The organism is Cupriavidus sp. DL-D2 (assembly GCF_039710735.1).
Lineage (GTDB): Bacteria > Pseudomonadota > Gammaproteobacteria > Burkholderiales > Burkholderiaceae > Cupriavidus.
The window spans coordinates 169,041-213,724 of the sequence record NZ_JBDKXK010000018.1; the positions used below are offsets into that span (position 1 = coordinate 169,041).

Genomic DNA, 44,684 nt, shown 5'->3' on the forward strand with positions numbered 1-44,684 from the left:
TCGCAGCCATGACGCACAAGGATGTGCACGCCATGGTGTACGACATCATGAGCGACGTGCAGCGCAAGATGTACGAGGAACGGCTGGAAATCGACTTCTCGTTCGAGATCTCTGGCCTGTCCCGCTTCCGGGTCAATGCCTACACCACGCAGCGCGGCGCCGCCGCCGTGTTCCGGACGATTCCGTCGAAGGTACTCACGCTCGACGATCTCCGGGCACCGGCGGTGTTCGCGGATCTCTGCATGAAGCCGCGCGGGCTGGTGCTGGTGACCGGACCTACGGGCTCGGGAAAGTCCACCACGCTGGCCGCAATGGTGGATCACCGCAACGATAGCGACATGGGCCACATCCTCACGGTCGAGGACCCGATCGAATTCGTGCACGAGTCCAAGAAGAGCCTGATCAACCAGCGCGAACTGGGTCCGCACACGCACTCGTTTGCCAACGCACTGCGCTCGGCACTGCGTGAAGACCCGGACGTGATCCTGGTGGGTGAATTGCGCGATCTGGAAACCATCCGGCTGGCACTGACCGCGGCCGAAACGGGCCACCTGGTCTTTGCCACGCTGCACACCAGCTCCGCTGCCAAGACGATCGACCGGGTGGTGGACGTGTTCCCACCCGAAGAAAAGGACATGGTCCGCACCATGCTGTCGGAATCGCTCGAAGCGGTGATTTCGCAGACATTGCTCAAGACGCGCGATGGCAACGGCCGGATTGCCGCGCACGAGATCATGATCGCCACGCCGGCCATCCGACACCTCATCCGCGAGAACAAGATCGCGCAGATGTATTCGATGATGCAGACCTCCAGCGGCATGGGCATGCAGACGCTGGACCAGGGCCTGAGTGACCTGATCAAGCGCGGGTCGATCAACTACAACGATGCGCGGGCGATTGCCAAAAACCCCGACGCCTTCATGGGCTGAGGAAACTGCTTCAGGAGGATTCTGGCGTCGTTGCGCGGCCTTGCCGTACTGTTTGTACTGTCTGCGGCCGCGCGCCTGGGTCAGAACCGCTACGCTCCCTCCTGAACCAGTTTCCAAGTGAAACGGAGTGACTATGCTCGACCGCGAATCCGCATCGAAGTACATCAACGACTTGCTTGAGCTGATGGTGAACAACCGCGGCTCGGACCTGTTCATCACCTCCGAATTCCCGCCGGCCATCAAGGTGGATGGCAAGATCACGCCGGTCTCGCAGCAGCCGCTGAATCCGACGCAGGCGCTGGGCCTGGTGCGCTCGATCATGAACGAGCGGCAGGTGAGGGAGTTCGAAGAGTCGCGCGAGTGCAATTTCGCGATCACGGCGCCCAACGCGGGCCGCTTCCGTGTGTCGGCGTTCATCCAGCAGGGCCGGGCCGGCATGGTGGTGCGGACGATCAACACGCAGATCCCGTCCGTGGACGATCTGGACCTGCCGAAGTCGCTGCAGGACATCGTGATGTCCAAGCGCGGCCTTGTGATCGTGACCGGTGCAACGGGTTCGGGCAAGTCCACTTCACTGGCGGCGATGCTCGACCACCGCAATGCGCACTCGTACGGGCACATCATCACAATCGAAGACCCGATCGAATACGTCCACGCGCATCAGAACTGCATCGTGACGCAGCGAGAGGTCGGTATCGATACGGAGTCGTGGCACATCGCGCTCAAGAATACGCTGCGTCAGGCGCCCGACGTGATCCTGATCGGCGAAATCCGCGACCGCGAGACGATGGAGTACGCAATGCAGTATGCCGAAACGGGCCACCTGTGCCTGGCCACGCTGCACGCGAACAATGCCAACCAGGCCATCGACCGCATCGTCAACTTCTTCCCCGAGGAGAAGCGCCACCAGTTGTTGATCGACCTGTCGCTGAACCTCAAGGCGATGATCTCGCAGCGCCTGCTGCCGCGCGCGGGCCGCAAGGGCCGGGTGCCGGCCGTGGAAATCATGATTGGCACGCCGCTGGTGGCGGACCTGATCTTCAAGGGCGAGATTGCCGAGCTCAAGGAGGTCATCAAGAAATCCCGCGAGCAGGGCATGATCTCGTTCGATCAGGCGCTCTTCGAGCTCTACGAGGCTGAGAAGATCACGTACGAGGATGCGCTCAAGAACGCCGATTCGCTCAATGACCTGCGGCTGATGATCAAGCTGCACAGTGCGCGCCATCGCGATACCGATCTCGGTGCAGGTACGGAGCATCTGAACGTTATCTGACCAGTACGGCAGCGTTCAAGCTTCACCCTTCACCCTGGACGGGTCAGGCGGAGTATTCTTCGGCCTGACCCGTTTCACATTCCGAGGAGCCCATGATGGCCAATGTCTACGAATTCGAAGCCAGTTCGCTGTCGGGCAAGCCGGTGCCGCTCGACGAGTTTCGCGGCAAGGTGTTGCTGATCGTCAATACCGCCAGCGAGTGCGGTTTTACGCCGCAGTATGCGGGCCTGCAGACGTTGCAGGATACGTATCAGACGAAGGGTTTCGATGTGCTGGGCTTTCCGTGCAACCAGTTCGGCAAGCAGGAGCCGGGCGATGCGGAGCAGATCGGCGCGTTCTGCGAGTCGCGTTTCCACGTCACGTTCCCGATGTTCGGAAAGATCGACGTGAATGGAAGCGACGCCCATCCGCTCTACAAGTGGCTGACCGCCGAGAAGCCCGGCCTGCTCGGCACGCAGGCCATCAAGTGGAACTTCACCAAGTTCCTGCTGCGCCGCGACGGCACGGTCTTCAAGCGCTACGCGCCAACGACGAAGCCCGACGAGATTCGCGGCGACATCGAATCGCTACTTGCCGACCCGGGCGCCTGATCGAACGATGAGATTCAGCGCGGCATGAACGTGGCCAGCACGGGAACGAGGATGGCCGTCAGCACGCCGTTGAGTCCCATGCCGAGGGCGGCAAACGCGCCGGCCTCCTGGCTGACCTGGAAGGCGCGGGCCGTGCCGATGCCATGCGCGGCCACGCCCGTGGCGAAGCCGCGTACTGTGTAGTCGCGCACGCGCAGCAGGTTCAGCAACCCCGTGGCACTGATCGCGCCGATGATGCCGGTGGCCATCACCAGCACAGCGGTCAGCGAAGGCAGTCCGCCGATCTTCTCCGACACACCCATCGCGATCGGAATCGTCACCGACTTCGGCGCCAGCGATCGCACGACCTCTGGCGACGCGCCCAGCGCATATGCCACACCCACCGCCGACACGACAGCCGCCAACGAACCCGCCACCAGCCCGATCAACAGCGGCAGCACGTTGCTGCGCAGCTTCGGCAACTGGGTATAGAGCGGCACCGCCAGCGCAACGGTAGCGGGTCCAAGCAGGAAGTGGACGAACTGCGCGCCATCGAAATACGTCTTGTACGGCGTGCCAGTTACGGTCAGCACGGTGACGAGCAGTGCCACCGAGATCATCACGGGGTTGGCCAGTGGCGAGAATCGCGCGCGCTCATAGATGCGGAACGCGAAGACGTAGGCGATCAGCGTGGCGGTCAGCCCGATCAGCGGGCTTGCTGCCAGATAGACCCAGATTTCGTTGAGGCGCGGAGACATCATGGCTGCGCTCCCTCGTTGGGCACAGTCGGGGTGGCAGGCGGCTTGCGCATCAGCGCGCGCGTGACCAGCGCGGTAACCGCGATCGCCACCCAGGTGGAGACAACGAGCGCGATGATGATCGGCATCCATTCGCTGCTGATACGGTTGGCGTGCACCATGATGCCGACACCGGCGGGCACGAACAGCAGGGACAGGTGCTTCAGCAGTTCATTGGCCGAACCCTGGATCACGGGCAACAGCCGGTTGTCGAACACCAGCCAGCCGAACAGCAGCAACATCCCGATCACGGGGCCAGGAACGGGCAGGCGCAGCGCGTAGCTGATCACCTCTCCCACGGTCTGAAAGACCAGCAGAATGGCAAACGTCTGAAGCATGGGGGCAACTTGGGATTTCCAAAATTGCCGACATGGTACTCCCGTACAAGATGCGTGCAAGGTTCCGATGAGGTGTCCCGTCTCCCACGGTTTTGCTCCCCTCTCCCGCGCGCGGGAGAGGGGAGCAAAACCAGAGGGAAAATCACACAGTCACCATCCGATCCACCAATTCCACCCAGTGCATCACCGGCGTTTCCGTCCCGCTCTGCAAGTGCGTGATGCAACCAATGTTCGCCGTGACGATCGATTCCGGCGCCGTGGCCTGCAGCTTGGCCAGCTTGTCATCGCGCAGCTTGTACGACAGTTCCGGTTGCAGCACCGAGTACGTACCGGCCGAGCCGCAGCACAGGTGGCTGTCGGCGCAAAGGCGCACGTCCACGCCGAGGCGTGTGAGCAGGGCTTCCACGTTGCCGCGGATCTGCTGGCCGTGCTGCAGCGTGCAGGGCGGATGCCAGGCCACGCGTCGGCCATCGCGCGGGACGGCGCCGGCGAGCTTGTGCAGGTCGTCGGTGAAGGCTGGCAGCAGTTCGGAAAGGTCACGCGTCAGCGCCGATACGCGTGCAGCGCGCTCGGCGTATTGGGGATCGTCGCGCAGCAGGTGGCCGTAATCCTTGACCATCGCACCGCAGCCCGATGCCGTCATGACGATGGCCTCGGCGCCGGCTTCGATCTGCGGCCACCATGCGTCGATGTTGGCGCGCATATTGTCGAGGCCGCCCGGATGGTCGCCCGTGTGGAAGCGGATTGCGCCACAGCAGCCGGCCTGGGGCGCGACGATCAATTCCACGCCGAGCTTGTCGAACACGCGTGCCGTGGCGGCATTGATGTTGGGCGACATCGCGGGTTGCACGCAACCGTCGAGCAACAACATCTTGCGTGCGTGGATGTTGCGCGGCCACGTGCCGGGTGCCGTGGGATGCGCCGGCACCTTGTTGCGCAGGGTCTGCGGCAGCATCGGACGAACCAGCTGCCCTAGCTTCAGCGCCGGGCCGAACAGCGCCGGACGCGTCAGCCCTTCACGCAACGCCCAGCGCATCACGCGCTGCCCCAGCGGACGCTGTACACCCTGGGCTTCCAGCCGCTCGTCGACGATCTGCCGGCCGATATCGACCAGCCGGCCATACGTCACGCCAGAAGGGCAGGTCGATTCGCAATTGCGGCAGGTCAGGCAGCGGTCCAGATGCAGCCGCGTGCTTTCGGTCACCGGATTGCCTTCGAGCACCTGCTTCATCAGGTAGATGCGGCCGCGCGGGCCGTCCAGCTCGTCGCCCAGCAACTGGTAGGTGGGGCAGGTGGCCGTGCAGAAACCGCAGTGCACGCATTTGCCGACGATCGATTTGGCTTCTTCGCCCTCGGGCGTGTTGCGCAGGAATTCGGCCAGGGTGGTTTGCATGGTGGGGGATCGTTATATGGGCCTGTGCGTCTGACGTGTTGCGCCGGATCAGAGGCCGTTGTACATGCGTTGCGGATTGAAGATGCCGGCCGGATCGAACGTGGCCTTGAGTCGCTTGTGGATCGCGGCGAGTGGCGTGGCCAGTGGCGTGAATACGCCCACTGACTTGTCGCCATTGCGGAACAGCGTGGCGTGTCCGCCCGCCGCCTGGGCCACTGCGCGGACATGGTCAGCGGAAGCGGCACTATCGTCGGGCGCCAGCCACCAGCGCTGGCCGCCGCCCCATTCCACGAGTTGCGCGCCCGGCAGGTCCAGCGACGGCGTGACAGTGGGCACGGCAATGCGCCACAGCGCGGCGTTGGCATCGTGCGCCGGGCCGAAGAACGGGTGCGTCTGCTCGCGCAAGGCAGACCACAGCAGTTGGGTGTGGCTGTTGTCGACCACCTCGCCGCCCAGGCTGTCGCGCGCCGCGCAGACCGCTGCCGTGGCACCGCTCAATCGCACATGCAGCACGCCGTCATGCCACGCAGAGGCGGCAATCGGCAGCGGCTTGCCGCCCCATTTGTTGAGCTGGTCGATGGCGTCGGCCTGCGACATCACAAAACGCAGCGTGGCATCGTCGAACGGCACGGGCAGCACCTTCAGCGAGACCTCGGTGATGAGGCCAAGCGTACCGAGCGATCCGGCCAGCAGCCGCGAGACATCGTAGCCGGCCACGTTTTTCATGACCTGTCCGCCGAAGTTCAGGATCTCGCCCTGGCCATCCATCAGTTGCGCGCCGAGCACGAAATCGCGCAGCGCCCCCACTGACTGCCTGCGCGGTCCCGACAACCCGGCGGCCACCGCGCCGCCCAGCGTGGCTTCGCTGGCTTGTCCGCGTGCGGCGAAGTGGGGCGGCTCGAAAGCCAGCATCTGGCGCCGCTCGGCCAGCACGTCCTCGATCTCCCGCAGCGGCGTGCCGCAGCGCGCCGTGATCACCAGTTCGGCTGGGTCGTATTCGACGATGCCGCGGTATGCACGGGTGTCGAGCACGTTGCCGGCCAGCGCCTGGCCATAGAAGTCCTTGCTGCCGCTGCCGCGCAGGCGCAGCGGCGTGCGGCTGTCGCCGGCCTGGCGGATCGCATCGCGGAAGACTCCGAGGGTGGCGTCGAGAGTGGCTTGCATGAGGGGCGTGGGTATCGTTATTGGAATGCTTGGGGATCAGCGCCGAGGCCGCTTCGGGGGCGGCGCGTTGTCGAGTGCGCCCTCGAGTTTCGAATCGGACTGATACTCGGGCAGCGCGGTGCCGCAATGCTTGCAATAGTTGGCGTCGGGCTCGTGCCCCTCGGTCAGGCAATGCTCGCAGCAGCGGGTGGTCAACGGCCGCTTGATGATGCTGGCGGCGAGCTCGGCGCCGACGATGCCAGTCGGGAACGCAATGATCCCGTAGCCCAGCAGGATGGTCAGCGACGTGATGAACTGGCCGATCGGTGTGCGCGGCACGATATCGCCGAAGCCCGTCGTGGTCAGCGTGACCACGGCCCAGTACATGCTGAGCGGGATGCTGGTGAAGCCATGCTCGGGCCCTTCCACCACGTACATCACGGTCCCGAGGATCACGGTGATGATGCACACCGTGCCGAGGAACACGAAGATCTTGCGGCGGCTGTTGGACAGCGCCCGGGCCAGGACCTCGGCTTCCTCAAAGTAGACGGTGAGCTTGAGGATCCGGAACACGCGCATCAGGCGCAGCAGGCGCACGTCGATCAGGAACGCCAGTTCGGGCACGAAGAACGAGGCCCACGTGGGCATGATCGAGATGAAATCGATGATGCCGTAGAAGCTGAACACATAGCGCAGCGGGCGTCGCACCACGGACAGCCGCATGATGTACTCGGCCGTGAACAGCAGCGTGAACATCCATTCGAGGACCGTGAACAGCGTGCCGAAGCGCGCGTTGATCCTCGGGATGCTGTCGAGCATCACCACGGCCACGCTGGCCATGATGGCCACGAGCAGAACCACATCGAACAGTCGACCCTGGCGCGTGTCGGCTTCGAAGATGATCGTGTACCAGCGCTGGCGCCAGCCCGATTCGGGTTGGCCCAGACGTTGGCGGTTGAGGGCGTTGAGGTTGCGTTGTGGCATATCGGACGGTTGGGTAACGGAAACACGCGGCACGCCGCTTTCCCGCAACCTTGCCCGGTGGTTCAGAACCGTGGCAGGTCCGGATGCGGCAGCAATCCGCGCCTGACGTGCATCTTGCCGTACTCGGCGCAGCGGGCCAGCGTGGGGATGGCCTTGTCCGGATTCAGCAGCCTGGCCGGGTCAAAGGCGGCCTTCACGCCGAAGAATGCCTCGCGCTCGGCCGTCGAGAACTGCACGCACATCGAGTTGAGTTTCTCCACGCCCACGCCGTGCTCGCCGGTGACCGTGCCACCCAGTTCCACGCAGGTCTCGAGAATGTCGGAACCGAACAGCTCGGCGCGATGCCACTGGTCAACGTCGCCGCCATCGAACAGGATCAGGGGGTGCATGTTGCCATCGCCCGCGTGGAACACGTTGATGCATCGCAAGCTGTACTTCCGTTCCATCTCCTCGATCCGCTTGAGCAGCGTACCGATGTGCTTGCGCGGGATGGTGCCGTCCATGCAGTAGTAGTCGGGCGAGATACGACCCGCCGCCGGGAAGGCGTTCTTGCGGCCGCTCCAGAAGCGCAGGCGCTCCGCCTCGGACTGCGACACCGTGATGCGGGTTGCGCCGGAAGCGCGCAATACCTCGCTCATGCGGCCGATTTCCTCGGCCACTTCCTCGGGCGTGCCGTCCGATTCGCACAGCAGGATTGCGGCGGCGTCGAGGTCGTAGCCCGCCTTGACGAACTCTTCCACGGCAGCCGTGGCGGGGCGATCCATCATTTCCAGACCGGCCGGGATGATGCCGGCGGCGATCACGTCGGCCACGGCGTTGCCGCCTTTTTCCACGTCGTCGAAGCTGGCCATGATGACCTGCGCGAGTTGCGGCTTGGGCACGAGCTTGACCGTGACTTCGGTGACCACGGCGAGCATGCCTTCGGAGCCGATGACGGCGGCCAGCAGGTCAAGTCCCGGCGCATCGGGCGCCTCGGAGCCGAAGACCACCACATCGCCTTCCATCGTCACGCCACGCACGCGCAGCACGTTATGCACCGTCAGGCCGTACTTGAGGCAGTGAACGCCGCCCGAGTTCTCGGCCACGTTGCCGCCGATGGAGCACGCAATCTGCGAGGAAGGATCGGGTGCGTAGTAGAGGCCATGCGCGGCCGCGGCTTCCGAGATGGCGAGATTGCGCACGCCGGGCTGGACCACGGCGGTACGCGAATAAGGATCCACCGACACGATGCGCTTGAACCGCGCCAGCGAGAGCACAAGGCCACCTGCGATTGGCATCGCGCCACCGGACAGGCTCGTGCCCGAACCGCGCGGCACCACCGGCACGCCGAGTTCGTGGCACAGGCGCAGCACGGCGCAGACCTGGGCTTCGGTGTCGGGGAGTACCACGGCGTCGGGCACCTGGCGATACGCGGCCAGGCCATCGCACTCGTAAGGCACGGTGTCCTCGGCTTTCCAGAGGATGGCGGCATCGGGCAGGATTCTGGCGAGCTGTGCCAGCAAGGAGGCGCGACGGGCCTCGGCGGATTCGCCCGCCACGGTTTGTGCGTCTTGCGGTGCGTTCATGGTGACTCCTGTGACGAACCGGGCGCGGCGCATGTACTGCGTGCCTGCGGCCGGGGAGGGGGACGGCCGACTATAGCGCAGCCCACGCGCCGAGCGCACGTCAACGCACATGAATTCGGCACGGCAGGCCGATCAAAATGGTTCATGCCGCGTGGAGAACGCAGCACGCCCGGAGACCTCTTCCAGCGTAGTGGCTGCGCCGCTACCAGTCCAGCCCGAGCAGCCAGTCGATGAACGCGCGCGCTTCGGGCATCAGCGGCGCCTGTTCGCGTTCGACGATGTAGTAGCCGTGCGGCGAGACCGATTCCACATCGAGCATCTTCACCATCTGGCCCGATGCCAGCCACTGCCGCGCCATGCGCTGCCGCACCAGTCCCACGCCCTGGTTGAACACGATAGCCTCCAGCATCAGGCCGATGTCGTTGAACTGCGCACCGGTCTGCGGCTCGGGCCACTCCAGGCCGGCTGTCTCGAACCATGGGCGCCACGGCTCCAGCGGACTGCGCAGCAGCGTCAGATTGTGCAGATCCTGGGGCTTGGTGATCGCGAAGCCGTTCACGCGCTCGTAGTATTCGCGGCCGCACGCCGGGAACACCGGCTCTACCAGCAGCTTCGTGGTCTTGAGGTCGTGGTAGCGCCCGGTGCCGTAGCGGATCTCGACATCGGTGTCCTCTGCCTTCACGTCCAGGAACGGCACGGACAGGTGCAGTTCGAGATCGATGTGCGGCTGCAGCGCCTGGAACTCCGGCAGCCGCGGCACCAGGTGCTGGCGGCCGAACGTGGGCGGGATGGCCACGCGCAGCCGCGTGCGCAGCTTGTTGTATTCGGGGCGCGCAAGTTCGTTGAGGGACTTCAGCGCGTCCTCGACATTGCGGTGGTAGCGCATGCCGGCGGCGGTGAGCCGCAGCGCGGCATTGGAGCGGACGAACAGGTCCTCGCCCCAGAGTTCCTCCAGGTTCTTGATGCGGTGCGAGACCGCGCTCGGCGTGACCGAGAGTTCCTCGGCCGCACGCGCGAAGCTGCCAAGCCGTGCGGCGGATTCGAACGCAATCAGCAGGTGCAGCGGCGGAACACGCTGGAAGACGGATGCCATGGCGCCGGCCTCAGCGCGCGGCGTTGAAGATCTTGCCGGGGTTCAGGATGTGATTCGGATCGAGCGCGTCCTTGATGGCGCGCATCAGATCCAGCGCATCCTCGCCGTGCTCCTGCACGAGGAAACCCATCTTGTGCAGGCCCACGCCGTGCTCGCCGGTGCAGGTGCCGCCCATCGCCAGCGCGCGCTGCACAATGCGCCGGTTGATGTCCTCGGCCTCGGCCATTTCCTCTGGCTTGTCCGGATCGACCAGGATCGCCACGTGGAAGTTGCCGTCGCCGACGTGGCCGACGATCGGGCAGGGCAGCGACGACGCATTGAGATCGCGCTCGGTCTCGGTCACGCAGTCCGCCAGGCGCGAGATCGGCACGCAGACATCGGTCGTCACGGACTTGCAGCCGGGCTTCAGTTGCAGCATGGCGAAGTACGCGGTGTGGCGCGCATTCCAGAGCCGCGAGCGGTCTTCGGGGCGCGTGGCCCATTCGAAGCCCTTGCCACCATGCTCGGCCGCGATTTCCTGCACGGTTTCGGCCTGCTCGCGCACCCCGGCTTCGGTGCCGTGGAATTCGAAGAACAGGTGCGGCGTTTCCGGCAACGTCAGATTGTCGTGGCGGTTGATCGCGCGGATGGCCAGCGCATCGACAAACTCCACACGCGCCACGGGCACGCCAAGCTGAATGGTCTGGATGGTGGCGCGTACGGCATCGCCCATCGCCGGGAACGCGCAGACCGCCGCCGAAATGGCTTCGGGCTGCGGATAGAGCTTCACGGTGACTTCGGTGATGATGCCCAGCGTGCCTTCGCTGCCGATGAACAGGCGCGTCAGGTCGTAGCCGGCCGACGATTTGCGCGCATGGGTGCCGGTGCGAATAACGCGGCCGTCGGCGGTAACCACGGTCAGCGCCAGCACGTTGTCGCGCATCGTGCCGTAACGCACGGCGTTGGTCCCCGAGGCCCGCGTGGCACACATGCCGCCCAGCGAGGCATCGGCGCCAGGATCGATGGGGAAGAACAGGCCGGTGTCCTTGATTTCCTGGTTCAGCTGCTTGCGCGTGACGCCCGGTTGCACGGTCACGGTCAGATCCTCGGGCTGCACGGCCAGCACGCGGTTCATCTGCGAAAGATCGAGGCTCACGCCGCCCGCCACGGCCAGCAGATGGCCTTCGAGCGAGGAGCCCGCGCCATAGGGAATCAGCGGCACGTTGTGCGCGTTGCAGAGCCGGGCGACCTCGGCCACTTCCTCGGTGGAGTGTGCAAACACCACGGCATCGGGCAGGGCGGGGGCAAAGGGCGATTCGTCGCGCCCGTGGTGCTCGCGTACCCCATTCGAGGTCGTGAACCGGTCGCCAAAGCGGGTGGTCAGGGCATCGGCCAGCTCGGACGGAAACGGTCGGCGCGCCAGCGCGGCGGCAGGGGTGGGGTGGTTCATGCGGGTCTCCGGCGGGGCCGTTCGGCTCTGTATGCAAGGGAATGCCCGCTATTCTACGACTCCCCCACGGCGTGCGCGTCACCTGCCAGCCCGGCAATTTGCAGCCGACGGCCGATCAGCGGTCAATCCGGGCGCGAAGCGCGCCATAATTGCGCCACTTTCTGATAACCATCACAACCGACACCAAGGAGACCGGCATGGGCAACCGCCTGTCGAAGATTGCCACGCGCACCGGTGACGCTGGCACCACGGGCCTGGGCGATGGCACCCGCGTGGGCAAGAACAGCCTGCGCATCGCCGCCATTGGCGACGTGGACGAGCTGAACAGCCATATCGGCGTGCTGCTGGCCGAGGACGGCCTGCCGCCGGACGTGAGCAGCGCGCTGCTCCACATCCAGCATGACCTGTTCGATTTGGGCGGCGAGCTGTCGATTCCCGGCTACACGCTGCTGCAGGCGCCTCAGGTGGCGCAGCTCGACGAATGGCTGGAGCATTACAACGCCGCGCTGCCCCGGCTGGCGGAGTTCATCCTGCCAGGCGGAAGCCGGACTGCCGCGCAGGCCCATGTCTGCCGCACCGTGTGCCGCCGCGCCGAGCGCGCGCTGGTGGACCTGGGCGCCACTGAACCGCTCAACGACGCGCCGCGCCAGTACCTGAACCGGCTGTCCGACCTGCTCTTCGTGCTGTCCCGGGTGTTGAACCGCGCTGCCGGCGGTACCGACGTGCTGTGGCAGCGGGAGAGAAAGTCCTGATTAGTGACGTTTGAATTACTTTCAAGCGAAATGGGGTGAGGGCGCCATAAGCCGAGAAAATTACTCGGAATTGCGGATTACGCCCTTGAAATGGCCTCGACCGGCCACATTTCGCACTCAGGTTGAATTGCAGTCCCTGACGAGAGACAGGGCTCAATAGGAGAGAACACTATGGGTAAGATCATCGGTATCGACCTCGGTACCACAAATAGCTGCGTCGCGATTCTGGAAGGCAACGCCCCGAAGGTCATCGAGAACGCCGAAGGCACTCGCACCACCCCCTCGATCATCGCCTACATGGAAGATGGCGAGATCCTGGTTGGCGCACCCGCCAAGCGCCAGGCCGTCACGAATCCGCGCAACACGCTGTACGCCGTGAAGCGCCTGATTGGCCGCAAGTTCGAAGAGAAGGAAGTCCAGAAGGACATCGGCCTGATGCCGTACGCCATCGTCAAGGCCGACAACGGCGACGCATGGGTAGGCGCGCGTGACCAGAAGCTGGCACCGCCGCAGGTATCCGCCGAAGTGCTGCGCAAGATGAAGAAGACCGCCGAGGACTACCTGGGCGAGCCGGTGACCGAAGCCGTGATCACGGTGCCGGCCTACTTCAACGACTCGCAGCGCCAGGCCACCAAGGATGCTGGCCGCATCGCCGGTCTGGAAGTCAAGCGGATCATCAACGAGCCGACGGCTGCCGCACTGGCATTCGGCCTGGACAAGAACGAGAAGGGCGACCGCAAGATCGCCGTGTATGACCTCGGCGGCGGTACGTTCGACATCTCGATCATCGAGATCGCGGACGTGGACGGCGAGAAGCAGTTTGAAGTGCTGTCGACCAACGGCGATACGTTCCTGGGCGGCGAAGACTTCGACCAGCGCATCATCGACTACATCATTGCCGAGTTCAAGAAGGAACAGGGCGTGGATCTGTCGAAGGACGTGCTGGCCCTGCAGCGCCTGAAGGAAGCCGCTGAAAAGGCCAAGATCGAACTGTCGAGCGCGCAGCAGACCGAGATCAACCTGCCGTACATCACGGCCGATGCCTCGGGTCCCAAGCACTTGAACCTGAAGATGACGCGCGCCAAGCTCGAATCGCTGGTGGAAGAACTGATCACGCGCACGATCGAACCGTGCCGCACCGCGATCAAGGATGCCGGCGTCAAGGTCAGCGACATCGACGACGTGATCCTGGTGGGCGGCATGACGCGTATGCCCAAGGTGCAGGAGCAGGTGCGCGACTTCTTCGGCAAGGAAGCCCGCAAGGACGTGAACCCGGACGAAGCCGTGGCCGTGGGCGCTGCTATCCAGGGTTCGGTGCTGTCGGGTGACCGTACCGACGTGCTGCTGCTGGACGTGACGCCGCTGTCGCTGGGTATCGAGACGCTTGGTGGCGTGATGACCAAGATGATCACCAAGAACACGACCATCCCGACCAAGCACGCCCAGGTCTTCTCCACCGCCGACGACAACCAGCCGGCCGTGACGATCAAGGTGTTCCAGGGCGAGCGCGAGATGGCCAGCGGCAACAAGCTGCTGGGCGAGTTCAACCTGGAAGGCATTCCGCCGTCGCCGCGCGGCACGCCCCAGATCGAGGTCGCGTTCGACATCGACGCCAACGGCATCTTGCACGTGGGCGCCAAGGACAAGGCCACCGGCAAGGAAAACCGCATCACGATCAAGGCGAACTCGGGTCTGTCGGAAGACGAGATCCAGCGCATGGTCAAGGACGCCGAAGCCAACGCCGAGGAAGACAAGAAGGCCCGCGAGCTGGCTGACGCTCGCAACCAGGCCGATGGTCTGATCCACTCGACCCGCAAGGCGCTGACCGAGCATGGCGACAAGCTCGAAGCCGGCGAGAAGGAAAAGATCGAAGCTGCGATCAAGGAACTGGAAGACGCCGCACGCGGCGGCGACAAGGCCGAGATCGATGCCAAGGTCGCTGCGCTGTCGGAAGTCAGCCAGAAGCTGGGCGAGAAGGTCTACGCCGACATGCAGGCGCAGGCGGGTGAAGCCGGTGCCGCAGGCGCTGCCGGTGCAGCCGGCGCCCAGCAACAGGCGCAGCCGCAGGACGATAACGTCGTGGACGCCGAGTTCAAGGAAGTGAACGACAAGAAGTAAGCGGGAGGGGGCGGCGGCGCGGGTGATGCCGGCGCCGCTGCCCGTCCCGACGCCGGGCGACGGTGGTCTGACTTGCGGTGAAAACCACGGTCGGACACCGCGCTCGGCTTTTTTGCTTATCGCGCGGCGGGGTTTCAAGGCCCGCCGGGCCCATCAGGTATGAGCCACCATGGCAAAACGTGACTACTACGAAGTGCTCGGGGTAGGCAAGGACGCGAGCGACGACGAGTTCAAGAAGGCTTATCGCAAGCTCGCGATGAAGTACCACCCGGACCGTAATCCGGACAACAAGGAAGCCGAAGAGAAATTCAAGGAGGTCAAAGAGGCCTACGAGATGCTCTCGGACCCCGAGAAGAAGGCGGCCTACGACCAGTACGGCCATGCCGGCGTGGACCCGAACATGGCCGGCGGCTTCGGCGCGGGCGGTTTCGGCAACGGCGGCTTTGCCGAGGCATTCGGCGATATCTTCGGCGACATCTTCGGTCAGCAGGCTGGCGGTGGACGTCGCGGCAACGGTCCGCAAGCCTATCGCGGCGCCGACCTGCGCTACAGCATGGAAATCTCGCTGGAGCAGGCCGCACACGGCCACGAGGCGCAGATCCGCGTGCCGCACTGGGACGACTGCGAACACTGCCACGGCAACGGCGCCGAGCCGGGTTCGTCGGTGGAGACCTGCCCGACGTGTAATGGCGTGGGTCAGGTACGCGTGTCGCAGGGCTTCTTCACGATGCAGCAGACCTGCCCGAAGTGCCACGGCAGCGGCAAGTTCATTCCCAAGCCGTGTACCAAGTGCCATGGCCAGGGCAAGCTGAAGTCGCAGAAGACCCTTGAGGTCAAGATCCCGGCTGGTATCGATGAAGGCATGCGTATTCGGTCATCGGGTAACGGCGAGCCGGGCATCAACGGCGGCCCCCCGGGCGACCTGTACGTCGAAGTCCACATCAAGCAGCACGAGGTCTTCGAGCGCGATGGCGACGACCTGCACTGCCAGATGCCGATCTCCTTCGCATCCGCGGCACTGGGCGGCGACATCGAGGTGCCCACGCTGAACGGACGGGTCAGCTTCCCGGTGCCGGAAGGCACCCAGGCCGGCAAGACGTTCCGCCTGCGCGGCAAGGGCATCAAGGGCGTACGCTCGGGCTATCCGGGCGACCTGTACGTGCATGTGAACGTGGAAACGCCGATCAAGCTGACCGACGCGCAGAAGGAACTGCTGCGCCAGTTCGATCGCTCGGTACACGATGGCGGCTCGCGCCACAGCCCGCAAGAGCAATCCTGGCTGGACAAGGTGAAGGGGTTCTTCAGCTGATCGCGCACTGCTGCGAACGATGAAACCGGCTACGTGATAAACGTGGCCGGTTTTTTTATGTATTGTGGGTGTTTGAAAGGCTGGCCCTCTCCCCCGCCCCTCTCCCGCTAGCGGGAGAGGGGAGAAAACCGATGGCATTCGAATCGCCGTGGGTTCGCTCCCCTCTCCCGCTGTGCGGGAGAGGGGCTGGGGGGAGGGCCAGCGTTCGAATCACCAACCACGCCTGAACCCGTTTGCAAACGACCCCCTTCGTCCTCCTCGACGACGCCCACGCCCCCGGCGTAGCCGCCTCGCGCCTCTACACCGACTTCGTTCGCGAGGATCGCGTCCAGCCCGGTGCCGACACCGCCACACTCGACATCCTGCTCGATGCAGGCTGGCGTGCGGGCCTCCACGTCACGCTGTTCGCCCCTTATGAATTTGGCGGCGCGCTGGTCGGTGCGCCGGTGCATGTCGGTGATGACCTGCCGTTCCACGATGGCGCGCTGCGCCTGCTGTGGTTCCGCAACCTGTCGATGCTCGACGCGAGCCAGGCGGCCCAGTGGGTCGACGAACGTGCGGCGTCCGGCCCCGCTGGCGCCATCGACATCGCCGGCAACTTGACCTCGCAGCAGTACGCCGATGCCATCGCCCGCATCCACGCCTACATCGAGGCCGGCGATACCTATCAGGTCAATTTCACGCAGCGTCTTCGATTCGGCACATTCGGTGATCCGGTGGCGTTCTATGCGGCGCTGCGTGCCGCGCAGCCGGTCCCGTTCGGTGTGCTGGCGCAGTTGCCCGGTGACGAATGGGTGCTGTCGCTATCGCCCGAGTTGTTCGTGGCACACGATGGCGAAGGACATCTCGTCGCGCGTCCGATGAAAGGCACCGCGCCACGTTCAGGCGACGCGCAGCAGGATGGGCAGGCCGCGAAGGCGCTGGCCGCCGACGCCAAGAATCGCGCCGAGAACGTGATGATCGTCGATCTGCTGCGCAACGACCTGGGCCGTGTCGCTGTCCCGGGGAGCGTGGCCGTGCCCGATCGGTTCGTCGTAGAGCCATTCGGCCGCGTGTTGCAGATGACCTCGACGGTGACGGCCACCGCGCGCCCGGCCACGACGTTCGGCGAACTGATGCAGGCACTGTTCCCCTGCGGCTCGATCACGGGTGCGCCGAAGCGTCGCACCATGCAGATCATCGCCGAGTTGGAAGACTCGCCGCGTGGCCTCTATACCGGTTCGATTGGCTGGCTTGATGCGCCATCGGACAGCATGCCGCTTGGTGCCTTCGGCATGTCCGTTGCCATCCGCACGCTGGTGCTGGGTGCAGCGAATCCCGAGGGTTTGCGTCGCGCCGAGATGGGCGTCGGCGGCGGCATCGTCCATGACAGCGTGGCCGATGACGAGTTTGCCGAGTGCGGCTGGAAAGCCCGCTTCCTGACGCTGCACGACCCTGGTTTCACGTTGTTCGAAACGATGCACGCATGCGATGGCGACGTGCGACATGCCGAGCGGCATCTGCAGCGAATCGCGACATCGGCTCGTGCATTCGGATTTGCGCTCGATATGCCGGCCGCGCGCGCCGCACTGCAAGCCGAAGCGGCACGCCTCGGCAATGGCGACTGGCGACTGCGGATGAGCCTCGACAAACGCGGCACGCTCACCTTCGCACATGGCGCGTTGGTAGCCTTGCCCGATGGCGTCGTAGCGGTGGAACTCGCAACGCAACGACTGCCGGTCTCAGATGTCCTGCGCCGACACAAGCTCAGCGCACGCGCCACCTACGACGCCGGCTGGCAAACCGCCGAACAACACGGCGCGTTCGACGCGCTGTTCTTCAACACGCGCGACGAACTGCTCGAAGGCGGCCGATCATCGGTATTCGTCAAGGTGGATGGTCAGTGGATGACGCCACCGTTGTCGGCGGACATCCTGCCCGGCGTCATGCGCGCGGTGGTGCTGGAAGAGGGCGATGCACTGATCGATGGACCTGTGGTTGAGGCAACGATCACGCGGGAGATGGTGCTGCGGGCAGAGGAGGTGGTGGTGGTGAATGCGCTGCGGGGGGTGATGGGGGCCACCTTGCGCATCCCGCGCTGATTGTTGTCTCCCCTCTCCGACAAGTGGGAGAGGGGAGCGAAATCCCGAATGGGGATTCAACAATCAAGCCGCAAACGTATGCTCCACCGCCGGAAAACTTCCGTCCTTCACCGCTGCCACATACGCGCGCACCGCCGCTTCGATTGACGTCTGCCCGTCCATGAAGTTGCGTACGAACTTGGCCTTGCGGCCAGGGTAGATGTTCAGCATGTCCTGCAGCACCAGCACCTGGCCCGTGCAGTCCACACCGGCACCGATGCCGATGGTCGGCACGGTCAGCAACTCGGTCACTTCGCCTGCCACCTTGGCTGGCACGGCTTCCATCAGCACCACCTGGGCACCGGCCTGTTGCAGCGCCAGTGCATCGCGCTTGAGTTGCGCGGCACCGGCCTCGGTCTTGCCCTGCACCTTGAAGCCGCCAAACGCGTGCACCGACTGCGGCGTCAGGCCGATGTGTGCGCACACCGGAATGCTGCGCTCGACGAGGAACTTCACGATGGGCGCAGCCCATTCCCCGCCTTCGATCTTCACCATCTGCGCGCCCGCGCGCATCAGTGCGGCGGCACTCTCGAACGCCTTCTCGGGCGTGGGGTACGTGCCGAAGGGCAGGTCCGATACCAGCAGCGCGGTCTGGTTGCCGCGCGCCACGCACTCGGTGTGATAGACCATGTGATCGAGCGTGACCGGCAGCGTGGTCTGCTGGCCCTGCATCACGTTGCCGAGCGAGTCGCCGACCAGGATCATTTCAACGCCACAGTAGTCGAGCAATGCGGCGAAGCTGGAGTCGTACGCGGTCAGCATGACGATCTTTTCGCCGGCGTCGCGCATGGCCTGCAGTTTCGGGGCGGTGATGGTCTTGCGGGAGGGTTCGAGGAGGTAACTCATGGCAGTGCCCGTAGGAGTGGCGGCCAGGTTGTACGCCGGAATGTGCGGAAGGTGCGCACCGGCGGCGGCCGTTGTCGTTATCGTATGGTGCTGCAGCGACTCAGGACGCAGCGAGATTCAGGAAGGCTCTGCGGCCCCGCATGTTCTCGATGCGCGACAGTAGTGTACGGAAATCACCGTCGTTGTCCACCGGATTGAAGTGCGCGGTATCGACGATCATGACGGGCGCGTCATCGTATGTGTGGAACATCTCGCCGTAGGCATCGGTGAGCCGTTGCAGATACTGTTCCTCGATGCCGGTTTCGCCTGGCAGGCCCCGGCGCGCAATGCGCTCGCGCAGCAGCGACGGCGTGGCCTGCAACATGATGACAAGGTCCACGCGCTGCGTCGGCACTTGCAGCCGTGCCGCCAGCGTGTCGTAGAGCGCCAACTCGTCGGCTTCGAGCGTCAGCGACGCATAAAGACGGTCTCGCGGATACAGGAAATTGCCGATCATCCGATGGCCGGCAAGCATTGCCGCATGCCACTGCTGAAGCTGGGTGGCGCGCTGATTCAGGCAGGACAGTTGCATGGCCAGCGCATAGCGCTGCGGCTCGCGATAGTAGCGTTCCAGGAATGGATTATGGCGCGCACCATCGGGCAGTTCGCCGGCGCGCAGCGTTTGCGCCAGGCGCTGGGCCAGCGCTGTCTTGCCCGATCCGATCGGGCCTTCCACGACGATGCGGCGCAGATGGTCGAGCATGGTTCAGATGCTCCGTGGCGTAGCGCGAGTGAGGCGTCTCACGACGCCGTGCCGCCTTCCTGCAGCCGCGTGCATTTGCATGAGGAAAGCTTCTCGATGCGCTGATTGCTGACGTTAGCGACAAAATCGGCGGCGCGGCCACGGCCTGGAATTTCGAGCGCGGCATCGAGTTCCAGCAGCGGCACGAGCACGAAGGCGCGCTCGGTGATGCGAGGGTGCGGCACAGTCAGTGTCTCGGTATCGATCGAGACATCGCCGAACAGCAACAGGTCGAGGTCCAGCGTGCGGGGCGCGTTATGAAACGGGCGCTCGCGGCCGAACTGGTCCTCGATGTGGTGACAGATGCGCAGCAGTTGCGCCGCCGTGAACGTCGTCTCGACCTTCACTACGGCATTGCAGTAGTCGTTGCCCGTGGCATCGACCGGCGCGGTCCGATAGAACGAGGACCGGGCGGCCACCGTGATGCCGACCTGCTGGGCCAGGCACACGATGGCGTCTTTCAGCGCCTGGCGCGTATCGCCCATATTGGCGCCAATGCCGATGAAGGCAAGCGTCATGTTATTCCTCCGGCTGGGCGCGGCGTGACCCCTCCGCGGCCTGGTCGCCGTCGGCAGAATCCGCCCCGCTGCGGGAAGACACTGTATCTGATTTCCGGGGACTCCGCCGACGGCGCCGTTTGCGTGCCGGCGCTTCGCCTTCCACCTCGTCCGCCATCTCCGGACCCCCTGCGTCCACGGCCTTGTTGCCCTTGCCACGTGCAGGCTTCACCGACTGGATCAGCGCCTCGCGCTCGTCCGGCGGCGAGTTCTGGAAATCGGTCCACCACTGGCCCAGTTCAGCCGGCTGTTCGCCAGCCTCGCAGCGCAGCTGCAGGAAGTCGTAGCCGGCACGGAAGCGCGGCGATTCGAGCAGGCGGAACGGCATGCGGCCCACGCGCTTCTCGAAGCGCGGCTGCATGCCCCAGATGTCGCGCATGTCGGTCACGAAGCGGCGCTGGATGGCCAACTGGCCGGTCTGCTTTTCCAGCACCATGTCCATGGCCGTATTCAGCGCGGCGATCGGATGCTCGCCGCCTTCGCGCAGCTTGGTCCAGCGCTGCAGCACGTGGTGCCACAGCAGCGACGCGAACAGGAAGCCCGGCGAAACCGGCTTGCCGGCCTGTACGCGACGGTCGGTGTTATCCAGGGCAAGCTGCACGAAGCGCTGGCCCATCGGTTGCTCGATCGCTACATCCAGCAGCGGCAGCAGGCCCTTGTGCAGGCCAGCCTTGCGCAGCTCCTGCAGCGATGCCCAGGCGTGGCCGGACATCAGCAGCTTCAGCATCTCGTCGAACAGGCGCGCGCTCGGCACGTTATGGATCAGCGGCGCCAGTTCGGCGATGGGCACGCGCGTATCTTCATCGATGCCGAAACCGGTCTTGGCCGCAAAGCGCACCACGCGCAGCATGCGCACGGGATCTTCGCGATAGCGCGTGACCGGATCACCGATCATGCGCAGCGTCTTCGCGCGGATGTCTTCCATGCCGTGATGGTAGTCATGCACGGTCTGCGCGGCCGGATCGTAGTACATCGCGTTGATCGTGAAATCGCGGCGTTCGGCGTCCTCGGCCTGCGAGCCCCAGACGTTGTCGCGCAGCACACGGCCGCTGGCGTCGATCGCATGCGTCTTGGTGTCGAGCTCGGCGCGCTTCAGGCGGCGGCCTTCGGGCAGCGTCTCGCTGGCCACGGCATCCACAAGGGCGCGGAACGTCGAGACTTCGATGATTTCCTGGTCGCGTCCGCCGTAGAACGTCACGTGCACGATCTGGAAGCGGCGGCCGATGATGCGCGAGCGGCGGAACAGCGCCTGTACCTGATCGGGCGTGGCGTTGGTCGCCACGTCGAAATCCTTGGGCTTGATGCCGAGCAGCAGATCGCGGACGGCGCCGCCCACGATGAAGGCCTGGTAGCCGGCCTGCTGGAGCGTGGACGTAACCTTGACCGCGTTGCGCGAGATCAGCGTGGGGTCGATACGATGTTCGTCCACACCGACCACGCGCGGCGTATGGGCGCGGCCGATGCGGCGCTGCTTGGGGCCCGGCTTGCCGAGCAGCCGGTTGATGAGCTTCTTGATCACGTCAGAACAGGTCCATGATGCGCCAGCCGGCCTCGGCTGCGCGGTTGCGCAGGCGATCGTCAGGGTTGGCGGCCACCGGCTCGCTGACGATTTCCAGCAGCGGGAGGTCGTTGGCCGAATCGCTGTAGAACGTAGTGGTGCCGAAGTCTTCCCACTTGGCGCCCAAACTCTTCAGCCAGCTGTTGACGCGCGTGATCTTGCCTTCGCGGAAGCTCGGTACGCCGAACACTTCGCCCGTGAAGGGGCTCTCCGGCTTGCCGTCGAGCGTGGCGGGTTCGGTGGCGATCAGGTGCTTGATACCGAACGCCTGGGCGATCGGGGCGGTGACGAAGCTGTTGGTGGCAGTCACCACGGCGCACAGGTCGCCCGCTTCCAGGTGCTTGTACACCAGGGCCTTGGCCTGCGGCGTGATGACGGGCTCGATGACCTCGTGCATGAAGCGCACACGCCACTGGTCCAGGCGATCGCGCGGATTGGCAGCCAGCGGGGCCAGCGCAAAACGCAGGAATTCCTGGATATTGAGCGTGCCAGCCTTGTATTGGCTATAGAACTCGTCGTTCTTGCGACGATAGGATTCCTCGTCGACGACGCCCATGCGGACCAGGAAGCGGCCCCATTCATGGTCGCTATCGGTCGGGATCAGGGTGTGGTCGAGGTCAAACAGTGCCAGATTCATGGGGCGCGATTTTACATTAAGGTGCAACAGGCGGGCGGGTTGTCCCGGCGCAGGTGGGGAGCGGGTTTCGTGCCAGCATGCCGGATAAGGGCGCTGGCGGACATCTACTCGCGAAATTCGGCAAACATCTCCCGAAGCAGCGGCAGTGTCACGGCGCGCTTGCGCTCCAGCGCGTACATGTCGAGGGCGTCCAGCAGGGCCATCAGGCTGGGCATGTCGCGATAGTGGCGCGTGACGAGCCAGTGCGGAATTTCCGGCGCGAGCTGGAGCCCGCGCTCGCGCGCCGCCTGGACAAGGGCGGCCATCTTGTCATCGTCAGACAGCGATTCGAGCTGATAGACCAGCCCCCAGCCCAGCCGGGTGCGCAGGTCCTCACGCACGGGCATGGCACGTGGCGCCAGGTTCCCCGCCACCACGATCGCACAGCGCACATGCGCCCGTACTTCGTTGTAGAGCGAGAACACGGCGATCTGGCGCGCTTCGTCCAGTAATTCCACATCGTCCACCGTATACAACTGGCATGACGGGTCGAAGATGAAATCGGACAGCGCGTGGTGCGGACTCAGGTAGCGGCAGTTCAGGCCGCCATGCAGCGCGGCGTCGCACACGGCATGCAGCAGGTGGGTGCGGCCCGAACCCGCCTCGCCCCACAGGTAGAAGAGGCGGTCATGGGCCTGCTCGCGCGCCACGAGGCCGGGCAGCTCGCGCAGCCGCTGCACGGGTTCCCGGTTGGCGGCCACGAAGAAGTTCTCGAACGTGGACGGCGGAGGGCTGCCCAGTTCGAGTGACAACTGCTTGTGGGAGGGTCGCAAAGACATGGCGCGCGTGACTGGGGCGAATTAAGTCAAAAACTTCAAATAGGGCGAAAAGGTGGCTTCAGCCGTGACTTTGGCGTACGCGGGGCAGGGCTGGCGGTGTGGCACTGGTCGCCGGGAGCCTGTATCCGTTAAAATCGCGATTTTACTGGAGTCGCGCCCTCGATCCGCGCCCGATTCGCCTCAATGGCATCGGAGTGTGATTAATTGGTGATGATTTCAGCACTTCACCCTCCTCAAAGACAAGCAGGTTCTCATGAGCGCATCCCCGACCGCCGGCCAGGCAGGCCTTTCCTACCGCGATGCCGGTGTTGACATCGAAGCCGGCGACGCCCTGGTCGACCGTATCAAGCCGTTTGCCAAGCGCACCATGCGCGAAGGCGTGATGGCCGGCATCGGCGGGTTCGGCGCGCTGTTCGAACTGTCGAAGAAGTTCCAGGAGCCGGTGCTGGTCTCGGGCACCGACGGCGTGGGCACCAAGCTCAAGCTGGCGTTCCAACTGAACCGCCACGACACCGTGGGCCAGGATCTCGTGGCGATGAGCGTCAACGACATCCTCGTGCAGGGCGCCGAGCCGCTGTTCTTCCTGGACTACTTTGCCTGTGGCAAGTTGGACGTGGACACCGCCGCCACCGTGATCCAGGGCATCGCCCATGGTTGCGAACTGGCCGGCTGCGCGCTGATCGGCGGCGAAACCGCTGAAATGCCGAGCATGTATCCGGACGGCGAATACGACCTGGCCGGTTTCGCGGTCGGCGCCGTGGAAAAGAAGAAGATCATCGACGGTTCGACGATCCAGCCGGGCGACGTGGTGCTGGGCCTGGCCTCGTCGGGTGCGCATTCGAACGGTTACTCGCTGGTGCGCAAGATCCTCGACGTGGCCAAGCCGGACCTGAACGCCGACTTCCACGGTCAGCGCCTGCAGGACGCCATCATGGCGCCGACGCGCATCTACGTGAAGCCGCTGCTGTCGCTGATCGAAACCCTGCCGGTCAAGGGCATGGCCCACATCACCGGCGGCGGCCTGACCGAAAACGTGCCGCGCGTGCTGGCCGACAACCTGACCGCTGTCATCAAGAAGGACGCCTGGACGCTGCCGCCGCTGTTCCAGTGGCTCCAGCAACAAGGCAACGTGGCCGACGCCGAAATGCACCGCGTGTTCAACTGCGGCATCGGCATGGTCGTGATCGTGGCCAAGGAAGACGCCGAACGCGCGATTCGCCATCTGCAAGCCGCTGGTGAAGCGGTATGGCAGATCGGTGCGATCGAGGCTCGCGCCGAAGGGCAGGCGCAGACCGTCGTAGTCTGATTGTGTTTTTCCCCTCTCCCTCTGGGAGAGGGGCAGGGGAGAGGGCAGGCGGTTACGCTACGAGAAAGCTCGTCAAGCACGACGCGCTGGCCCTCTTCCCCAACCCCTCTCCCGCCGTGCGGGAGAGGGGAGCACACCCAGGGGTCGATTTAACTCACCACCCCGCCGCCCGCCCCACCTCCGCAACATAGTCCCCCCGCAGACAATCCACGCTGACGCGCTCCGGCGTGCTCCGCAACCACGTCAGTTGACGCTTGCACAGTTGCCGCGTGGCCGCGATGCCGCGTTCGCGCATCGTCGCATAGTCGCAATCCCCATCGAGATATTCCCAGACCTGCCGGTAGCCGACGCAACGCATCGACGGTAGCCCGAGGTGCAGGTCGCCCCGTGCGCGCAGACGTTCCACTTCGGCGATCAAGCCACCGGAGAGCATTGCGTCGAAACGTTCGGCAATCCGCGCGTGTAGCACGGCGCGGTCCGAGGGTTCGAGGGCGATGACGCGGAAGCGTGAATCGGCGGCGCCCGTGAAGGTGCGGGCATCTGCCTGGCGCGCCAGCAGTGCCGACATCGGTTGCCCGCTCAGGCGATGGATCTCCAGCGCGCGCTGGATGCGCTGCGCATCGTTGGGTGCGAGCCGCGCGGCGGTGACCGGATCTACCTCGGCCAGCATCGCATGCAGCGCTGGCCAGCCACGCTCGGCAGCCAGCGCATCGAGTTCGGCGCGCACGGCGGGGTCAGCTTGCGGCAGGTCGTTCAGGCCCTGCGTCAGCGCCTTGTAATAGAGCATCGTCCCGCCGACGATCAACGGCGTGCGGCCACGCGCGCGAATCTCGACAATCAGGCGCTCGGCATCGGTCACGAATTGCGCGGCCGAGTAGCTCTCCAGCGGATCAATGATGTCGATCAGGTGGTGCGGCGCGCTGGCGAGTTCGGCAGGTGTGGGCTTGGCGGTGCCGATATCCATCTCACGATAGACCAGCGCCGAATCCAGGCTGATGATTTCGACCGGCGTGCGCGCGGCCAGCGCCAGCGCGGCGGCCGTCTTGCCGGAGGCCGTCGGCCCGAGCAGGCAGACGACGGGCGGGAATTCAGAAGACTGCGATGACATGGAGGATTACTGGCCGCGCAGGAACAGGCGGTCCAGTTCGGTGACCGTGAGTTGTACCCAGGTGGGACGTCCGTGATTGCACTGGTCGGCGCGCTCGGTCTGTTCCATCTGGCGCAGCAGCGCGTTCATTTCTTCGACGGTCAGCTTGCGATTGGCGCGCACGGCGCTGTGGCAGGCCAGCGTGGCCAGCAGTTCGTTCTGGCGCTCGGCCAGCACGCGCGAGCCACCGAATGACTGCAAGTCACGCAGCACATCGCGCGCGAGCGCTTCGGCATCGGCCTGCTTGAGCAGCGCCGGAATGGCCCGCACGGCCAATGTCGTGGGTGACACCGGTGCGATGTCGAAGCCGAGCAACTGCAGCGTTTCCTGATGTTCCTCGGCGGCGCCGATTTCCACCGGGTTGGCGGGCAGCGTGACCGGAATCAGCAGTGGCTGCACGGCGAGCTCGCGCGCATCGAGACCGGCCTTGATCTGTTCGTAGAGGATGCGTTCGTGCGCGGCGTGCATGTCCACCAGTACCAGTCCGCGCGCATTCTGCGCCAGCACGTAGATGCCGTGCAGCTGGGCGATGGCATAGCCGAGCGGGTGGTCGCCTTCTTCCCCATCTTCATCGACGGGCAATCCCGACGGACGCTCGGGCAGACGGTCGAGCAGGCTGGGCGGCGCATCGGCACGGGCTGCCTCGGCATCTGCCAGCCACGCTGGCCGTTGCGAGGAAGGTTCCCATGAGCGGGCGACTGGTGATCCATCACCCGAGGTGGCGTCACGCACCATGCCCAGGTAGGCCTGGCGTGGCTGGGCAATGCCAAGTTCGCTCTGCCGGCCAGCGGAGTAGTTGATCCATTGTGGCGCGGCGCCCGGCACGCCACCCGCTGGCTTGGCCGTTGGCGACAGCCCAGCACCATCGCCAGTATCCGAATGCAGGCTGTCGCCAACTTCGCCAGCCTGGCGTGCCAGGCAACGCTGCACGGCGTGGTAGACAAACTGGTGGACGGCGCGCGATTCGCGGAAGCGGACCTCGATCTTCGACGGGTGCACGTTCACATCGACCAGTTCGGGTGGCAGGTCCAGGCAGAGCACGTACGAGGGAAAGCGGTCTCCGTGGAGCACGTCCTGATAGGCGCTGCGCACGGCGTGGTTCAGCAGCTTGTCGCGCACGAACCGGCCGTTGACGAAGAAATACTGCTGGTCCGGCCTGCCGCGCGAAGCGGTAGGCAGCCCGGCGAAACCATAGATGTGCAGCGCGTCGGCCAATTCATCGAGCGGCAAACGGGCACGCGCAAAATCGGCGCCCAGCACCTGCGCGGTACGCGTTGCCACATCGCCGGCATTCCAGTGTTCGAGCGGCTTGCCGTTGTGGTGAACGGAGATCGTGACATCGGGCCTGGCAAGCGCCACGCGTCGGATCATCTCCAGGCAATGCCCGACCTCGGTCTGTTCCGTTTTCAGAAACTTCCTACGCGCGGGCGTATTGAAGTACAGGTGCTGCACATCGATCATCGTCCCGACACCACCAGAAGCCGGTTGCAGATGGCCGGTATCGGCGCTGATCTGCGTGGCGTGTGCGGCATCGGCCGTGCGGCTGGTCAGGACGAGGTGCGAGACCGAGGCGATCGACGCCAACGCCTCACCACGGAAACCGAGTGTCAACACCGATTCGAGTTCGTCGAGCGAGGCGATCTTGCTGGTGGCGTGCCGCATCAGCGCAACGGGCAGTTCATCGGCAGGAATGCCGCAGCCGTTGTCGGTGATGACGATGCGCCGCACGCCGCCTTCTTCCAGCCGGATGCCGAGCTGGGTGGCGCCTGCGTCGAGTGCGTTTTCAAGCAGTTCCTTCACCACCGAGGCCGGACGTTCCACCACTTCGCCGGCGGCGATCTGGCTGATCAGCTGATCGGGCAGGGGACGGATAGGCCGGCCGGGTTGCGCGGTGCGCAAGGCGTTACTGGAGGTGGGGGTGGCGGCGGAAAGCTCGGGGCGGGCGGCGTCGGCAGGCATGCGGGCGATTATACGTGCGGCCGGACACGTTTTCGGCACACTCATTACGGTTCCGTAACGGCAGCCAAATTTGGCTCTTGTATGATGTCAGCCATTCATTGAAGGGGACACACCGTTGGATACTGTATTGCACCTGATGGACATGATTCTTCATGTCGACAAGTTTCTGGGCCAGTTCGTGTTGGACTACGGCGTATGGGTGTACGGCATTCTGTTTGCCATCGTTTTCGCCGAAACCGGCCTCGTGGTGCTGCCGTTCCTGCCAGGTGATTCGCTGCTGTTCATCGCGGGAGCCATGTGCGCGACGGGCGCGATGAACGAGTGGGCACTTTCCGGACTGCTCTTCGCTGCAGCTGTCATCGGCAACACGGTCAACTATTTTGTGGGCAGCTGGATCGGGCCGAAGGTGTTCGACCAGCACTGGCGCTTCCTGGATCAGCGTGCGCTGCGCAAGACACATGATTTCTACGAACGTCACGGCGGAAAGACGCTGGTGATGGCGCGTTTCCTCCCGATCGTGCGGACCTTTGCGCCGTTCGTGGCCGGGGTATCGCAAATGACCTTCGCACGCTTCCAGCTGTTCAACGTGATCGGCGCGGCGGCCTGGGTGTTCGGCCTGGTGTTCGCCGGCTACTTCTTCGGCAACCTGCCGTTCATCAAGCAGTATCTCAACCTGATCGTGCTGGCCGGTATCGGCGCGGCCGTCGTGCCGCTGGTGCTCGGCGGCCTGTGGAAGCTCGTGCGCGGCACGCGCCGCCCGGCGGACCGCAAGCCCTGATACCGACGTAGCTGGCAGCCTCGGCAAATCAGCTGAGGCTGCGGCTCATCAGGCGCAGGGCCGGCATGCGGTCGCGGATCTGCGTGGTGTCGGCGGCATCGGGGCGGGCCTGGACATAAGCTTCCAGGTCTTCCAGCGCCGGCCGGAAGCACTCCAGGTTGGCATAGGCCAGGCCCCGGTCGCGCACTTCCTCGATCGAATCTGGCAGCAGGATCACCAGACGGTTTTGCACGGCCAGCAACCGCTGCCAGCGCGATTCCTGCAGATAGATCGCTTTCAGATTGCGCAACATGCGCGCGATGATTTCCCGATGCCCGGCCACATGCAGGAACAGGCCCAGCGGCACTTCGGTCGAGTCCGAAATCCCCTCCCGTTCGAGGTAGGGATCAAGCATTTCCTGCAGTTGTTCCTTCGACAGCGTTTCGCCGGTCAGCGGATCGAGCACGACCTCGCCGGCCGGAATCGTCATGCGCACCAGGAAATGGTTCGGGAACGACACCCCCTTGAGCGGCAGGCCAATCTGCTGGCCTAGCTCCATGTAGAGCACGGCCAGCGAGATGGGAATACCCCGGCGCTGCTTGAGCACCATGTTCAGGTACGAGTTGTCGGGGTCGTAGTAGTCGTTCGCGTTGGGGCCGAAGCCGAGGTCGCGATAGAAGAAATGGTTCAGCAGGCGCAGGCGCTGGATGGCGGGCGTGCCTTCGGCAATGCGCCGCTTGAGCCGGACGGCCAACACATCCATGGCCGCCAGTTCCGCCTGCAGGTCGAGGTCCGGGTAGGCATCCTGGGCGATGGCGAGGGCGGTTTCCGTCAGCGGGATCGCATCGTCGTCGGCCACGAGGCTGGCAAAGTAATCCAGGACTTTCGTGGAAGTCATGTACGGTGTTTCCTGACTAGCCGGCGCGGCGCCGGAAGGCCGCATAGCGCAGGCCCATGAGCCACAGTGTACCGAAGTAGACCGCCGCCGCAAGTACCAGGCAGGCCGCCAGCAGCGCGATCCGCAGCCATGGCGTGGCGCCCAGCGCCACCCAGTCGAAATTGCGCGCGAACCACAGCAGCATGCCCGACAGGATCAGCATGGCGGCCACCAGCCTGAGCAGGAACATGCCCCAGCCGGCCGACGGATGATAGAAGCCCCGGCGGCGCAGTCCAAAGAACAGCAGCAGCGCGTTGACGATGGCGCCGAAGCTGATCGACAGCGGTAGGCCCGCATGGCCCAGCAGCGGCACGAACACGAAGTTCGACAACTGCGTGATGATCAGTACAAGGATCGCGATCTTGACCGGGGTGCGGATGTCCTGCCGGGCATAGAAGCCCGGCGTCAGGATTTTGATCAGGATAAGCGCGAGCAGGCCCACGCCGTAGGTAGCCAGCGCCTGACGCGTCATCTCGACGGCATGGGCGTCGAAGCGGCCATAGTTGAACAGGACCGAGGTCAGTGGCGTGCCGAATAGCATCAGCCCCGCCGCGCAAGGCAGGGCCAGCAGGAAGGTCAGGCGCAGGCCCCAGTCGAGCAGGCCGGAGTACTCCTCGCGGTTGTCGTTGGCGTTGGCCTTGGAGAGGCTGGGCAGCAGGATCGTGCCCAGCGCCACGCCCAGCAGCGCCGTCGGGAATTCCATCAGGCGGTCGGCATAGGTGATGTACGACACGGCCCCCGCGCCCAGGCGCGAAGCGATATTGGTATTGATGATCAGGCTGATCTGGGCCACGGAAACGGCCAGCAGCGCCGGCGCCATCTGCTTGACCACGCGCCGCACTCCGGGGTTGGCCCACGCCGCGCGCAGGTTCAGCGAGACGCGCGGCAACACGCCGAGCTTGCGCATTGCCGGCACCTGGATCAGCAACTGGAGCACGCCGCCCACCAGCACGCCCCACGCCTGGGCATAGATCGGCTGGGCCATGTGAGGACCGACAAACAGCGCGGCGATGATCAGGCAGAGATTGAGCAGTACCGGCGTGAACGCGGGCACCGCGAAGTTGCGCCACGTGTTCAGTACGCCCGAAGCCAGCGCTACCATCGAGATCAGGCCGATATATGGGAACATCACCCGTGTCATGAACACGGCGGCGTCGTAGGTCTCGGCACTGCCCCGGAAGCCGGTGGCCACTACCGTCATGACGATTGGCGCGCCGATCACGCCCAGCAGCGATACCGCGGCCAGCGCCCAGGCCATGACCGTGGCCACGGCATCGATCAGGAGATGGGTTTCCTCGTCGCCGCGCTTGCCGTGGTACTCGTTCAGGATGGGGACGAAGGCTTGCGAGAACGCGCCTTCGCCAAAGATCCGGCGCAGCAGGTTGGGGATGCGGAATGCCACGTTGAAGGCATCGGTCATGTCCGAGGCCCCGAAGGCGCGGGCAATCAGGATTTCGCGCAGCAGGCCGGTGATGCGCGATAGCATCGTCAGGCCGCTGATCGTGGCAAGTGCTTTAAGCAGGTTCAAGATCGGAAACCAGGGAGCAGGGCCGTGTGACGGCGCCGAGCGGGTGGCAGACGCGTTTCAGACGCCTGCACGGTCATTTGGTTGCGGCGGCGCCACGCTTATGCGGGCATTCCGCTCGCCAGATGTGGCGCATATTATACGGACGGCCGCTGCCCGGCGGCCCTGGTGCCCGATTCTGTTCGGAACCTGTCGGGAGGCTTGCCTGCGGCGCGGGGCTGTGTGTATAATCGCCGATTCGCAAGGACAGTCGCGTCCAAGGATTCGTTTGTCGAACATCCCGGGTCGCAAGATGTGACTTAATTGTTGCGTCCCAAATTATTGCGTCGCCCCGGGCGCGCACTCTGAATTCAGGAAGAGATACATGGCAAATTCCGCACAAGCTCGCAAGCGCGCGCGCCAAGCCGTGGCCGCGAACGGTCACAACTCCAGCCTGCGCTCGCGTCTGCGCACCGCCGTCAAGGCAGTTCGCAAGGCAATCGAGGCCGGCGACAAGGCAGCCGCTGCTGAGATCTTCAAGCAGTCGCAAACGATCATCGACAGCATCGCTGACAAGAAGATCGTGCACAAGAACAAGGCTGCACGTCACAAGTCGCGCCTGTCGGCCGCCATCAAGTCGATGGCTGCCTGATAGCTGCCCCGGTCGCCCCTATGGCGGCCGAGCAGTCGCAAAGCCCGTCTTCGGACGGGCTTTTGTTTTTTGCGCCACCACTTTCCAGTGCTCGGCCAACAAAAAACCCGGCGCCTGGCCGGGTTCTCTTGAGAAGCAGGGCGTGCTCAGTCGCCGACCGAGCAGGCTTCCACTACCTGCAAATCATTGTCGCGCGCGAAGTTCAGCACGAAGTCGAGTGCCTTCGGCTCGATGTCCCGCAGCCGCGAATCCACCACCACGTTCTTGATGCCCGCCACGATCACAGGTCGCACGTACGGCGAGTAGGTCAGGCGGGGGTCGCCGGTATCGCCTTCCGGCCGGAACTGCGCCATCACGCCGCACAACCGCTCGGCCCAGTCGCTTGGGCGAAAGGTCCTGCCTTCCTTGGTAACGCCTTGGATGAAGTATTCGCGAACTTGGGGGGTTGTCATGGGACTGCGGGGATCTGCTCTGTGACTCGACGGTAAACCCGCTCAAGACGGGCGCCCGTTTGACGCGTCCGGCAGGCGATTGGTTCGCATGCTGCCGGCATGAGGAAAGCGGGGCGTATTGTCGGCGGGGGCACTTTTGATGCCGTGCGGCGGGCCGTGGCAAGGTATGCCGGGCCCCGCGTGAATCAGCGGGTATTATATCTTATATAAGACTTGCGCATACGTAGAATTCCTGTCGGGAACCTGTCAGCGGGCCGCGTCACCCGCCTCTGCGGGGGACTCCCGCTATAACGGCGCGGACTCGCCAAAGCTGGAATAATCCCTTATGATCGTTGCCACTACATTGCGTAAGCGACGCGAAAGGCGGCCCATGCGAGCCGCCTTCTTTGTTTTATGAGCCAAACCCCGATCAAGCATTACCTCCAGTTCAGCGACCTCAATGCCGAGGAGTACGAGTACCTGCTGGACCGCGCGAGGATCCTGAAGGCGAAGTTCAAGAACTACGAGACGTGGCACCCGCTGCACGACCGCACGCTGGCCATGATCTTCGAGAAGAATTCCACGCGTACGCGCCTGTCGTTCGAAGCTGGCGTGCACCAGCTTGGCGGTCATGCGGTGTTCCTGAACACGCGTGACTCGCAACTGGGTCGTGGTGAGCCCATCGAGGATGCGGCGCAGGTGATCTCGCGCATGGTCGACATCATCATGATCCGTACGTTCGGCCAGGACATCCTTGAACGATTCGCCGCGCACTCGCGCGTGCCAGTCATCAATGGCCTGACCAACGAATACCACCCGTGCCAGGTGCTGGCCGATGTCTTCACGTACATCGAGCAGCGCGGCAGCATTGCCGGCAAGACGGTGGCGTGGATCGGCGACGCCAACAACATGGCCTATACCTGGATCCAGGCTGCCGAGCGCCTGGATTTCACGTTCCATTTCTCCGCGCCTCCGGGCTACCAGCTCGATCCGGCCATGGTGCCACAGACCGCCGCGCCGCGCGTCAAGGTGTTCGACAATCCGCTCGACGCCTGCCAGGGCGCACACTTGGTGACAACCGACGTGTGGACCAGCATGGGTTTCGAGGCCGAGAACGAGGCGCGCAAGCGCGCGTTCAAGGACTGGATGGTGACCACGGCCATGATGGACCGCGCCACCGATGATGCGCTGTTCATGCACTGCCTGCCTGCCCATCGCGGCGAGGAAGTGGAAGCCGCCGTGATCGACGGCCCGCGCAGCGTGGTCTGGGAAGAGGCTGAAAACCGCCTGCACGTGCAGAAGGCATTGATGGAATACCTGCTCTGCGGCCGCTACTGAGCGACCGCCGGAGCCAGCGAAAGGGGGCCACGACGGCTCCCTTTTTTACGTCTACAGTTTCGTTTTTCGATTCGAGGAGAGTGAGATGAGCCAGTTCGACAACGTGTCCGTCGTCAAGAAAGCCAACCTGTATTTCGACGGCAAGTGCGTGAGCCACACGGTGCTGTTCGCCGACGGCACGCGCAAGACGCTGGGTGTGATTTTTCCGGCTGCGTTGACGTTCAACACGGGCGCGCCCGAAATCATGGAAGTCAACGCGGGTAGTTGCCGCGTGCGCCTGGCTGGCTCGGAAGAGTGGAAGACCTATGGCGCAGGCCAGCAGTTCAACGTGCCGGGCAACAGCAGTTTCGACATCGAAGTGACCGAGACGCTCGATTACGTCTGCCACTTCGATTAAGTCTCAGGGCGAAGAAGCCTCAGAGTACGACCGGCTCTGGCTCGATCCGCACGCCAAACCGTCCCTCGACGGTGTCGGCGATGCGGTTCGCCAGGGCCAGCAGGGCCGCGCCGGTGCCACCGCCGTGGTTCACTAGCACCAGCGCCTGCTTGTCATAGACGCCTACCGGGCCGTCACTGATGCCCTTGAAGCCGCACTGGTCGATCAGCCAGCCAGCAGCGAGCTTGTAGCTGCCATCCGCTTGCGGATAACTGACCAGCGCAGGGTTGTCTGCCAGCAGTTTGTCGCGCAGCGCTGCCTCGACGACCGGATTCTTGAAGAACGAGCCTGCATTGCCGATTTCTGCCGGGTTCGGCAGCTTGCGCGAGCGGATCGCGATCACTGCGTCGCGGATCTGCGCGGCATCGGGTGGATTCACCGATTCGAGTTCGCGCGACAGTTCGCCGTAGTTCAACACGGGCTGCCAGGCTACCGGTAGCCGCAGCGTCACGGCGGTGATGATGTAGCGGTCGCGGCCCTCACGCTTGAACAGGCTGTCCCGATATCCGAAGGCGCATGTATCAAGATCGAGCGTCACGAAAGCGCCGCCCTGGCGGTCGTAGGCGCGCACGCTGTTGAAGCGCTCGCGCAGCTCCACGCCATAGGCGCCGATGTTCTGGATCGGGGCAGCGCCGGCCGTGCCAGGGATCAACGACAGGTTTTCCAGGCCGGGCATGCCATCGGCGATGGTGCGGCCCACCAGCGCGTGCCAGTTCTCGCCGGCGCCAACGGTCACCAGCCAGTTCTCTCCGCGCCGTGCAACTTCGTAGCCGGGAATCTCCATCAGCAACACGCAGGCGTCGAGGTCTCCAGTCAGCACCACGTTGCTGCCACCGCCCAGCACCACTATCGGAAGACTGGCGGCGCGCGGATCGGATAGTGCCGAAAGCAGGTCCGATTCGCTGCGGATATGTGCCGCCAGACGCGCACGGACATCGAAGCCGAATGTATTGTGGGCGCGCAGGGGATAAAATTCGTGGAAATCTGCCATGCAAGGTCGGGGGAGGCACCCCGGGCCGGGGCAGGCCAAGATTATACGTAACCGTTACGAAAGCTCCGCCGTGTGCCGGGTGGGGCCGTGGAATACCAGGAGAAACAGGATGCCGTCGTTTGACGTAGTGAGCGAAGCCAACATGGTGGAAGTGAAGAACGCCGTGGAGCAAGCCAACAAGGAAATCACCAACCGCTTCGACTTCAAGGGTTCCGATTCCCGCGTGGAGCAGAAGGAGGGCGAACTGACTGTCTTCGCCGATGACAATTTCAAGCTGGACCAGGTCAAGGACGTGCTGATCAACAAGATGGCCAAGCGCAATGTGGACGTGCGCTTCCTGGACTACGGCAAGGTCGACAAGATCAGCGGCGACAAGGTCAAGCAGGTCATCACGATCAAGAAGGGCGTGACGGGCGACTTGGCCAAGAAGGTCGTGCGCATGATCAAGGACAGCAAGATCAAGGTGCAGGCCAGCATCCAGGGCGATGCCGTGCGCGTGACGGGCACCAAGCGCGACGACCTGCAATCGGTCATCGCACTGCTGCGCAAGGATGTCAGCGAAGCCCCGCTGGACTTCAACAATTTCCGGGACTAGGCAGCGCGCGCTGCAGTCCTGCTGCGGTGCTACTGCGCCTGCCGCGGCTGCGGCAGGCCGCCGATTTTCGCGCCGGGTTTGATGCCCTTCTGCGCGAACCATCCCTTGTTCATCTCCAGCGCATAGCGCACCGCTGCACGCGGACAGTGGTTGTCCTCGGTTTGCGGCGCCATGTCCTCGATATTGACGATGCTGCCGTCATCCGCCAGGAACGCAATCGACAGCGGCAGATTGGTGTTCTTCATCCAGAAGCAGTGCCCGGCCTTGTCCTCGAAGACGAACAGCATGCCGGTGTTGGCGGGCATCGTCTTGCGGTACATCAGCCCGCGCTCGCGCGCTTCGGGTGACGCGGCCACTTCGGCCTGGATGGCGTACATGCCTGCGGTCAGCGGAATCACGGGCAGTGCGGTCTGTGCATGCGCCGTGGCGGACAGCGCGGCGGCACCCATCGCACCAACGATCAGCAGGGTCTTGAACACTTGAGGCATGGCGGAATCGATGTGGAGGAAGTTCGACGGCAGGCGGAAGCATAGCGCAGCCAACCGATCCGCGCCCGTAGCCACGCCATGAAAAAAGGCAGGCCGCCGGAGCGTGCCTGCCTTTCGATGGCAGTCTGGAAGATCAGGCTGCCGGGGTCGAAGCTGCCGCCTTCTTGGAGGTGTGCTTCTTGGTGTGCTTCTTCTTCGTGGTCTTCGCGGGCTTCGCCGAATCGGTTGCAGCCGGTGCGGTGCCAGCAGCAGGAGCCGCCGGGGCTTGCGCGAAGGCGCCAGTGGCAAACAGGCCAACTACCAGGGCGGCGATCAGTTTTTTCATTGCGAGTACCTCTAGGATTTGTGTCCGGATTTTGGAGGGTTTGACGCGTTTATCGACGTGTCATTCGCAACAACGGCGCGGAATCTTCGCGCGTTGACGATCCGGGTGCCGGCATGTGTAACCAGCGATTACCGCCGCTTTTTCGCCTGTATGGGCGGTCTGACAGGTAGGCGCGGTGCTAAAAGTCCTAATGCACGGACATCTGCCTCGCACCATTGGCCAGGCGCCAGACCGAGTTGGGCGAGCGAAAGATTGCCGATTGCCGCGCGCACCAGACGCAGGGTGGGAAAGCCTACGGCAGCCGTCATGCGTCGCACCTGCCGGTTCTTGCCTTCGCGGATCTTCACTTCGACCCATGTCGTGGGAATGGCTGCGCGATAGCGGATCGGTGGATGGCGCTCCCACAGCCACGCCGGTTCGTCGACGATCCGGGCCTGGGCCGGGAGCGTCACGAAATCGCCCAGGTCTACGCCGCCGCGCAGACGCGCAAGCGCTGCCGCATCGGGCACGCCTTCCACCTGCGCGAGATAGGTTTTTTCGAGTTTGTGGCGCGGATCGGCAATGCGTGTCTGAAGCAGGCCATCGTCGGTCAACAGCAGCAGTCCCTCGCTATCGGCATCGAGACGCCCGGCCGGATACACGCCGGCCAGGTCGATGCAATCGGCCAGCGTTGGTCGCGATGGATGCGCCGAGAACTGGCTCATCATCTGGAAGGGCTTGTTGAGGGCGATCAGGGTCATGGGCGCGCATTATCCACCAGTCGAAGAGGGCCGTTACAATGACTCGCACAACACAATCGCGTCGCCGGGCCGTGCTGGCCGGGCGCCAGTCACTTCCCCAAGCGGCAGTTGGAGACGAACATGTATCAGCACATCAAGGTGCCAGCAGGCGAGAAGATCACGGTGAACGCCGATTTTTCGCTGAATGTGCCCAATAACCCGATTGTCCCTTACATCGAGGGCGATGGTACGGGTGTCGACATCACCCCCGTCATGCTCAAGGTGGTGGATGCCGCCGTGGCCAAGGCGTATGGCGGACAGCGCAAGATATCCTGGATGGAAATCTTCGCGGGCGAGAAATCCACGCGCGTGTATGGCCCCGATGTCTGGCTGCCCGACGAGACCCTGGAGGCGGTGAAGGAATACGTGGTGTCGATCAAGGGGCCGCTGACCACCCCGGTAGGCGGCGGTATCCGCTCGCTGAATGTGGCGCTGCGCCAGCAGCTCGATCTCTACGTCTGCCTGCGTCCGGTGCGCTATTTCAAGGGCGTGCCATCGCCGGTGCGCGAGCCTGAAAAGACCAATATGGTGATCTTCCGCGAGAACTCGGAGGACATCTATGCCGGCATCGAGTGGGAAGCCGGCAGCGAAGGTGCAAAGAAACTGATCGCCTTCCTGCAGAACGAGATGGGCGTGAAGAAGATCCGCTTCCCGGAGACCTCGGGCGTGGGGGTCAAGCCGGTATCGAAGCAGGGTACGCAGCGCCTGGTGCGCAAGGCGATCCAGTACGCGATCGACAACGACAAGCCGTCGGTCACGCTGGTCCACAAGGGCAACATCATGAAGTACACCGAGGGCGGGTTCCGTGACTGGGGCTATGACCTCGCGCTCACCGAGTTTGGTGCCGAACTGGTGGATGGCGGCCCGTGGTGCAAGATCAGGAACCCCAAGACCGGGCGCGATATCGTCGTCAAGGACGCCATCGCCGATGCGTTCCTGCAGCAAGTGCTACTGCGTCCGGCCGAATACTCTGTCATCGCCACGCTGAACCTGAACGGCGACTATATTTCCGACGCGCTGGCGGCCCAGGTGGGCGGCATCGGCATTGCGCCGGGTGCCAATATGTCGGACTCCGTGGCGATGTTCGAAGCCACTCACGGCACGGCGCCGAAGTACGCCGGCAAGGACTATGTGAATCCGGGTTCGGAGATCTTGTCTGCCGAAATGATGCTGCGCCACATGGGCTGGACCGAGGCGGCCGACCTGATCATCGCGTCGATGGAAAAATCGATCCAGTCGAAGAAGGTGACCTATGACTTCGCCCGGTTGCTGGAAGGCGCCACGCAGGTGTCGTGTTCCGGCTTCGGTCAGGTGATGATCGACAATATGTAAAGACAGAGACGTCCCGGGATCGCCCGGACGGAAAACCCCGGTTGCGCGCAGGCGCACCGGGGTTTTTTATCACTGACGAAATATCAGTTGTTGGACGTGAGCACGCGATCGTGCATCGGTTGCACCGGCCGGGCATTCATCGGATACAGCTTCCTGAATGCCTGGATCTGCGCGGCCGACACCTGCACCGGCGTCTTCAGGACGTGCCAATGCACGCCTTCGCTGCATGGTGGCGTGGTCAGGCTGCCGTCGAACGCCACGTATGAAAGGTCCTCTGGCAACAGGTCTGCCGGGCTGAACGTCTCGTTCAGTGGCACCGGCGCGGCACCTTTCTCAGGCATGACCTGGAAGATTGACTCAAGCGCCTTGTTCTCTGCGCCTTCCTCGAACAGCACGCCAACCACGGCAAGGCGACCGGCCGCATCGCGATGCACCAGGTGTGCGCTCAGTGGATAGGCGCGGCCATCCACTGTCATTTCGCTCGGGGTATGGAAGTGAAAATTCAGTAACTGGTAGACGCCGGAGGGCAGCTTGGCATTGCCGCCGGCATGCGGACCCACCTGGATCGTATGGCCGTTGTTGATGACGGTGGCGGCGGACGCCGGATAATGAAAGGCCAGCGGTGGAAGCTTGCCGGGCCTGGCGTTCTGGATATCGATGGGCGACTGGGCCTTGCCATCCTTGCACGCCTTGAAGGACGGCGACAGGTCACCCCAGTGCTCGGCGCCCTGGTCGCCGGTGTATGACCACTTGGTACCATGTTCTGCGGCAGTGGCGGACAGCGCTGTGGCCAGCAGCAAAGTACCGGCGAAGGCGGCAAGCGGGTTGGTCTTGAAAGGAAACATCGTGAACACTCCAAACTGGGCGGTAGTGCGCGGAGTGTAGAAGTTACCAATTGTCCGGAAAATCGCAGAATCTCTAATTCTGATGCCGGTGATGGCGACGCCCCATGAAAAAGCGCCCGGCACATGGTGAACATGTGCCGGGCGCTTTCCCGGATGCCTGGCGTACCGCTTTTCAGCGCACCACGCCTATCATTGCCCGGCGTGGCGCTGGATCCCGTCCCGAGGGGAGTGAACCCCTTCGCATCCGCATGGGCCGACGCCGCTCTGTGGCAGCATTCGGCCGCGGCGCACTTAGTGGGCTTCCTGAATGTTCGTGGCTTGCTTGCCCTTCGGGCCTTGCACGACCTCGAACTCCACCCGTTGGCCTTCCTTCAGCGTCTTGAAACCGGACATCTGAATTGCCGAAAAGTGCGCAAACAGTTCTTCCTCGCCGTCATCCGGCTTGATAAAGCCGAAACCCTTGGCGTCATTGAACCATTTGACGATACCGCTAGCCATAAACTCCCCCAACGAAAAAGCTGATTACAAGCGGGGAAACCAATGGCCAGCCGAAAGCGGTTCGACGGGCACTGCGCGGCCTCTTCTGGTGGAATAGTTGCGCAAATGCACGGCAAATACGGTTTCTCGCGAGTCATCCATTTTCGTTCATCGGAAAATGGACGAAAGTGTCGGACCTGCGCCAGTCGTGGGCCTCCCTGCTCACGGATGCACCCCGCCGGGTCTGTATGCTTGGCTCGCGAGCCCGGACCGGATGTGCGATCGATTCTTTCGGTAAAGGCAATGGCTGTCAATCCGGCAGATTCCCCACTGAGCGTGGGGTGTGGCGAGATTGAAACGGCTGCAGATGGTACGCTTTGCCAGCGTGGTGCATGGTTTTTGCGTAGGTTGGCGGCGCGCCCCGGAGCGGGGTACGCCAATTCGCCACCTGCACCCCGGAAGTGCATGCCCGACGTGCCCGCCGCGCCTCTGTACGTTGGCGCACGCCGGGAATTTTCGTAGGTGCGGGGCTTGAATAAGAGTCCTGTTCCCCAAATTGCAGACTTGTGAGTAAGGGTTAGAATAAACGCCATGGCGACACGGCTGGCGAACACCCCCCAACGCGAAGCAGGCACTGTCATCGAACGGAAGGAGCAGCAGCTCAAGCCGCCAGCGATGTACAAAGTGGTCCTGCTCAATGACGACTACACTCCGATGGAGTTTGTCGTGATGATCCTGCAGCAGTATTTCAGCAGGGACCGGGAAACGGCTACGCAGATCATGCTGACCGTCCACCGGGAAGGCAAGGGCGTTTGCGGTATCTACACCAGGGATATCGCGGCGACCAAAGTCGAGCTTGTATCAACCCATGCGCGGCAGGCGGGCCACCCGCTGCAGTGCGTGATGGAGGAAGCATGATTGCGCAAGAATTGGAAGTCAGTCTGCACATGGCCTTTGTCGAGGCACGTCAGGCGCGCCACGAGTTCATCACCGTGGAACACTTGCTGCTGGCGTTGCTCGACAACCCCACTGCGGCGGAAGTGCTGCGCGCCTGTGCGGCCAATATCGAGGACTTGCGCACAAGCCTGAAGAATTTCATTGCCGACAACACACCGGTCGTACCCGGCACGGACGAGGTGGACACGCAACCCACGCTGGGTTTCCAGCGTGTGATCCAGCGCGCCATCATGCACGTGCAGTCGACCTCGAACGGCAAGAAGGAAGTCACCGGCGCCAACGTGCTGGTGGCCATCTTCGGCGAGAAGGACTCTCACGCCGTGTACTACCTGCAGCAGCAGGGCGTCACGCGGCTGGACGTCGTCAATTTCATCAGCCACGGCATCCGCAAGGACCAGTCCGAGCCGGCCAAGCACGGCGAGGGCAACCCCGAGGGCGAAGGTGGTGACGGCAAGGAAAGTCCGCTCGAGCAGTACACCCAGAACCTGAACACCCTGGCCAAGGCCGGCAAGATCGATCCCCTGATCGGCCGTGACAGCGAGGTGGAGCGCGTGGTGCAGGTACTGTGCCGCCGCCGCAAGAACAACCCGCTGCTGGTGGGCGAAGCAGGCGTGGGCAAGACCGCCATCGCCGAGGGCCTGGCGTGGCGCATCACCAAGAACGAAGTGCCCGATATCCTCGAGAAGGCCGTGGTCTACTCGCTGGACATGGGTGCGCTGCTGGCCGGCACCAAGTATCGCGGCGATTTCGAGCAGCGCCTCAAGGGCGTGCTGAAGTCCCTCAAGGACAATCCGAACGCGATCCTGTTCATCGACGAGATCCACACGCTGATCGGTGCGGGCGCCGCATCGGGCGGAACGCTGGACGCCAGCAACCTGCTGAAGCCGGCGCTGTCCTCGGGCCAGCTCAAGTGCGTGGGTGCGACGACCTTCACCGAGTATCGAGGCATCTTCGAGAAGGACGCGGCACTGTCGCGTCGGTTCCAGAAGATCGATATCGTGGAGCCGACCGTGGATCAGACCGTGCAGATCCTGCGCGGGTTGAAGTCGCGCTTCGAAGAGCACCATGGCGTGAAGTACGCGGCATCGGCCCTGACTGCTGCGGCGGAATTGTCTGCGCGCTTCATCACCGACCGTCATCTGCCGGACAAGGCGATCGACGTGATCGATGAAGCGGGCGCGGCGCAACGTATCCTGCCGAAGTCCAAGCAGAAGAAGACGATTGGCAAGAACGAGATCGAGGACATTGTCTCGCGCATCGCACGCATCCCGCCGCAGAGCGTGAACCAGGACGACCGCAGCAAGCTGCAGACACTGGAACGGGATCTGAAGTCGGTGGTATTCGGCCAGGACCCTGCCATCGAGGCGCTGTCGTCGGCGATCAAGATGTCGCGTGCCGGTCTGGGCAAGACGGACAAGCCGATCGGCTCGTTCCTGTTCTCGGGTCCTACGGGCGTGGGCAAGACCGAAGTGGCCAAGCAGCTCGCCTTCATCATGGGCATCGAGCTGCTGCGCTTCGACATGTCCGAATACATGGAGCGGCATGCCGTCAGCCGCCTGATTGGCGCGCCGCCGGGGTATGTCGGTTTCGACCAGGGCGGCCTGCTGACCGAGGCTGTTACCAAGAAGCCGCACTGCGTGCTGCTGCTGGACGAGATCGAAAAGGCGCATCCGGACATTTTCAACATCCTGCTGCAGGTCATGGACCATGGTTCGCTGACCGATAACAACGGCCGGCGCGCGGATTTCCGCAACGTGATCATCATCATGACCACGAATGCGGGCGCGGAGACCATGAACCGCGCGACGATCGGCTTTACCACGGCGCGCGAGCAGGGCGACGAGATGGCCGACATCAAGCGGATGTTTACGCCGGAATTCCGCAACCGCCTGGATGCGACGATCAGCTTCCGTGCGCTGGACGAGGAAATCATCCTGCGCGTGGTCGACAAGTTCCTGATGCAACTGGAAGAGCAGTTGCACGAGAAGAAGGTGGAAGCCAGCTTCTCGGACAAGCTGCGCAAGTATCTGGCAAAGAAGGGCTTCGATCCGCTGATGGGCGCGCGGCCAATGCAACGCCTGATCCAGGACATGATCCGCAAGGCGCTGGCCGACGAATTGCTGTTCGGCAAGCTGGTGACCGGTGGCCGGGTGGCCGTGGACCTCGACGCCGAGGATCACATCAAGCTGACCTTCTCCGAAGGCGATCCGGAACCGCCGGATACTGGCGAGAGCGAGGAACGCGCCGAAGTCTGACGCAGGGTAGGTACCACACAAACGGCCGGGTATGTCCCGGCCGTTTTTCCGTCATGGGGGGACTCCTGCGCGATCGTTGTATGGTCATTGTTCCAATAACTGGGCGATCAGCGATAGTGATCGGACAAGTTGAGCGATCATCGGGCAAAATACGGGGTGGCGGCATGCCGCCCCTTTTCATTTGTCCCGCGGCCTTCTGGTCGTACAGCCCGAGTTTCCGATGTCTTCTCACGACCGCCTGCGGTTGCGCCGCCTGCTGCTGAAAACCTTGCCGATGAGCGCCATGCCCGTGGCCTCGCTGTCTGGCCTCGCCCATGCCGCCGATTCAGGCGCGAACTCCCGACCGATCTCGCTGGTGCTGCCATTCCCGCCGGGCGGTAGCGTGGACATCGTCGCGCGGCAATTGCAGCCTGGCCTCAAGACGGCGCTCGGTCAGACGGTGGTCGTCGACAACAAGCCGGGTGCCGGCGGACTGATCGCCAGCAGCAACGTGGCGCGTGCCAAGCCAGATGGCAATACGCTGCTGATGGCCTTCGATACCCACGCGATCAATCCGTTCGCGTACAAGAACCTGCCGTACGACACCTTCAAGGACTTCACGCCGATTACCCAATTGGTACGCTTCCCGCTGGTGATTGCTGCGAATCCGGCGCTATCGGCGTCGAACGTGCGCGAACTGGTTGATTTGGCGAAGTCGAATCCGAATGGCGTGCGCTACGCCTCGTCGGGAATCGGCAGCCTGAACCAGCTCGCGGCGGAAGCACTCGGCACCGAGGCCGGCGTGAAATTCCTCCACGTACCCTACAAGGGTGGTGGCCCGGCCGTGCAGGCCGTGCTGTCGGGCGAAGTCGATGTGTTTTTCAGCAGCTATGCGGCGGTGCAGGCGCATGTGGCGGCCAAGACGATCAAGGTACTTGGCGTGACCGGGACGAGCCGCATCAAGCAGTTGCCGCAAGTTCCGACCGTGGCCGAGCAGGGCTACAAGGGTTTCGAGGCGTATTCGTGGATCGGCGTGTTCGGCCCGGCGCATATGCAGTCTGATTCGGTAACGCGTCTGCACGACGCCTTCGCCGCTTCGATCAAGCAGCAGAAGGTGGTGGATGCGCTGACTGCGCAGGGGTTCGAGATCGCCGTGGGGTCGCCGGCCGAACTGGGCCAACTAGTGCGCCATGAGCACGACAAGTGGCAGGCTGTGGCCCGCAAGGCCAACATCCAGTTCGAATGACCGAAGCCGCCATGCACGCATTGCCTGAGCCGTTCGACCATGCGGTCATCGTCTGCAACGATCTCGATGCCGCTGTGACGCGCTGGCGCGCGCTGGGCTTCACGCTCACGCCGCGCGGTTTTCACACGCTGGGTTCGCAGAACCATTGCATCATGCTGGCGCGCGATTACCTGGAGCTGCTGCATGTGACGGCGCCCAGCCCGAGTCGTCAGTACTACTGGGATGCCCAGCAGCGCGGCGATGGCTGTGCGGCGATGTCGTGCAAAAGCCGCGATGCGTTTGCCACGGCCGACCGGCTGCGCGCCGCGGGCTTCCAGCCTTCCGCTCCCATCGAATTCTCGCGTCCGGTGCGTCTGGACGATGGCTCCGAACACCCGGCCACGTTTCGCGTGACGGCGCTCGATAGCGCGCCCGGCGCTCGCTACTTCGTCTGCGAACATCGCACGCCAGAATTGCTGTGGCGTCCGGAGTGGATCGCGCATGCCAACAGGGCTACTGCGATTGCGGCGACGTATCTGGTAGTGGATGCGGGGCAGGTCGCTGTGACTGCTGAAGCCTATGCCACGCTGACTGGGGCGCCGATCACTCGCGCGACCGGCGAGATGGCGATGCTGGATATCGCTGGCGCGTCGTTTGTTGTGACGGCGCCGCAGGAATTGGCCGATGTGGCTGACGTGCCGGGGCTACGCGCTACGTCCGGGTATGCGGCAATTCGACTGGTGACGGACGATCTGGAAAAGGCGCGGGCGCACTGGCGTGCGAACGGTGTACGTGCGGAGGATACGTCGGCGACTGTGTCGGTGATTCCGGCGGCCGAGGCGAATGGGGTGACGCTGGTTTTCGAGCAGGGTTGAGTTTCACAACCTCTCTCGGTTTATTCCCCTCTCCCGCACGGCGGGAGAGCAACCGTGTCAAGCAGGTCGGTTGTTCTGCCAAGGC

Annotated in this window: 43 protein-coding genes (1 of these 43 only partly in view); 18 read left to right on the top strand and 25 right to left on the bottom strand. The window is 63.9% G+C overall.

All coding sequences use genetic code 11. The features are described 5' to 3' along the window. The 3 genes from ABDB81_RS12985 to ABDB81_RS12995 form a co-directional block, all read left to right on the top strand. On the top strand, window positions 1–929 hold the 3' portion of the coding sequence (locus tag ABDB81_RS12985; RefSeq protein ID WP_137923258.1) for a type IV pilus twitching motility protein PilT. The gene continues 115 nt to the left of window position 1, outside the view; 929 of the gene's 1,044 nt are visible here — the last part of the coding sequence; its start codon lies beyond the left edge, outside the window; the stop codon is at window positions 927–929. 133 nt (window positions 930–1,062) lie between these two features. After that, the gene (locus ABDB81_RS12990) at window positions 1,063–2,202 is read left to right on the top strand and encodes a PilT/PilU family type 4a pilus ATPase (RefSeq protein WP_137923257.1); all 1,140 of its coding nucleotides are present in this window, start codon (window positions 1,063–1,065) and stop codon (window positions 2,200–2,202) included. 95 nt (window positions 2,203–2,297) lie between these two features. Further along, on the top strand, window positions 2,298–2,792 hold the full coding sequence (locus ABDB81_RS12995; RefSeq protein WP_346811462.1) for a glutathione peroxidase: 495 nt from the start codon (window positions 2,298–2,300) through the stop codon (window positions 2,790–2,792). 14 nt (window positions 2,793–2,806) lie between these two features. Here the strand turns inward: ABDB81_RS12995 and ABDB81_RS13000 are convergent, their stop codons facing one another. The 8 genes from ABDB81_RS13000 to ABDB81_RS13035 all read right to left on the bottom strand — a co-directional run bounded on the left by ABDB81_RS13000 (window position 2,807) and on the right by ABDB81_RS13035 (window position 11,513). Next, window positions 2,807–3,532 (bottom strand): LrgB family protein, encoded by a 726-nt coding sequence (locus ABDB81_RS13000; protein WP_137923256.1) that lies wholly within the window; start codon window positions 3,530–3,532, stop codon window positions 2,807–2,809. Next, window positions 3,529–3,906, bottom strand: a complete 378-nt coding sequence (locus ABDB81_RS13005; RefSeq protein ID WP_137923255.1) for a CidA/LrgA family protein — start codon at window positions 3,904–3,906, stop codon at window positions 3,529–3,531. Before ABDB81_RS13005 ends, ABDB81_RS13000 begins: the two co-directional genes overlap by 4 nt. 142 nt (window positions 3,907–4,048) lie before the next feature. Then, on the bottom strand, window positions 4,049–5,299 hold the full coding sequence (gene glcF / locus ABDB81_RS13010; protein WP_137923254.1) for a glycolate oxidase subunit GlcF: 1,251 nt from the start codon (window positions 5,297–5,299) through the stop codon (window positions 4,049–4,051). A 48-nt stretch (window positions 5,300–5,347) separates the two neighbouring features. Beyond that, window positions 5,348–6,463: a glycolate oxidase subunit GlcE gene (gene glcE / locus ABDB81_RS13015; protein ID WP_346811423.1), complete on the bottom strand. Its 1,116-nt coding sequence runs from the start codon at window positions 6,461–6,463 to the stop codon at window positions 5,348–5,350. A gap of 36 nt (window positions 6,464–6,499) precedes the next feature. Continuing rightward, window positions 6,500–7,426, bottom strand: a complete 927-nt coding sequence (locus tag ABDB81_RS13020; RefSeq protein WP_137923252.1) for an ion transporter — start codon at window positions 7,424–7,426, stop codon at window positions 6,500–6,502. Between the two features lie 62 nt (window positions 7,427–7,488). Then, window positions 7,489–8,991 (bottom strand): FAD-linked oxidase C-terminal domain-containing protein, encoded by a 1,503-nt coding sequence (locus ABDB81_RS13025; RefSeq protein ID WP_137923251.1) that lies wholly within the window; start codon window positions 8,989–8,991, stop codon window positions 7,489–7,491. A 202-nt stretch (window positions 8,992–9,193) separates the two neighbouring features. Beyond that, window positions 9,194–10,084 (bottom strand): LysR substrate-binding domain-containing protein, encoded by an 891-nt coding sequence (locus tag ABDB81_RS13030; protein ID WP_346811426.1) that lies wholly within the window; start codon window positions 10,082–10,084, stop codon window positions 9,194–9,196. A 10-nt stretch (window positions 10,085–10,094) separates the two neighbouring features. Then, on the bottom strand, window positions 10,095–11,513 hold the full coding sequence (locus ABDB81_RS13035; protein ID WP_346811428.1) for an FAD-linked oxidase C-terminal domain-containing protein: 1,419 nt from the start codon (window positions 11,511–11,513) through the stop codon (window positions 10,095–10,097). A 197-nt stretch (window positions 11,514–11,710) separates the two neighbouring features. On the opposite strand from ABDB81_RS13035, the gene ABDB81_RS13040 reads away from it, so the two are divergent. The 4 genes from ABDB81_RS13040 to pabB all read left to right on the top strand — a co-directional run bounded on the left by ABDB81_RS13040 (window position 11,711) and on the right by pabB (window position 17,773). Beyond that, window positions 11,711–12,265 (top strand): cob(I)yrinic acid a,c-diamide adenosyltransferase, encoded by a 555-nt coding sequence (locus ABDB81_RS13040; RefSeq protein ID WP_346811429.1) that lies wholly within the window; start codon window positions 11,711–11,713, stop codon window positions 12,263–12,265. A 171-nt stretch (window positions 12,266–12,436) separates the two neighbouring features. Continuing rightward, the gene (gene dnaK, locus ABDB81_RS13045; protein WP_137923247.1) at window positions 12,437–14,383 is read left to right on the top strand and encodes a molecular chaperone DnaK; all 1,947 of its coding nucleotides are present in this window, start codon (window positions 12,437–12,439) and stop codon (window positions 14,381–14,383) included. 169 nt (window positions 14,384–14,552) lie between these two features. Beyond that, window positions 14,553–15,692, top strand: coding sequence for a molecular chaperone DnaJ (dnaJ, locus tag ABDB81_RS13050; RefSeq protein ID WP_137923246.1), 1,140 nt, complete (start codon window positions 14,553–14,555; stop codon window positions 15,690–15,692). Between the two features lie 233 nt (window positions 15,693–15,925). Then, a complete protein-coding gene (gene pabB, locus ABDB81_RS13055; RefSeq protein ID WP_346811432.1) occupies window positions 15,926–17,773 on the top strand; it encodes an aminodeoxychorismate synthase component I in 1,848 nt (615 codons plus the stop codon). A gap of 63 nt (window positions 17,774–17,836) precedes the next feature. Here the strand turns inward: pabB and panB are convergent, their stop codons facing one another. The 6 genes from panB to hda form a co-directional block, all read right to left on the bottom strand. Then, window positions 17,837–18,658 (bottom strand): 3-methyl-2-oxobutanoate hydroxymethyltransferase, encoded by an 822-nt coding sequence (panB, locus tag ABDB81_RS13060; protein ID WP_137923244.1) that lies wholly within the window; start codon window positions 18,656–18,658, stop codon window positions 17,837–17,839. A 100-nt stretch (window positions 18,659–18,758) separates the two neighbouring features. Then, window positions 18,759–19,400 carry a deoxynucleoside kinase gene (locus tag ABDB81_RS13065; RefSeq protein ID WP_346811435.1) on the bottom strand — a complete coding sequence of 214 codons (642 nt, stop codon included), beginning with the start codon at window positions 19,398–19,400 and terminating at the stop codon, window positions 18,759–18,761. A gap of 38 nt (window positions 19,401–19,438) precedes the next feature. Next, window positions 19,439–19,957 (bottom strand): 2-amino-4-hydroxy-6-hydroxymethyldihydropteridine diphosphokinase, encoded by a 519-nt coding sequence (folK, locus tag ABDB81_RS13070; RefSeq protein ID WP_137923242.1) that lies wholly within the window; start codon window positions 19,955–19,957, stop codon window positions 19,439–19,441. Between the two features lies 1 nt (window position 19,958). After that, the gene (gene pcnB / locus ABDB81_RS13075) at window positions 19,959–21,515 is read right to left on the bottom strand and encodes a polynucleotide adenylyltransferase PcnB (RefSeq protein ID WP_346811436.1); all 1,557 of its coding nucleotides are present in this window, start codon (window positions 21,513–21,515) and stop codon (window positions 19,959–19,961) included. 1 nt (window position 21,516) lies between these two features. Continuing rightward, on the bottom strand, window positions 21,517–22,191 hold the full coding sequence (locus tag ABDB81_RS13080; RefSeq protein ID WP_137923240.1) for an HAD family hydrolase: 675 nt from the start codon (window positions 22,189–22,191) through the stop codon (window positions 21,517–21,519). A gap of 104 nt (window positions 22,192–22,295) precedes the next feature. Next, window positions 22,296–23,009, bottom strand: a complete 714-nt coding sequence (hda, locus tag ABDB81_RS13085) for a DnaA regulatory inactivator Hda (RefSeq protein WP_171020310.1) — start codon at window positions 23,007–23,009, stop codon at window positions 22,296–22,298. A 253-nt stretch (window positions 23,010–23,262) separates the two neighbouring features. On the opposite strand from hda, the gene purM reads away from it, so the two are divergent. Beyond that, window positions 23,263–24,315 (top strand): phosphoribosylformylglycinamidine cyclo-ligase, encoded by a 1,053-nt coding sequence (gene purM, locus ABDB81_RS13090; RefSeq protein ID WP_137923239.1) that lies wholly within the window; start codon window positions 23,263–23,265, stop codon window positions 24,313–24,315. Window positions 24,316–24,469: 154 nt separating this feature from the next. Here purM and miaA read toward each other — a convergent pair whose 3' ends face one another. Next, entirely contained in the window at window positions 24,470–25,423 is a 954-nt protein-coding gene (gene miaA, locus ABDB81_RS13095) for a tRNA (adenosine(37)-N6)-dimethylallyltransferase MiaA (RefSeq protein WP_160472933.1), read from the bottom strand. Window positions 25,424–25,429: 6 nt separating this feature from the next. Further along, window positions 25,430–27,421, bottom strand: a complete 1,992-nt coding sequence (gene mutL / locus ABDB81_RS13100; protein ID WP_346811439.1) for a DNA mismatch repair endonuclease MutL — start codon at window positions 27,419–27,421, stop codon at window positions 25,430–25,432. A gap of 127 nt (window positions 27,422–27,548) precedes the next feature. Between mutL and ABDB81_RS13105 the strand changes: the two genes are divergently transcribed. Further along, window positions 27,549–28,199, top strand: coding sequence for a VTT domain-containing protein (locus ABDB81_RS13105; RefSeq protein ID WP_171020523.1), 651 nt, complete (start codon window positions 27,549–27,551; stop codon window positions 28,197–28,199). Window positions 28,200–28,227: 28 nt separating this feature from the next. Here the strand turns inward: ABDB81_RS13105 and ABDB81_RS13110 are convergent, their stop codons facing one another. Then, window positions 28,228–29,076 (bottom strand): SirB1 family protein, encoded by an 849-nt coding sequence (locus tag ABDB81_RS13110; RefSeq protein WP_137928234.1) that lies wholly within the window; start codon window positions 29,074–29,076, stop codon window positions 28,228–28,230. Window positions 29,077–29,092: 16 nt separating this feature from the next. Next, window positions 29,093–30,643: a murein biosynthesis integral membrane protein MurJ gene (gene murJ, locus ABDB81_RS13115; RefSeq protein ID WP_137928233.1), complete on the bottom strand. Its 1,551-nt coding sequence runs from the start codon at window positions 30,641–30,643 to the stop codon at window positions 29,093–29,095. Between the two features lie 361 nt (window positions 30,644–31,004). On the opposite strand from murJ, the gene rpsT reads away from it, so the two are divergent. Beyond that, window positions 31,005–31,271: a 30S ribosomal protein S20 gene (gene rpsT / locus ABDB81_RS13120; RefSeq protein ID WP_346811442.1), complete on the top strand. Its 267-nt coding sequence runs from the start codon at window positions 31,005–31,007 to the stop codon at window positions 31,269–31,271. A 146-nt stretch (window positions 31,272–31,417) separates the two neighbouring features. Here the strand turns inward: rpsT and ABDB81_RS13125 are convergent, their stop codons facing one another. Then, the gene (locus ABDB81_RS13125) at window positions 31,418–31,723 is read right to left on the bottom strand and encodes a DUF3579 domain-containing protein (RefSeq protein WP_137928231.1); all 306 of its coding nucleotides are present in this window, start codon (window positions 31,721–31,723) and stop codon (window positions 31,418–31,420) included. A gap of 393 nt (window positions 31,724–32,116) precedes the next feature. On the opposite strand from ABDB81_RS13125, the gene argF reads away from it, so the two are divergent. Both argF and ABDB81_RS13135 read left to right on the top strand, forming a co-directional pair. Next, the gene (gene argF, locus ABDB81_RS13130; RefSeq protein WP_346811444.1) at window positions 32,117–33,040 is read left to right on the top strand and encodes an ornithine carbamoyltransferase; all 924 of its coding nucleotides are present in this window, start codon (window positions 32,117–32,119) and stop codon (window positions 33,038–33,040) included. An 85-nt stretch (window positions 33,041–33,125) separates the two neighbouring features. After that, window positions 33,126–33,437, top strand: coding sequence for a pyrimidine/purine nucleoside phosphorylase (locus tag ABDB81_RS13135; protein WP_346811445.1), 312 nt, complete (start codon window positions 33,126–33,128; stop codon window positions 33,435–33,437). A gap of 19 nt (window positions 33,438–33,456) precedes the next feature. On the opposite strand, the gene murB is transcribed toward ABDB81_RS13135, so the two are convergent. After that, window positions 33,457–34,467: a UDP-N-acetylmuramate dehydrogenase gene (murB, locus tag ABDB81_RS13140; protein ID WP_137928228.1), complete on the bottom strand. Its 1,011-nt coding sequence runs from the start codon at window positions 34,465–34,467 to the stop codon at window positions 33,457–33,459. Between the two features lie 109 nt (window positions 34,468–34,576). Here murB and ABDB81_RS13145 point away from each other — a divergent pair, with 109 nt between their 5' ends. Then, a complete protein-coding gene (locus ABDB81_RS13145; RefSeq protein WP_137928227.1) occupies window positions 34,577–35,062 on the top strand; it encodes a YajQ family cyclic di-GMP-binding protein in 486 nt (161 codons plus the stop codon). A 29-nt stretch (window positions 35,063–35,091) separates the two neighbouring features. On the opposite strand, the gene ABDB81_RS13150 is transcribed toward ABDB81_RS13145, so the two are convergent. The 3 genes from ABDB81_RS13150 to ABDB81_RS13160 form a co-directional block, all read right to left on the bottom strand. After that, a complete protein-coding gene (locus ABDB81_RS13150) occupies window positions 35,092–35,550 on the bottom strand; it encodes a DUF192 domain-containing protein (RefSeq protein WP_137928226.1) in 459 nt (152 codons plus the stop codon). A gap of 133 nt (window positions 35,551–35,683) precedes the next feature. Then, window positions 35,684–35,875 (bottom strand): hypothetical protein, encoded by a 192-nt coding sequence (locus ABDB81_RS13155; protein WP_137928225.1) that lies wholly within the window; start codon window positions 35,873–35,875, stop codon window positions 35,684–35,686. A 128-nt stretch (window positions 35,876–36,003) separates the two neighbouring features. Then, window positions 36,004–36,615: a pseudouridine synthase gene (locus ABDB81_RS13160; protein WP_346811447.1), complete on the bottom strand. Its 612-nt coding sequence runs from the start codon at window positions 36,613–36,615 to the stop codon at window positions 36,004–36,006. A gap of 120 nt (window positions 36,616–36,735) precedes the next feature. On the opposite strand from ABDB81_RS13160, the gene icd reads away from it, so the two are divergent. Further along, window positions 36,736–37,986 (top strand): NADP-dependent isocitrate dehydrogenase, encoded by a 1,251-nt coding sequence (icd, locus tag ABDB81_RS13165; protein ID WP_137928223.1) that lies wholly within the window; start codon window positions 36,736–36,738, stop codon window positions 37,984–37,986. An 83-nt stretch (window positions 37,987–38,069) separates the two neighbouring features. Here the strand turns inward: icd and ABDB81_RS13170 are convergent, their stop codons facing one another. Both ABDB81_RS13170 and ABDB81_RS13175 read right to left on the bottom strand, forming a co-directional pair. Next, on the bottom strand, window positions 38,070–38,831 hold the full coding sequence (locus tag ABDB81_RS13170; RefSeq protein ID WP_346811449.1) for a carbonic anhydrase family protein: 762 nt from the start codon (window positions 38,829–38,831) through the stop codon (window positions 38,070–38,072). A 291-nt stretch (window positions 38,832–39,122) separates the two neighbouring features. After that, entirely contained in the window at window positions 39,123–39,329 is a 207-nt protein-coding gene (locus tag ABDB81_RS13175; protein ID WP_137928221.1) for a cold-shock protein, read from the bottom strand. Window positions 39,330–39,899: 570 nt separating this feature from the next. Here ABDB81_RS13175 and clpS point away from each other — a divergent pair. From clpS to ABDB81_RS13195, 4 genes are all read left to right on the top strand, one after another. Next, a complete protein-coding gene (gene clpS / locus ABDB81_RS13180) occupies window positions 39,900–40,226 on the top strand; it encodes an ATP-dependent Clp protease adapter ClpS (RefSeq protein WP_160472928.1) in 327 nt (108 codons plus the stop codon). Beyond that, window positions 40,223–42,520: an ATP-dependent Clp protease ATP-binding subunit ClpA gene (gene clpA, locus ABDB81_RS13185; protein ID WP_137928220.1), complete on the top strand. Its 2,298-nt coding sequence runs from the start codon at window positions 40,223–40,225 to the stop codon at window positions 42,518–42,520. The genes clpS and clpA overlap by 4 nt, the downstream gene beginning before the upstream one ends. Before the next feature lie 220 nt (window positions 42,521–42,740). Further along, on the top strand, window positions 42,741–43,745 hold the full coding sequence (locus tag ABDB81_RS13190; protein ID WP_346811452.1) for a tripartite tricarboxylate transporter substrate binding protein: 1,005 nt from the start codon (window positions 42,741–42,743) through the stop codon (window positions 43,743–43,745). 11 nt (window positions 43,746–43,756) lie between these two features. Continuing rightward, window positions 43,757–44,599 carry a VOC family protein gene (locus tag ABDB81_RS13195; protein ID WP_346811464.1) on the top strand — a complete coding sequence of 281 codons (843 nt, stop codon included), beginning with the start codon at window positions 43,757–43,759 and terminating at the stop codon, window positions 44,597–44,599. Window positions 44,600–44,684: the final 85 nt, after the last annotated feature.

Coding starts and splice junctions, on each gene's coding strand:
- ABDB81_RS12990 (WP_137923257.1), top strand. CDS start 1,063: ATGCTCGACCGCGAATCCGCATCGAAGTACATCAACGACTTGCTTGAG.
- ABDB81_RS12995 (WP_346811462.1), top strand. CDS start 2,298: ATGGCCAATGTCTACGAATTCGAAGCCAGTTCGCTGTCGGGCAAGCCG.
- ABDB81_RS13000 (WP_137923256.1), bottom strand. CDS start 3,532: ATGATGTCTCCGCGCCTCAACGAAATCTGGGTCTATCTGGCAGCAAGC.
- ABDB81_RS13005 (WP_137923255.1), bottom strand. CDS start 3,906: ATGCTTCAGACGTTTGCCATTCTGCTGGTCTTTCAGACCGTGGGAGAG.
- glcF (WP_137923254.1), bottom strand. CDS start 5,299: ATGCAAACCACCCTGGCCGAATTCCTGCGCAACACGCCCGAGGGCGAA.
- glcE (WP_346811423.1), bottom strand. CDS start 6,463: ATGCAAGCCACTCTCGACGCCACCCTCGGAGTCTTCCGCGATGCGATC.
- ABDB81_RS13020 (WP_137923252.1), bottom strand. CDS start 7,426: ATGCCACAACGCAACCTCAACGCCCTCAACCGCCAACGTCTGGGCCAA.
- ABDB81_RS13025 (WP_137923251.1), bottom strand. CDS start 8,991: ATGAACGCACCGCAAGACGCACAAACCGTGGCGGGCGAATCCGCCGAG.
- ABDB81_RS13030 (WP_346811426.1), bottom strand. CDS start 10,084: ATGGCATCCGTCTTCCAGCGTGTTCCGCCGCTGCACCTGCTGATTGCG.
- ABDB81_RS13035 (WP_346811428.1), bottom strand. CDS start 11,513: ATGAACCACCCCACCCCTGCCGCCGCGCTGGCGCGCCGACCGTTTCCG.
- ABDB81_RS13040 (WP_346811429.1), top strand. CDS start 11,711: ATGGGCAACCGCCTGTCGAAGATTGCCACGCGCACCGGTGACGCTGGC.
- dnaK (WP_137923247.1), top strand. CDS start 12,437: ATGGGTAAGATCATCGGTATCGACCTCGGTACCACAAATAGCTGCGTC.
- dnaJ (WP_137923246.1), top strand. CDS start 14,553: ATGGCAAAACGTGACTACTACGAAGTGCTCGGGGTAGGCAAGGACGCG.
- panB (WP_137923244.1), bottom strand. CDS start 18,658: ATGAGTTACCTCCTCGAACCCTCCCGCAAGACCATCACCGCCCCGAAA.
- ABDB81_RS13065 (WP_346811435.1), bottom strand. CDS start 19,400: ATGCTCGACCATCTGCGCCGCATCGTCGTGGAAGGCCCGATCGGATCG.
- folK (WP_137923242.1), bottom strand. CDS start 19,957: ATGACGCTTGCCTTCATCGGCATTGGCGCCAATATGGGCGATACGCGC.
- ABDB81_RS13080 (WP_137923240.1), bottom strand. CDS start 22,191: ATGAATCTGGCACTGTTTGACCTCGACCACACCCTGATCCCGACCGAT.
- hda (WP_171020310.1), bottom strand. CDS start 23,009: ATGTCTTTGCGACCCTCCCACAAGCAGTTGTCACTCGAACTGGGCAGC.
- purM (WP_137923239.1), top strand. CDS start 23,263: ATGAGCGCATCCCCGACCGCCGGCCAGGCAGGCCTTTCCTACCGCGAT.
- miaA (WP_160472933.1), bottom strand. CDS start 25,423: ATGTCATCGCAGTCTTCTGAATTCCCGCCCGTCGTCTGCCTGCTCGGG.
- mutL (WP_346811439.1), bottom strand. CDS start 27,421: ATGCCTGCCGACGCCGCCCGCCCCGAGCTTTCCGCCGCCACCCCCACC.
- ABDB81_RS13110 (WP_137928234.1), bottom strand. CDS start 29,076: ATGACTTCCACGAAAGTCCTGGATTACTTTGCCAGCCTCGTGGCCGAC.
- rpsT (WP_346811442.1), top strand. CDS start 31,005: ATGGCAAATTCCGCACAAGCTCGCAAGCGCGCGCGCCAAGCCGTGGCC.
- ABDB81_RS13125 (WP_137928231.1), bottom strand. CDS start 31,723: ATGACAACCCCCCAAGTTCGCGAATACTTCATCCAAGGCGTTACCAAG.
- argF (WP_346811444.1), top strand. CDS start 32,117: ATGAGCCAAACCCCGATCAAGCATTACCTCCAGTTCAGCGACCTCAAT.
- ABDB81_RS13135 (WP_346811445.1), top strand. CDS start 33,126: ATGAGCCAGTTCGACAACGTGTCCGTCGTCAAGAAAGCCAACCTGTAT.
- murB (WP_137928228.1), bottom strand. CDS start 34,467: ATGGCAGATTTCCACGAATTTTATCCCCTGCGCGCCCACAATACATTC.
- ABDB81_RS13145 (WP_137928227.1), top strand. CDS start 34,577: ATGCCGTCGTTTGACGTAGTGAGCGAAGCCAACATGGTGGAAGTGAAG.
- ABDB81_RS13150 (WP_137928226.1), bottom strand. CDS start 35,550: ATGCCTCAAGTGTTCAAGACCCTGCTGATCGTTGGTGCGATGGGTGCC.
- ABDB81_RS13155 (WP_137928225.1), bottom strand. CDS start 35,875: ATGAAAAAACTGATCGCCGCCCTGGTAGTTGGCCTGTTTGCCACTGGC.
- ABDB81_RS13160 (WP_346811447.1), bottom strand. CDS start 36,615: ATGACCCTGATCGCCCTCAACAAGCCCTTCCAGATGATGAGCCAGTTC.
- icd (WP_137928223.1), top strand. CDS start 36,736: ATGTATCAGCACATCAAGGTGCCAGCAGGCGAGAAGATCACGGTGAAC.
- ABDB81_RS13170 (WP_346811449.1), bottom strand. CDS start 38,831: ATGTTTCCTTTCAAGACCAACCCGCTTGCCGCCTTCGCCGGTACTTTG.
- ABDB81_RS13175 (WP_137928221.1), bottom strand. CDS start 39,329: ATGGCTAGCGGTATCGTCAAATGGTTCAATGACGCCAAGGGTTTCGGC.
- clpS (WP_160472928.1), top strand. CDS start 39,900: ATGGCGACACGGCTGGCGAACACCCCCCAACGCGAAGCAGGCACTGTC.
- clpA (WP_137928220.1), top strand. CDS start 40,223: ATGATTGCGCAAGAATTGGAAGTCAGTCTGCACATGGCCTTTGTCGAG.
- ABDB81_RS13190 (WP_346811452.1), top strand. CDS start 42,741: ATGTCTTCTCACGACCGCCTGCGGTTGCGCCGCCTGCTGCTGAAAACC.
- ABDB81_RS13195 (WP_346811464.1), top strand. CDS start 43,757: ATGCACGCATTGCCTGAGCCGTTCGACCATGCGGTCATCGTCTGCAAC.